This window comes from Corynebacterium sp. CCUG 65737 (genome assembly GCF_024454115.1).
In the GTDB taxonomy this organism is placed as follows: Bacteria; Actinomycetota; Actinomycetes; order Mycobacteriales; family Mycobacteriaceae; genus Corynebacterium; species Corynebacterium genitalium.
In genome coordinates, this window is the sequence record NZ_JAGPZB010000009.1 from 57,171 (window position 1) to 101,867 (window position 44,697).

Sequence of the window (44,697 nt, forward strand, 5' to 3'; positions counted from 1 at the left end):
AACAGTGGCGGAAGGCTCTCTCCGTCCCCGTGCGCGTAAAGCTCGCGCGCGAACAACTCGAAGGTGCCTAACTCCGGGCGCTCGCGGTCCCACGGGACCTGAAGCGTATGTTCCCGCGTACGCGCGTTCGGGGGGATGATTGTGGAGATCATCAGATAAGTATGCCAGAACCTGGTTGAATCTTGAGCACACCTAAAACCCAGGAAGGCGATACTTCATGTCCAGCACGAGAAGCTCACGGCCCTCCGGCAGTCCCCTGCCGAAGCCGATCCGCTCGGTGATGCACCCCGACGCCAGCCTGAAGGCCCGCGACAAAGACAAGTACCCCGACGGGATGCACCCCGGTCTGATCCGCGGCATCAGCGTTGAAGAGCAGCGCTACGAATTCGGAGTGGACAAGGTCGTCTTCGGTGTCGCGGCAGCGCTCATCGTGGGGTTCATCGCGTGGGGTGTCTACAGCCCGGAATCGGTTTCGGAGACAGCAGGTGAAGCATTCGCCTGGGGCATGGAGCACGCCGGATGGCTGTTCAACATCGTGATGTTCGTCTGCGTGCTTCTCGTTGCGGTGATTGCGCTCAGCCGCATGGGCCAGATCCGTCTGGGCAAGGACGACGAGGAACCGGAGTTCGGCCGCTTCTCGTGGGTGGCCATGATGTTTGCCGCCGGCATCGGCGTGGGCATCTTCTTCTTCGGCCCGTCTGAACCGCTGCAATTCTTCCTCGATCCCCCGCCGTTGACGAACGAGGCCGGCACGGAGACCGCCATGCACCAAGCGCTCGCCCAGTCCAACTTTCACTGGGGTTTGAACCCGTGGGCGATCTACTCCCTCGTGGGCGCGGCCATCGCCTATTCCACCTACCGCCGCGGCCGCCCGCTGTTGATGTCCTCACTCTTCGCGCCGCTGATGGGCGAGTCGAAGAACGACACCATTCTTGGCCGCACCATCGACATCATGGCTGTGGCCGCCACCCTGTTCGGCACCGCGGCATCGCTCGGTATCGCCGCCCTGCAAATCGGGGAAGGTCTCGGCATTGTCACCGACCTCGAAGTGGGCAACCCGATCCTGCTGACCATCATCGGGGCCCTCACCTTGGGCTTTGTCATCTCCGCGGTCTCTGGTGTGTCCAAGGGCATCCGCATCCTGTCGAACACCAACATCACGCTGACTTTCGCGTCAATACTCTTCATCTTCCTCACCGGCCCCACCCTGTTGCTGATCAACCTGATCCCCTCGGGCACGCTGTACTACTTCCACGAGTTCTTCAACATGGCGTCGCGCTCGCTGTCCTGGGGCGAAGAGACGCTGGCGTTCCAATCCGAGTGGACTGCGTTCTACTGGGCATGGTGGATCTCCTGGGCGCCGTTCGTCGGCACGTTCCTGGCAAAAATTTCCCGCGGCCGCACCCTGCGCGAATTCATCCTCATGACCACGGCCGTGCCCACCGCCATCCTCATCCTGGCATTCAGCATCTTCGGCGGCACCGCGATTTCTTTCTCCCGCGACGGCGTCCCCGGGTTCGACGGCGAGTCCACGCCAGAACAAGTGCTTTTCTCGCTTTTCGACGCTCTTCCGCTATCCAACTTCACCCCCTACCTGCTCATCGCTATCCTGGCCGTCTTCTTCATCACCACCGCAGACTCTGCTTCCGTGGTCATGGGCACCATGTCCTCGAAGGGCGACCCGGAATCCAACAAGATGGTCTCCATCTTCTGGGGCCTGTGCATGATGGGCGTGGCCGTGGTGATGCTGCTGGCCGGCGGCGAGGATGCCCTAAGCGGCCTGCAGTCGCTGACGGTGCTGATTGCCCTGCCCTTCTCGCTGGTGGTGTTGGGCCTGTTGTTCTCCTTCGTCCGCGACCTGACCACTGATCCGCACACCATCCGTGACCGTTACGCGGAGTCCGCGTTGCAGTACGCGGTGTGGCACGGCCTTGAGGATTATGGCGACAACTTCGAGCTGGTAATCAAGGAGTCGCGCTACGGTGACGGTGCAGGCAAGGACTTTGACTCCTCCGATGACAAGTACACCAGCTGGTACGAGCGTTATGACGAAGACGGCAACCGCGTCGGCTACGACTACGAAACCGACACATGGGAAGACGGCTACACCCGCGAGGAAGTCGACGACCGAGTCGACGAGGACGACCCTGATTCCGATGTCGAATCCGAAACGGGCGAACAAACGGCAGACTCCGAACGTTAGACAGGCATGAGCTTGCCTTACCACCGGCTCGCGCGGACACACCGGCTGGGAAAGTACACGCCGTGGCACCCGTTCATCGAGCTGATCCTGCTGACAGCCTTTAGTTTCGCCTTGATGCTCGCGTTCATCCTTGTCGTCGGGTTCGCACTGGTGGCTGTCGATTATCCGCTTCCACTGAGGGGTACCTTCGAAGAACTCGACGAATCCGACCCGGCAATGAAGTTCCTGCTCTACGGCAGCCTGGCTGCGATGATCCCAGCTCCGTTTCTCGCGGCGCGCATCACGGGACGCCGCCCGCGTGCACTGTGGTCGGTGAACAACCGATTCCGGTGGGGTTTGTTCGGGCGGGCCGCGCTCGTTGTCGCGGCCTTTCACATCGTCACATCGCTCCTGGATGCCGTTTTCGCCTCCACCGGCACCTTCTTGCCCGATTTTGACGAGCGTTCCCTCATCATCCTGCTCATCGTGGCCGCCTACACCCCGTTGCAGTGCGCCGCGGAGGAGATCATCTACCGCGGGGCATTACCGCAGATCGTCGGGGCATGGATCCGCAAACCCTGGTTGGCGTACCTGCTGCCCATTCCCTTCTTCGTGTTAGCCCACGATTACGACCCTGCCGGCCTGTTCTTCGTCGCCATCTTCGCCGTCTTCGCGTCCATCCTGGTCCACCGCACCGGCGGCTTGGAGGTGGCCATCGCCTTCCACGCGGGCAACAACATCTCCGTCGAGTGGTACGCCCTGATGGGAATCGACGCCGACATCACGGAGCGCCCCTCGCTGATCTTCATTTCCGAACTGTCCACGTGGGTCCTGTTCGCCATTCTGCTCATCGTGTTCTGGAATTTCTCGCCGCCAGCCCGCGAACCCGCCCCGGCCCGGCCCCAGCCCGGTGTGCACTACCCCGCCGTTGCGCCACCTCCGTACCCGCCGCACCCTGCACTGCAAGGCCACGTTCCGCCGCACCAGATGCCGCAGCCGCAACACCCCCAACAACCGGTTCCGCAGCCCCTGCAGTATCCCCCATCGCGGAATCCTCTACCGGTGCAGTACCAGCAGCCACAGTATCCCCCGCCTGCGCAGTACCCGCCTGTGCCGCCGTACTACAGGTGAAAGCGCTCAAGGACCTCGTAGCGGGGCCCTCCGCCGCGACCTTCCCCGAGGTGGGATTGGACAAGACACAGTTCATCGCAGGTGAATTCCGGGCCGCGGTAGACAGACAATGCGCGGACGATGTCCGGGATGGCGTAAGGGTCGCGGGAGCGTTTCCCGGCCCTGCCGACCGTCATGTGCGGCCGCTGTCTCACATCCATATCCGGCAGGGCGCACTCGGCCATGAGCTCTTTGATCGGGTCGCCCCCGAGCCCCATCCACAATGTCCTCTGCTCAAACGCCCCGGCGCCGGAGACGTGCAACGTCGGCGCGGTATGGAAAGCGCTCACCTGTGCGAGGTGCTCACTAATCTGAGCTCCATCGTTCGGCTGATCGCCGTAGAACGCCAGGGTCACGTGCCAGTTGTCGGGGTCGGTCCAGCGGATCTCCTGCCGGGAGAATTTCCTGATTGGACGCAGCGCCGCAACGAGGTGCTCGCGCGCTTCCTCCGAAGGAAACAGTGCAGCGAAGAGCCGGATCACTATTCCTCGTCGGTCGACAGCGCCGCGACGAACGCTTCTTGCGGCACGGTGACCGAGCCGATGTTCTTCATGCGCTTCTTACCGGCCTTCTGCTTCTCCAGCAGCTTGCGCTTACGGGAGATGTCACCGCCGTAGCACTTGGACAAAACGTCCTTGCGCAGCGCACGGATGTTCTCGCGGGCGATGATCTTCGAGCCGATGGCGGCCTGGACGGGCACCTCGAACTGCTGGCGCGGAATGAGCTCTTTGAGCTTCTTGGTCATCTTGTTGCCGTACCACTGCGCGGAGTCGCGGTGGACAATCGCAGAGAACGCATCCACCGGCTCGCCCTGGAGGAGAATGTCGACCTTCACCAGGTCTGCTTCCTGCTCGCCGGCATCCTCGTAGTTGAGGGAGGCGTAGCCCTTCGTGCGGGACTTGAGCATGTCGAAGAAGTCGAAGATGATCTCACCGAGCGGCATGATGTAGCGCAGCTCCACACGCTCCTCGGAGAGGAACTCCATGTTCTTCATGGTGCCGCGCTTGGACTGGCACAGCTCCATCGTCGTGCCCACGAATTCCTGCGGGACGATGATGGTCATGTTGACAACGGGCTCGTAGACCTCCTGCAACTTGCCGCCGGGCCAGTCGGAGGGGTTGTGCACGAGCTGCTCGGTGCCGTCTTCCGCCACCACGCGGTAGGTCACGCTCGGCGCGGTGGAGATCAGGTCTAGGTCGAATTCGCGCTCGAGGCGGTCGCGGGTGATTTCCATGTGCAGCAGGCCCAGGAATCCGCAGCGGAAACCGAAGCCGAGGGCGACGGAGGTCTCGGGCTCCCAGGTCAAAGAAGCGTCGTTAAGCTGCAGCTTTTCCAGGCTCTCGCGCAACGTGGGGAAGTCTTCCTGGGACACGGGGAACAGCCCCGAGTAGACCATGGGCTTGACGTCTTCGAAGCCCTCGAGCGGCTCGTCGGCACCCTTGTTCGCCCAGGTGACAGTATCGCCCACACGGGTCTCGCGGACGTCTTTCACGCCGGTGATGAGGTAGCCGACCTCGCCCGGGCCGAGCCCCTTTGCCTTTTGCATGGTCGGCGAGACAATGCCGATTTCCAGGATCTCGTGCTGGACCCCGGTGTTCATCATCTTCACCTTTTGGCCGGACTCGAGCTTGCCGTCCATCATGCGGATGTAGGTGACCACACCGCGGTAGGTGTCGTAGACAGAGTCGAAAACCAGCGCGCGGGCGGGCGCGTCGGCGTCGTTAGTTTCACCGTCTTCACTCCGTGAGGACGGTGGCGGAATCAGTTCCACGACCTTATCCAGCAACTCCGGCACACCCATGCCGGTCTTTCCTGAAACGCGCAGCACCTCATCCGGTTCGCAGCCGATGATGTGGGCGATTTCCTCGGCGTACTTTTCCGGGTCAGCGGCCGGCAAGTCGATCTTGTTCAGGACCGGGATGATCTCCAGATCGTTCTCCATGGCCATGTAGAGGTTGGCCAGGGTCTGGGCTTCAATGCCTTGGGCTGCGTCGACAAGCAAAATGGCGCCCTCGCACGCATCGAGCGAACGAGAGACTTCGTAGGAAAAGTCCACGTGGCCCGGGGTATCGATCATCTGCAGGATGACCTGTTCCCCTTCGTGGGGTCCGCTGGTTGGGATCCACGGCAGGCGGACGTTCTGCGCCTTGATGGTGATGCCGCGTTCGCGCTCGATATCCATGTTGTCGAGGTATTGGTCGCGCATATCGCGCGCGTCGACAACATTGGACAGCTGCAGGATGCGGTCCGCCAACGTCGACTTGCCGTGGTCGATGTGCGCGATAATGCAGAAGTTGCGGATCTTGGACGGATCCGTGAACGTCTCCAACGCGAAATTTGTTGCCCTAGCCACGCAGGTCACCTTACCGCAGTGCCGGCAACCACAGACTCAGCGCCTACCCGGCCCGAGAGCTCTGCCACGGACACCATGATTCACCGACGCATAAATGCTTGTTCCGGAATCTGTCGGGCATTAGGCTAGGTGGCTATGAAGTTGTGGCGCCGCGAATCGGCAGATTCCGCGGACGAACGCGGCCTTCTCCGGTGGGTGAAAAACCGGGACAAACGGGATAAAGAGGCCTCGCCGCTGGATCAAGGTCTGGACTTGATCAATGAGCGCCTCGGGTACACCGAGGCGAACCAGCACCGCCGCGCAGCCCGCACCCGTGTCGTGCCCACCGGCGACATTGCCCGCAGCATTTTCTACGCTCCCGACATGGACGGCCAAGCCGAGCCCGGGGAGGTCGTGTGGTTCAACGTGCCCACCACCCCACCGAAGGAGCGCTCCATGCTCGTTGTCGGCCGCGACCGCCACGACGTGCTGGGCCTGCTCATCTCCGCCGACGAGAACCACGCTGACGAAAAAGACTGGATGCCCATCGGTTCCGGCGAGTGGAAACCCTCCGGCGAGCCGTGCTGGGTGCGCATGGATAAGACGCTGTCCATTCCGGAAACAGACCTGCGCCGTCGCGGTGCCCTATTCCCGGCGCGGCGCTTCGAGCGCGTGGCTGAGCACTTGCGCAAGCGCTTCGACTGGGCATAGCTCGTCTTCACCGTTTTGGGTGCGCGGGGGTCGCACTGCTAGGGTGTTCACGTTGTTTGCACCGTTTGCCGTTTCACGTCGGCATGGACCGCGGGCAGGACCTTGGGTTCGCGTGAGGTGCGTACAGAATCGCACAAGATCATCACAAAGCTAAGAGGTATTTTTCATGGCTAACATCAAGCAGCAGAAGAAGCGCGTTCTCACCAACGAGAAGCGCCGCCAGCGCAACAAGGCAGTCCGTTCCGCAGTGCGCACCGAGATCCGCAAGTTCAACGAGACTGTTGAGGCCGGCGACAAGGCAGGCGCTGAAGAGCAGCTGCGTGTTGCTTCCCGCAAGCTGGACAAGGCAGTGTCCAAGGGTGTCTTCCACCGCAACAACGCTGCCAACAAGAAGTCCAACATGGCTCGCGCCCTGAACAAGCTCGGTTAAGCTCCGGCTGCGTTCACCGCTTACCCGCCCTCCGCAACTGCGGTGGGCGGGTTTTTGCTGAAAGTTTGATGAATTCGCGGGGGTTAAAGTGACAGCCCGGGGGCCCCGTCGTATGATCCCCTCATGAATTTTAAACGACGGGGTGCAGCAGCACTCATGGCGGCTGCACTCAGCGTCGCAGCAGGGGTGCCCGCAGCGGGTGCGCAAAGCTCTTCGGACATCCCTAACCTGTCCTCCCAGACGAACCTGAACCAGCTGACGCAGATGTCTTCTGACCTGTTGGATTTCCTGCCCAAGGCGGGTGCCGGGGCCGGCTCGCAGACGATCAAGCGCACCGTCCAGGTGGGGGGAATGCAGCGCCACTACACCGTGGTCGTTCCCCAGGGATACAACCCGGGCCAGGCTTACCCCGTCATCATCGGTTTCGGCGGATGGCAGCACAGCGCCGACCAGGCCCGCGGCTATGAGAAGTTCGAGTCTGCGGCCGGCAGCCGCGCCATCATCGTCTACGCCCAGGGCGTCAACAACGCCTGGGGCGGTGCACCGTACGCCAACACGTCCGTGAATACCGACGTCACTTACACCCGCGCGGTGGTCAACGACCTGGCGCGCACCCACAACGTCGACCGTAGCCGTGTTTACGCGGCGGGCTTGTCTAATGGCGGCGGCATGGCGCTCGCTCTGGCGTGCCATGCCCCTGACCTGGTCGACGGCGTGGCCGGTGTCTCCGGCGCGTACTACAACCCGACGGTGACCAACTGCGCCTCGGGCCGTGTGAAAACACTCATCATGCACGCCGACAATGACGACATAGTCTCCTACAACGGCGGAAACCGCCACGGCGGGCAGTACCGCGACGTGCGCAGTGTCTTCTGGGACTTCGGCGGGAAGAACGGCTGCAACATGAACAGCGTGAACAACCGCCGGGTTGGCAACACCACTGTCTTCGACCCGCAGGGGTGCAAGGCGAAGACCCAGGTGCAGAAGGTCAGCGGCGGCGGCCACACCTGGTTCACCAACCCGAGCGCCACCCGCGAGACGGTGAACTTCTTCTTGGGCTAACCCGTTACCCCACGGATGACTAATCCGGAGCCGGCCGCGATGAAGAACGCACCGGCTCCGATGTCTATGGAGGGCCCGGCGCCGAGCAGCCTGCGTCGCACCCGTTCGGTAGACACCACGACGCTGATGAGCAGGAAAATCAGCAGTGCGGGCAGCCACAGCGCCACGATCACCGGCAGCGCCGTGCCAAGCGACGGGCTCGGCGGCAGAAGCGGGGCAATCAGCGCTGCGAGAAACAGGACGATTTTCGGGTTGGACAAGTTCGTGGCCAGCCCTGTAAAGAATGCCGCGCGAACTGATCCGAGACGATCTACGGCGTCCTGAAGATCTGCAGGCGGTTGGCCGCGGTCACGCATGCCCTGCCGCAGCATCGTTACCCCCATGAGCACAATCCAGGCTCCGCCGATGACCTGCAGCAGCACCAGCACGCGCGGAAACGCCGTCAACACCGCCGCCGCGCCAAGCACAGTGAGAGTGATCCACATCAACGCGCCCAGCGAGGTACCGAGCGATGCCGCCGCGGCGTGCTTGCGCGACCGAGTGGCCAGCCGCGTGATCAGGACGACATCCGGCCCCGGGGTGATCACCCCGGCGAGATTGAGCAGGAAGAGGACCGCGAAGTCGGCGGGATTCACCCGCCCATCAACTCCACCAAGTCGTCGCGGCCAAACATCCGAGCGGTGTCGATGGCGGAGGGGGCGCCAGCGTGCGGGTCAGCTCCAGCGTCGATAAGCACCTGCACGATCGCGTCCTCCTTCTTGAACACAACGCCTGCGAGCGGAGACTGCCCACGCGCATTTTGCTTATCGACGTCCGCCCCGCACGCAATCAACCCGCGCACCACCTCCAGCTGGCCCGCGTAGGCGGCGAGCATGAGCAAACTATTGCCATCCTGGTTGCTCAAATCCGGGTCAACGCCCTGGTTAACGTAGTCCAGCAGTGTCATGTCGCCGGTACGCGCCATGTTGAACAGGCGGGTGGCGAACTCTTGAACATCGTCTGGGATCTGCTGGTTGTCGGTCACGGTCCGCAGAATAGCACGCACCGTTAGCCGGCGAGCTGGGCGATGCGGCGCACTGCGTCCTCGATGGCGAAGTCCGGGTCACCACCCTGGCCTTTGACCTCCGCGTCGAGTTCCGCGACGATGATGACCGCCCGGCTCACCGCGTCCCCCGACCAGCCGCGGGCAATCTGCATTGTCTTCTTGGCCACATACGGGTTCATGCCGATGGTGCGCGCGACCTGGTCCGGGTTGCCGCGAGTCTGGTAGAGCTTGGCGATGTCGCCCACCTTGTGCGCCAACGCTGCCGCGATCGCTACCGGGCTTATGCCCAATTGCAGCGCGCGCCGAGTGCTCGCCAGTGCGCGGTCTGTGCGCCCGGCAACGGCTTGGTCGGCGATATCGAAGCCGGACACCTCGGCCACGCCGGTGTAGTAGGCCCGCACGTCGGCGACTGTGATCTCACTGTTGGTGCCGCTCGCGTCTTTGGTGTCGGCCACCAACTGCGCGATCGCAGAGGCGAGCTCACGTAGATCCGAGCCGACCGATTCGAGCAGCGCCCCGACGACGTCGGGGGTGGGGCGGATGCCATGGCTGCGGAATTCATTCATCACCCAACCTTGGCGGTCGCGCTGATTCAGCGAGTCCGCAGCGTGGACTTCCGCCGCCTTGCGGAACTTCTGCACGTAGGACTTATTACGCCCCTTGCCGCTGTGCACGATGATCAATGTCATGCCCGGCGCGGGATCCACGGCCGCTTGGAGTAACAGCTCGGTGGGCTCTTTGCCGGCGAGGTCGGTGTCTTTGATGACTACGACGCGCTCTTCGGCGAACAACGAGGGGCTGGTCGCCTGCAGCAACTCACCCTCGGTGACGTCCCCGGCGCGCAGAGTGGTCACCTCGGCGGCTGGGCTGACCTGGGCGATGATGTTCTGCGTCGCGCGCTCAGCGAGGAAGTCATCCTCGCCGACGACGAAGTGGACCGGGTGGAGCATGACCGTCATTGTATGCCCTCCCGTCCTGTGTAGATGACCGGAATGCCGCTGCGGGTGAACACCGGCCGTGACTGTTGGCCAGCTTCCCGATCAAGCACGACCACCAATGTCGTGCCGGGTGGAACCGGCTCCACGTCCTCTTCTGTGTTCACGACATGTGCCTGTTCTGCGTCAACATCCCCTGGATCGTGCCACCCCGGGGAGTTCGTGGTTCCTCCGGCTACTGCGATGGTGAGAACTACCGCCCCGCACGCCACGGTCAGTCTCGGCCGCCTGGCCCAAAAGCCCGCGATGATCCATCCGTAACACACAACCACCACCAGTGGCGCGGCGCGGGCAGTCGCGCCCGGTAGCCCCGCACCGATCTCAGCCACGGTGCGGATCCACCCCGCCATCGGCGCTACGAACCACAGCACCGGTGCCGCGAGGGCAGAATGAATCTGCGCAAGGATCGCTGCCGCCATGCCCAGCACCGTCACCGCCCCCGTGACGGGGCTGACCACAACGTTGGCTATCACAGACACCACAGAGACCCGCCCCACCATCCCCGCGATGATTGGGGCGGTAGCCAGATCGGCTGCCAACGCTACCGATAGTGCCCGGTTGAGAATGTCCGGCCATCCAAGGGGTGCGAGCATCCGGTAGAACAGCGGTGACACCGCGACGATGCCGGCTGTCGCCGCCACCGATAACGCGAAGGCGAAGTCCACGGCGAGATCCGAGTCGACCAATACCAGGCCGATGACGGACAGGCACAGTGCGTGGATGGGCTCGGCCCGGGTTGAACTAATGACCGCCACAAACCCGACCAGGCCCGACACGGACGCCCGCAGCACGCTCGGCTCCGGTCCGACCAGTCCCGCGTAGACGAGCAGCGCACACCCAGCGGCGACGAGCTGCACGCGCAAACCCGCCCGCATCATCCGTGCCGCCAATAAAGCCGATGTAGCGACGTACATGCAGTTCGCTCCGCTCACCGCGCTCAAGTGGCTCAAGCCCGTGTCGACATACGCTTGCTGCTCTGTGGCGGATTGCAGTGAGACATCTCCGAGAACCATGCCGGGGATGAGGCCTTGGGCATGCTCGCCTACAGCGTTCTCGACAGCGACCGCGAACTTTTCCCGCACGTCCCCCGCCCAGGCGGCGAACCCCGTTGGTGGCCCGAGCGCGGCCACGTCCCCGTTGATGACAACCGTCCCCACCCCGGGTCGGCTGCTCTCCCCCACCTGGCCCGACACCTCCACAAGGGATCCAGCAGCAGCGCCATCCGGTACCGTCTCCGTGAACACCGGAATCGCCGCGGGATACCCGTTCACGGACAGCTTCACCAGCCAGCCTCCGCCGGTCACTTCCCGTGGTGTGCCGCTGATGGTCCCGACGACAGTGTGCCCGATCTCATACGCCTGCGCTGCGACAATCCGCGCCCATGTCACCGCCAGCGCGCAGGCGCCTAACCCAGCAGTGAGCATGGCATGCCCCGGTTGTCGAAGCGCGAGAGCTGCCAGTGCGATGGCAACCACGAGAAGCGCTCCAGGCTGGATCCCGAACATAATGGCCACGAGAGTCACGGCCCACACGGTCGCGGCGGCGGGCACAAGACGCAGCTCGGACATTCTCCCCTCCCCCTCTTGCCCGGTTCTCGTTAGAGGGTCACTAGGTCCTTGACCGCGTCGAACTTCGCCGGGCCGATGCCCTTGACATCCATCAACTGCTCCACAGCCGTGAAAGGCCCGTTGGCTTCCCTATGAGCGACGATCGCCGCGGCAGTAGCTTCACCAACCCCGGGCAACTCAGTCAGTTCACCGGCAGAAGCGGAATTCAATGAGATCCCACCGCCTGAATCACTCCCGCTTCCGGCTCCCCCGGGGCCTCCCGCTGGGTCGCCTGCAGGCGGGAGCGGTGGGGATTCCCCGTGGGCAAGGACGTGGATTTGTTGACCGTCGACAAGCAACTGGGCCAGGTTGAGCGTCATCGTGTCCGCCTCGGGGAGCGGGGATGCCTGCTCCAGTGCATCTGCCACGCGTGCGCCGTTGTCGAGCGTGACCAACCCTGGATTCGCCACAGCCCCCACCACCGACACGACGATGGTTTCGGGACTAGCCCCCTCTTCGGTTTCGGACGCTGACCACTGCGGTTCCAAGGATTCTGCTGACGATGGCCCGTCGCGCAGCAAGAACCAGCCGATGACAAGGGCGGCCACGACAGCCACCGCTACCCCGGCCTGCCGGGGCGTGACGGTCAGGCGCGCTTCGGGGTACTCGACGCGCATGACGTCTTCTTCCCCCGTCGGCCGTGTTAGTTCTTTGAGGCGTTCAGCTGCCTTCGTCGTGGTCATGCCGCTCAAGGTATGCGCGTGTCAGTGCTACGTGAAGCCCCCATCGCTTTTCCTGTGGATAACCGTGATGACACGTCACCGAACCGCTGACGTTATCCACAAAGCCCAAGAACTCCACAGCTCTGAGGGCCCCTGAGCGCTAATCGACGGCAGGTGTGGCAAACAGGACCGTCAACCCGATCGCACCCTCACCTGTGTGCGCGGTGATCACATCGGTCATCGGGTACACCCCTACCGTGGAGCCTTCCGGAAGAGCCTCCTCGAGCGCATCGCGCAGCGCGTCGACCGCCTCCTTGTCACCGCTGTACTGGACTGCAGCCCAGACAGCCATGTCGTCAGCGCGCTGCGCCACATGACCGACGAGTTTGCTGAACGCCTTCGACTGCGTGCGCGTCTTCATAGCCAGCTCCAGCTTGCCGTCGTTCAGCCGCAGAATCGGCTTCGTGGCCAGCAGTGCCGCAGACAGGACAGCTGTGGTGGCGGAAATGCGGCCGGAGCGACGGATCTCGTCGAGCTGCGGCAGGTAAAGCCACGTCTCGGTCAAGGCGAGAGTCCCTTCGGCGGCGGCCACGCATCCGTCAAGGTCCGCGCCCGCACGGGCAAAGGCCGCGGCGATGACAGCGGCCGTCCCCACGCCCATGCCGGCCGAATTAGTGTCCACCACGCGTACGAGGTCGCCGAAGACAGCTGAGGCACTCACCGCCGCCGACCATGTCGAGGACAGACGCTTCGACAAATGCAACGCGACAATCCCGTCGTCCCCGCCACGTTCCAGCTGGCGGGCATACGCGGCAGCGAGCTCCAGGGAACTCAGCCCGGACGTGGTGTCTTCCTTGTCCTCATCGTCATTCATGACGTGCAGGTCAAGAACCGTAATATCCAGCTCGTCTGCCATGTCCTGCGGGATACCAGACGCGCTGTCAGTGACCACCCGGATAGCCATTAGCGCGCCAACCCTTGATTCCAGGCCTCCAGGTACCACTGCACGTCATCAGGGTTGACGGGAGAAACGAATCCGTCGGCAGTCTCGGCGCCCTCGAAGCGGGGCCGGGCCATCAACTGGGAGGTGTTGGTGTTGTTCAACCCTTTGAGCAGGGGGTACTGGGGGACGTCGAGGCCGAGCAGGTTGGACGTCAGCGCCGAGATCGTGCCGCCGTGGGCAACAAAAAGAACTGTGTTGCCGTCCCAGTCCTGGAAGGTGTTCATCAGATCGTCGATAAGCGGGCGCGCACGCGCCGCAACGTCGAGACGCGACTCGCCGCCCGGCGGAGCCCAGCCTGGATTGTGGCGCCATGACGCGCGGGCACCTGCGAACTCCGCGTCGACGTCGTGATGCGTCATCCCCTGCCACGACCCCAAGTGCGTCTCACGCAGGCGCGGATCCAGCTCCACGTCAATGCCGAGCTGCTCCGCGATGATCTCCGCGGTGTCGCGGGCGCGAATCAGATCAGACGAGACGATTTTGACCACCGGGTGCTCATGGTCTTTGACCCACGCCGCGGCCGCACGCGCCTGCTCAACGCCGTTCTCCGACAGCGGCGTGTCCAGCTGCCCCTGCATGCGCCCGCCGGCGTTATACGTGGTCTGGCCGTGGCGCAGCATGATCAGGCGTCGGGTGGGGGTCATGGCAGGGTTCCTACAGATCGTCGCTGGCAGGGCCCTCGCCGGCGAGCGGAAGGTCCTCAATGGATTCGAGGTTACGCACCCCCGCGTCGTCGGTGAACTGGCCGGGGCGCTGCGGCGGCTCGATGCCTTCAACCTCAATGAGCGGGCAGTCCGTGTACAGACGATCCAAACCGTAGAACTCGCGCTCTGCATCGCGCTGCACGTGCACCACGAACAAACCGTAATCCAGCAGCACCCAGCGGAACTCGCGGTTACCTTCGCGACGCTTTGGCTCGGCACCAGCTTTAGTCAGCGCATCTTCAATCTCATCGACAATCGCGGCGACCTGGCGCTCATTATCACCCGAGACGATCACGAAAACATCGGTGATGGCCAAGACATTGGAGACATCGATGACGGCGATGTCTCGGCCGAGCTTCTCATCAGCCGCCTTTGCGGCGACAACGGCAAGTTCGCGGGCAGTATCGGAAGCAGTCAAACGTTCAGGTCCTTACGTGCGGTGATGGGCAGTGTGTATTCTCCCATGTGGCGGGTAGTCATTTCCACCCGACGTACATGTTGTTCTTTGCGATGTACTGGACAACCCCGTCCGGCACCAAGTACCACACCGGGCGTCCGTCAGCGGCGCGTTCACGGCAGTCGGTCGAGGAAATAGCCATCGCGGGGATCTCGATGAGATGCGTGCGCTCCTGGTGCACCTCCGGCAGCATGTCCTCCGCCAACTCGTATCCGGGGCGGGTGACGCCGACGAACTCGGCGAGGTCGAACATTTGCTCCCAGTCACGCCACGACATGATGGAGGCCAACGCGTCAGCTCCCGTGATGAAGAACAAGTCATCCCCCGGGTAGAGCTGGGCCATATCGCGCAGCGTATCGACGGTGTATGTCGGCCCCGGCCGATCCACATCCACACGGGAGACGTGGAAGCGGGGGTTCGACGCAGTCGCAATGACCGTCATCAAGTATCGGTCCTCCGCGTCGGAGACATTCCTGTCAGCCTTCTGCCACGGCTCACCCGTGGGCACGAACACCACTTCTTCTAAGTCGAAGATGTCGGCGACTTCGCTAGCCGCCACGAGGTGGCCGTTATGGATCGGATCGAAGGTCCCGCCCATGATGCCAATCCGGCGTGGGCCAGAAACACCACTCCCACCACCCGAGCCAGAGTTGCTTGCCTCTGGGCTGTCGTGGTGGTGGGAGTTCTCGGTGGGAAAGGCTTCTGAATTCATTGAGGCCAATCTAACCAGAATCTGCGCAGGTTAAAGCTTCCGGTAGGGTTCTAAGGTGCCGTCCGGCATATCGTACATCTTGAACGAGGCAGTGGGGAACATCGCTTTGAATACTGCCATCATGCCGCCGAAGACAAGCAACATTGAGGCCACAGCCGAAACCACAATCGGTGCCGGATCCGGCGCTGGAGTCACTGTTGTGGTCGGCGCGGGACTCGGCAGAGGTGCATTGCCGTCGGGCTTAACGGGCGTTGTCTGTTCTGGGGGGAGCTCAGCTGGGACGTACTTGTCGTCAACGAGTGCAACTACTTTCGCACCCCCATCAATAAGCAGAATCGGCGGAGGACCCTTTTCCGGATCCAGCTGAGAAGCCTTAGTCGGAGATGACGGGGACGAGCTCGTGGCCGTCTGAGCGGCGTTAGACGGGGCTGAGGAGGTGTCCTTCGGCTTCTCCGCAGCCTCCTCGGCGTGCGCAACCGTGATCAAAGACACGCTCGTTGCTAACGCAACTGTCGCCACAGCGAGCTTACGTGCAGGTCGCATGCTATTTTCCTTCTACTCAGGGGGGGTGATTAGGGATAACCAAGTGCGGTAAACCTACCGATATCTTACTCGATCAACCCAAGATCCGAAACGGCCTGAAATTAAATTGCCCCATTGGGACGGGCTGATGCAGTAACGGCCGTGGTTACCGCCCCCTGCGGCCTTGCGAAGCACGTCGCGCCGTTACCCCCGCGGGGGCAAAGCTCCAGTCAGGGTCGCGTGTGCCCGGCCCCCTCGAGGATCCACTTTGTGCTGGTCAGCTCTGGTAACGCCATCGGTCCGCGGGCGTGCAGCTTCTGGGTGGAGATTCCAATTTCTGCCCCCATTCCGTATTGCTCCCCGTCAGTGAACGCGGTGGACGCGTTGAGCATGACGACCGCTGCATCCACCTCCGCAGCGAACTTCTGCAACGTGATCGCATTCAGAGACGCGATGGCTTCGGTGTGCATCGTCGAAAAGCGCGCGATGTGCTCGATCGCACCGTCGACACCGTCGACAATCTGCACGGCAATATCCATGGAGAGGTACTCCTCGGCCCAGTCCACGTCCGTCGCCGGAGCAATGTCGCGCGCACCAAGCGCCGAGAGCTTATCGACGTCTCCGTGCACCCTCACCCCAGCCTCCTGCAGCGCAGTAATGATGCGGAGTTGGTCGGTAGCGGGCAAGGCAGCGTCGATAAGCGCCGTCTCTGTGGCATTGCACACCGAAACACGCCGCGTCTTGCCGTTGAGCAGCATCTCGATGGCGGAATCCAGATCCGCGTCGCGGTCGATGTAGAAGTGGCAGTTGCCGGTGCCGGTCTCAATGGCAGGGACAGTCGCATTCGTCACCACAGCTTCGATGAGCCGAGCGCCACCGCGGGGAATGACCACGTCGACCAGTCCGCGAGCGGTGATGAGGTCCTGAACCGAATCGTGCGTATCGCACGGCAAAAGCTGAACGATCTCACGCGGCAAGCCGCGGGATGCCGCGACGTCCTGGAGGATGCCGACCAGTGCGGCGTTAGACTGGCGCGCCGACTTCGACCCGCGCAGCAGCGCCACATTCCCGGATTTCAGCGCCAAGCCGAAGGCATCGACAGTGACGTTGGGACGCGCCTCATACACCACGCCCATCACACCGAGCGGCACGCGGACCTGTTTCATCCTGATGTCGTTGGGCATGGTGCCGCCGCGCAGTACCTCCCCCACCGGATCTTCTAATCCCGCCACCTGGCGCAGGCCGCCGGCGATGCCTTCAATGCGTTCCGCGCTCAGGGCCAGCCGGTCGATGAGTGCCTCATCCAAGCCCGCCTCGCGGCCTGCTTCGATGTCGCGCTGGTTCGCCGCGAGAATGTCGTCGGTGCGCGCAATCAACTCGTCGGCCGCGGCGTGGAGCAGCGCGTCCTTCTCCGGCGTGGGCAACGTGGCCAGCCTGGGTGCGACGGCCTTCGCGGCGCGGGCTTTCGCGAGGACATCATCGCGCTCGGCGGCGCGCTCAGGCGTAATAGTCATGCTGACCAAGACTAGCGCTAGTACCCAGCCTCCACGTCGACTTCGGTCGGCATCTCGTCACCGCGTTCGAGCGCTTCCCAGTTGGACAATGTCAACCCACCGATGCGCTCCTTGCCCACGCGCGGAATATTCGCCACATGTGGCGTGATCAGGCAGTGGTCCAGCTCCCACAGCGGGTGATCGGCCGGCAGCGGTTCCGGGTCAGTGACATCCAGCGCCGCGCCGCCAATCCTGCCGTTTTGTAGTGCTTGCACAAGGTCATCGGTGACCACGAGCGGCCCACGGCCCACGTTCACCAGCACAGCGGTGTCCTTCATGTGCGCCAACACGTCAGCGTCCACCATGCCGCGGGTGTCTTTCGTCAGCGGGGCGAGCAGAACCACTACGTCAGCGCGGCCCCACTCTTCGCCAGCATCGGCCATGGCGATAGTCTCGTCGGCGCCGTCAACAGGACGGCCGGAGCGGTTCACTGCAACCACATGCGGGCGGAATGGACAGAGGAATTCAATGAGCTTCTTACCGATTCCACCGGCACCAATGACCGCCACTGTCATGTCCTCGATAAGGTAACGCGTCTCGTAGGCGATGTCGCGAGTGGTCGACCCGTCTGGTTTCACGCGCGGGAACTGGTGCAAGATGCCCAGGATAAGCGCGAGGGTGGTTTCGGCGACCGTATCGTCATACAGCCCCGCGGCATTGGCCCAGCGCACACCAGAATTGCGCATCACCCCGGCCTCATCGAGGGCATCAACACCCGCCCACGCGAACTGCACGAACTGAACACTCTCCGGCAGCTGCTCCGGGAAACCGTCCGCTCCCCCGTGATAGACGAGCACGTCCGGATCGGCATCGATATCGACGTGCTCGTGGCCGGCACCCTCGAGCTCGGCAACGGCACGGGGCCACGGTTTCGGCAGCATAGCGAACTTCATGGTTTCGAGCCTATAAGAGTTTTGAAGTGCGGGAGGCACGGTGGCTCGTGAGCTACTGATAGATGCGGGCGGTCAGGTTACGGGCGCACCTACATTTTGATTATCGCCTTTTGACCCCACCGCTCGAATCTGACCTGCGGAAACGCTGCGCCAGCGCAGCGAAAGGCGATATTAAAAACTAATGCCCCCTTCACCGCCCATTCGTGTATCGGCAGTGGTGATTTACCGTCAGAACGAACCTGCCTACAGACGCGACGCGTAGTTGGACAGATAGTCCGCGTGAACAACAGCCCGGCGCTGGTGCGCAGGCAGCTCGTCAGTGTGCTTGCCCAGCATCGTTTGCAGCTCGGCAGCACCGTAGGCGACTTCACCACGGCCAATTGCCTGTCCGTCGGGCCCGAGAATCTCCACGATGTTCCCGGCGTGGAACTCGCCTTCGACACCGGTGATGCCGACAGCGAGCAACGACGTTCCGCCACGTGTGACAGCTTTGACCGCGCCTTCGTCCAGGCGCAGGATGCCCTCGGCGTCAGCGGCGTAGAGTGCCCAGAACTTCCACGCGGACAGGCGCGAATCGGGCCGGGTGTGGAACACGGTCCCTACCTGGGCATCGCTCAGCGCCTCTTCGATCTTCTCCGCGGAGGTGAGCAGAACCGGAACTCCCCCACGAGTAGCTAAGCGGGCTGCCGAGACCTTCGAGGCCATGCCGCCGGTGCCAAAGCGCCCGCCGTCTCCTGCGACGACCCCGTCTAGGTCTTTGCCGCTGCGAACCTCATCGATGAAGTTCGGGGCTGGGTCGGCGGGGTTGCGGTCGTAGAGGCCGTCGACGTCGGAAAGCAAAATCAGTGCGTCGGCGGAAATCAGCGTGGCCACGATCGCGGAGAGCCGGTCATTGTCGCCGAAGCGCATTTCCGACGTCGCCACCGTGTCGTTCTCATTCACAATCGGCACCGACCCCAGCTGCCGCAGCCGGTCGATGGTGCGCTGGGCGTTGCGGGCGCGTTCACGCACACCGGCGTCGGACTGGGTGAGCAGCACCTGGCCAACCGTCCGGCCATAGCGGGCGAACGATTGGCCCCACGACTGCGCCAAGTGGATCTGGCCGGCGGCGGCAGCGGCCTGCTTCGTCGCCAAGTCCCGCGGACGGGTTTTCAGCCCGAGCGGCGTCATTCCCGCCGCAATCGCACCCGAAGAGACAACAATAACGTCGCTGCCGCGGGCGATGCGGGATTCGATCGCATCAACAATGCGGTCAATCTTGGCTTGGGAGACGGCCGATGATTCGTCGACAAGCGAGCTCGTGCCCAGCTTGACCACGATGCGCTTGGCCGTGGCGATGTCGCGGCGAAGATTCATTTAACCCTGCCAGCGCTCGCGGTCGGCTTCACGGCGGTCGAGCAGGTCATCGCCGAAGTCGTACTCGTCGATCAGTCCACGGCGGGCCTGGGATGCGCGCTTGCGTTCGGCTGCCGACGCACGCTGCGTACCACCCAATCGCGCGTCCTGGCCACGGCCTGCGAGCGTCGGATCGCCACCGATGGACGGCTCCCAGTCGAAGGAAATGTCGCCGATGGTCACGGTGTCACCCTCGTTCGCGCCGAGCGCACGCAGCTGGTCTTCGACACCGGCCTTGTTGAGGCGGTCCGACAGGTAGCCCACAGCCTCATCGTTCTCGAAGTCGGTCTGGCGGATCCACCGGTCGACCTTCTCACCGACCACCATCCAGGCACCCGGGAACTCGGGGTCTGGGATGACGGTGATTTCGTCACGGTGGTCCACAGCGCGCGGGCGGATGACCTCACGGTGCGTCGCCGTTTCGACCTTGGGGCGGGTAGCGCGCGATTGCTTGACGACGTCCCACAGCGCCCACTTCAGCTCCTCCAGCCCCTCATGAGTAGCCGTGGAGATGGTGTAGATCGGCCAGTTGAAGCGCTCTGCGAGGTCGTCATGGAGGAACTCGGCCAGTTCGCGGGCGTCCGGAATGTCGATCTTGTTGAGGACGATGATGCGGGGGCGTTCCCGCAGGTCGCCCAGACCCGATTCGTGGCTCTCGGTCTCGATGAGTTCGGCGTAGGAATCCAACTCTGCCTCCAGCGCCTCAATGTCGGACTGCGGATCGCGGCCCGGCTCGAGCGTGGCGCAGTCAACGACGTGGACGAGCACGGCGGTGCGCTCGATGTGGCGCAGGAAGTCCAGGCCCAGGCCCTTGCCTTGGCTCGCGCCGGGGATCAGACCCGGCACATCAGCAATGGTGAAGGTGTCGTGTCCGACATCCACCACACCCAGGTTCGGTTGCAGGGTGGTGAACGGGTAATCCGCGATCTTCGGTTTCGCCGCCGACAGAGTGGAGATGAGCGAAGACTTGCCCGCCGACGGGAAGCCGACCAGGCCGACATCGGCCATGGACTTCAGTTCCAGAATGAGATCGTGGGCTTGGCCCGGCTCACCTTTGAGCGCGAACCCGGGCGCTTTGCGCTTGGCGGTCGCTAGCGCGGCGTTGCCCAGTCCGCCATAGCCGCCCTCAGCGGCGATGAAGCGCATGCCCGGCGCATTCAAGTCAGCCAGGATCTCTCCGTCCGCATCGCGCACGACGGTGCCCACCGGTACCTCGAGCACCAAGTCCTCACCGCGGGCGCCGTTGCGGTTGTCGCCCTCGCCGTTGCCGCCGCGCTTTGCCTTCAAGTGCGGGCGGTACTGGAAGTCCAAGAGGGTGTGCACCTGCGGGGACACCACCAGAATAATGTCGCCGCCGTGCCCGCCATTGCCGCCGTCGGGCCCGCCGAGCGGCTTGAACTTCTCGCGGTGCACGGAAACACAGCCGTGACCGCCGTCGCCGGCCTGCAGGTGCAGGACAGCTTGATCAACGAACTGTGCCATGGTGATGCTCCTTTCACACGGTGCTGCGTGTGTTCTCTTGTTGACATTAAGCGAAAAGCGCCGGGAAAACCCAGCTGGGTTCACCGGCGCATGACGCTCAAGCCGCGTTTAAGCGGTTGCGGAAGCGGACTTATCCTCGACGACCTCATCCTCAACAAGGTTGGCCTCGTTTGCGGCCTCGAGGACCTCGGAGGACACGCCCTCACCGTCAGCGGGGACGATGTTGACAATGCGGCGCTTGCGCTTGATGCCGAACTGGACGGAACCCTCGGTCAGAGCGAACAGTGTGTCGTCGCCGCCGCGGCCGACGTTGTCGCCCGGGTGGAACTTGGTGCCGCGCTGACGGACGAGAATCTCGCCGGCCTTGACCTGCTGGCCTCCGAAGCGCTTGACGCCGAGGCGCTTGGACTCGGAGTCACGACCGTTCGCGGAGCTGGATGCACCCTTCTTGGTTGCCATGTGTGTATCTCCCTACTTGATGCCAGTGATCTTCAGCGTGGTGTTGGGCTGGCGGTGGCCCATGCGACGCTTGTAACCGGTCTTGTTCTTGTACTTGAGAATGTCGATCTTCGGGCCCTTGCCGTGCTCCACGATCTCAGCGGAGACGCTGACCTTTGCAAGGTCATCGGCGGTGGAGGTCACGTTGGCGCCGTCGACGAGGAGAACCGGGGTGAGTGCCACAGAATCGCCAGCTTCACCCTCGATCTTCTCGACCCGAATGAGGTCGCCTTCGGCAACCTTGTGCTGCTTACCACCGGTTTTGACGATAGCGTACATAGCGGGTTACCCCTTTCTTCTACTCGTCCGGCGCCGGCATGCCACAGCACCGAATATCATGTGAGATTCTTTGAGCGTTTTGGGTTTCTACCAGGCAGCCCTGCCCGCATGCTCCAATACAGCAAGGCGCGCCCCAAAACAGCGACTGTCAAAGACTACACCGCACCCAGGACAAAAACCAAACAGCTCCGGGAACCTTTCTTGTCTTCGGAGCATTACACTGGCGGAAGACACACGCGGTTTTTCGCGCTCACCTGTTCAAGAAAGGAGGTCCCGACGATGACTGAGTCTACTGAAACCATGAATCTTCCGCCCTTCAGCTCCCTTTTCGCTGAGAGCGCCCCGTCCGAAGATGCGCTTGCGCGCATGCTCGACATCGCGGTCGACCCCGCAACACCCGAACCCGACGGCGATCTCGTTCCCGACTCCGACAGCCTCGTGCCGTACGAGGAGGAGGGCGACATCGACCTGGCGGATTTCGACGAGCCTTCGCTTGACGACGGCGCGCAAGCCCCTCCTCCGTCCGACGATGCCGGCGCAGCTGACGATGCCGACGAGATCGACTGGCCGGAGCCCGACCAGCCGGACGAGTTCGCTGACAGCTCGGCTGATTCCGGCGATCTCGGCTCCGATGATCTCGACCAGTTCGGTTCCGATGACTTCGGTTCTGACGACTTGGACGATTTCGGCGCTGACGACCCGTTGGCAGGGCTTTAAGGAGGGCGCGTGGATAGGGACACAGAAAAGCAGCTGGTCGCTCGCGCGCAAAACGGCGACGAGAAAGCATTCTCTGAACTTGTGCGCGACGCGAACCGACGCATGTGGGCGGTGGCGATGTCGGTGACGGGCAATCAGCACGACGCCGAGGACGCCATGCAGAACGCCATGATTTCCGCGTGGAAGAACATCGAACGGTTCAAGCCGGAGGCGAGGTTCTCCACGTGGCTCTACCGCATCACGTCTAACGCCGCGTTGGACATCATGCGCAAAAAGCGCGAGCTTCCCGACGATGAGGCCGGTGCGGAGGAAGCTGATAGCGCTGCCCCCATCCAGCAGCGCGTGACCACCACGATGGTGGTGCGTGAAGCTCTCGAGTCGTTGGACCCTGACTTCAAAGAAGTCCTGGTGCTGCGCGAATACGCGAGCCTGTCCTACGATGAGATCGCCGCGCACCAGGGCATTCCCGTCGCCACGGTGAAAAGCCGCCTCAACCGAGCGCGCGGCAGGCTGAAGGAGGCTCTAGTGGCCCGCGGGGTGACTACATAAACCCGTTGTTGGAGGCCCAGGTGCGTGCGCCTTCGTCGCCCTCCCGCATAAGCGTGGAGATCAAGATCTTTTCGTCCGGGTAGTAGATGATCACGTCACGGACCGGACTTCCGGAGCTATTCGTGGCGGTGCGCACTGTCGGGTTGCCGCCGGAGATTTCCGATCCTTGATCCGAGGGCAGCTTCTCCACTGCTTCGAAAGCCGTCGTGGCGTTGTCATCCCTGAAGATTGTGAGACCGAAGTTGTTGCCCTCTTGCGAACAACGGTGGTAGGTAACCGACGGATCCCAAATCCACTTGTTGTAGACAAGGCCGTCGGCTTCTTCCGCTTCCGTGTTGCACGTCTTCATGGAGTTACGGAATTGCTCAGGCAAAAAGTCGTCGGACCCGATCAGCTCGGCGACGGGGACATACTGGGATCCCGATCCAGCCGCTGCCGGCGAGGAACTCGTCTCTGCCGACGCTGATGTAGGCGCGGTTTCACTGCCCTCTGGCGCGGGCACGGAGTCGCTCACGGTCGGGGTCACTTCGCCAGCCGCCGTGGTCTCAGCGGAGTCTCCTCCGCCGCGGGTAAGCGCCCAGCCGCCGATACCGAGCAACGCAACCGCTCCGAGAGCGCCGGCCGTAAGCAGCGGGCCCTTGCTGCTCTTGTTCTTATCTGCGCTACTCGACGGGGACGTCCCCGGGGTGGGCGTTTGACCGTACGGAGTGCTGCCCTGGGTGCTACCGGATGCAACTCCAGTCGCAACGCCAGCTGCTACGCCGCCGAACTGGCCGGGCTGACCGGCCTGACCAGCTTGCGCAGTGTACTCCGGGCGCGCAGTCTGCGGCAGCTGCGCGGTTTGCGTCTGCGGAATAGGCCGAGAAGGCTGCGCTGGTTGGGCAGGCTGTGCGGGCTGGCCAATCTGGGACAGCTGACTGGACTGCACAGGACGGCTCGCGCCGGCGAACGGGTTAGAGCCCGACGCCGCTGTACGCTGTGCGCCGCCGCTCTGGGCGGGCTGGGTGAACCCGCGCATCGTGGCCACGAGTGCGCCACGGCAGACGACGGTCTTCGGGTCGTCGAGGCGCATGACGCGTCCGACCTTGCCCAGCTCGTCCTGCACATACGGGATGCGGGAGGATCCACCGGTGAGGTAGATCGGGGTGTCGGAGGAGTTGACGTCGGCCTCGCTCAGCACGGCGCTGGTCATCTCGGCTGCGCGCTGGATGGGCTGGGAGATGACCTTGTTGAACTCATCACGGGTAATCAACACATCCCTCTCCCCCGACGGCGAAGAAATGGTGACGGTTGCAGACGAGGTGTCGGAGAGCATCTCCTTCGCTTCGCGGATGTTCTCCTGCAGAGCGTTCATCACGGACGTGGGCGCGGTGCGCAAGGAATCGGCCAGGTCGGGGTCGTCGTGGTCGATCTGCTCAATGACCCAGCGGTAGACAAGGTTGTCGATCGTCCTGCCGCCGAGACTGTTGTCGCCCTTCGCGGCAACGACGCGGTAGTCGCCGTTGTGCTCCGCGCGCAGCACCGCGATGTCCAAGGTACCGCCGCCGAAGTCGAACACAGCCACGTGCTGGCCTGCGGGGACTTGCTGCTGAGCGGCATAGTGGATGGCTGCGGCGCGGGGCTCGGAGATCATGCGCAGCTTCGATGACGGAATTCCGGCGCGCTCTGCCGCATCCACCAAATTCCCCACCGCATTGTGCGACCACCGCTCCGGATGCGTCAACGTCACCGTATCCGGATCCACGCCAGCGTGCTGAGACTTCGTGCGGTCCACAATGTCGCCGATCAGCGCAGCAAAAACCAACTGCGCCTGGACATCATCACCCTCCAATTCAATCGTCTCGTGATCAATAAACCGCTTCGGGGACAGCACCAGGCGCGAAGGGTCGCGCCGCCCGGCGAGCAGCGCCGAGTCGCCGCTGACCACGTTTTTACTGTCAGAATCGACATAGATGGCCGATGGCATCAGGTTGGAGCGGTGGCTCAACGCCACAGCTTCGATCGCCCCGCCCGCCGGACTCGTGTGGGCGGCCGCCGAGTTAGAAGTACCGAAGTCAATTGCTAAATTCCACGAACCGGCCACGCCGTTTCCTCCTTAAACACAAAGACGGGCATTAGTCTAACCCGTGCTGGCTATCTGGTCATCCGTTTCCAGGCAGCTTGGTAGGCCACAATCAGGCGTTCGCGCGCGTCATCTTCCGCGGCGGAGAGCGGGGTCATAGCAAGCTCACGTAGCTCGCCGAGTTCGCTGCGGAGAACGTCAATGACGCGCTCAGGTGGGGCGTCGGCACGCAAGCCGACTTTCTGTGCCGGGTTGGAACCTTGGATCGCCGCCCGCAGCCGCGGGATGAGCGTCGAGTTCGGCGAATCCGCCACCGTGTTCTTGAAGCTGCGGTAGAGCATGACATCCTTCATCGCCGGCTGCGATTCCAGCACGGACTGCACCCACAGCGCATGGTCGCGCGATTCCGGCGCATTGGACAGCGTGTCCAGGGCATCGACAACGCGTACTGCGCGCTGCAGAGTGGCAAAATACGGCATTTCTTCGGTGATGATCGTGGTCAAGCGCTCAATTCCCGATGTTCGCTTCATCCACTCCAGCAGCCCTGCCGGCCCCTGCTCCGCAGCCACCGTGCGGCCATACATGAGCCCGTATTCGCCCATGACGTCCAAGAGATGGTCGCGCTCGTCCGCGGTGAAGCCTTCCACGCTTGTCGACGGATCCTCCGCCTCAACAAACTCCAGCATCGCATCGCGGTCCAGGCCGGCCAGCGCTGCGACATCGCGGACCACCGCGCCGGTGACCCGGCCCGTCAAGGCAGATTCAGCCAGCAAACCCGACAACGGGACCATCGCGCCGACCGTACCGCCCATTTGCTCTGCAATGCGTCCCGCATACGCCTGCGCGACTTCCAGCGGGTCCTTCTGACCGAACGCTCCAGCGCCGAAAGAATCAGCCCTGGAAACCACACCCACCACCGTCAACGGGGTCATTCCCAGATCAGCCACGAACGCGCGTTCGTCGTCGCGGGGGGCGGAGTCAGACAAGAAGACCACGCAGTCAGCCCAGGAGGAGGCTCGTTTGGTGTCCTGGGAGCCGTCGATAAGCATGCGCCGCGTGCGCGCCTCGTTTTCGACGGTGAGCGTCGCTGTACCCGGGGTGTCGATGATGCCGAGCGTGGCCAAACGCGCAATCGGGATGAACTGGCGGACGAAATCAATTTCGTCGAGTGGGCGGCCCAGGTCCGCCAACGGCTCCCCGGCGAGCGGAACGCTCTGCACCTTGCCATCGAGACCGATGACCTCCGCGCGAGCCGGCGCGCCTTCGTCGTAGACGCTGACCGCCATCGTGCACTCCAACGACCCGGTCGCCGCGATGCGGCTCTCTGTCAACGCGTTGACCAGTGTGGACTTGCCCGACTTCAAGCGCCCGATGACCGCGACTCGTGGCGGACGCGAGACCAACTCGCGCAGCTCGGCTGCAGGCTGCTCGAGGTGCGGTCCTCCCTGTCCAAGCGCCTCGATGCTCTGGCGGAGAAGAACGTTGAGCGCCTCAGCGCCGTTCTGGTGGGGCTGGCTCATAGTGGTCTCCTTAGAGAGTCTGGAGGTGGGTCTTCAGCTCGTTGATCGTGCCCGCGATGATCTTCTGGTTCTTGGACAGACGCGTGATCTTCTCTTTGCGCTCCGTCTCCGTCTCGCGGGCGGCGTTACGGGCTTGCGTAATGTGCTCTTGCACCTCTTTCTGCCGGTGACGCAGGTGAGAGCGGTACCGCAGAACCATTTCGGTGCGGGCGGACGCGATCATCGTGTCCAACAGGCGGGTAATGGACATGCGCGTCGTCTGCGTGATCTCGCGCAACCACTGGATCAAGTGGGTCTTGCCGTTGCGCAGAGCACGGAAGCTCATGTTCACACCGACCCAGACCACACCTGCCAGCGGCGCGAACGGAATGATGAACGACAACGCGCCGGCACCGATCGCACCCATGGTGAGCATCGAGGGATCCATCAGGTCCTTCGTCTTCTTGTCCACCTGACGGCCTTTCACGGCCTCCGGGGCAATAGAGCTGACCGCAGCGCTGAGCACCGAGTGGACAATTTCCGGCCGGTCCGGAAACAACTGCTCTGCCCGTTCCTTGATGCCGTCGAGCTGCTTGTCCAGGGTGCTGCTGATCAGTTCCGTCAGCTCCGCCTCAATCTGGCTGGTGAACACCTGCGGCTTCGAGCGCAGGACGCGCATGCCCTCTTTGTTGATGCGCTGCGTCCATCCGTTGCGCAGCGCTTCGATGTCCTGATCCAGCTCGTCGGTGATGCGGTTACGCATGAGCTGAATATCGCGGGCGAGCAACTGCTCCCACTCGGAGGCGTGCTCTTTGAGCTCCTCAAGCTCTTTTTGCTCCTCCTCCAGCTTGGCCACTCCCTGCGTGGGCTTCGCGTTCAGTTCGATCTCACGGGCGATCTGCTTCTGAATACCGTTCAGCGTGGTCATGATGGATTCGATGGAGCTGCGCAGACCCAGCGCCTTCGGGTCTTTCAACATGCGGTGGATCTCGTTGCGGAGGTCCACGATGCCGCTACGCTGGGCAATCGCCTCCGCACGCTCCGGGTCCGTGGCTGTCATATCCACCGAATCCATAGCGCGCAGGCTAGAAACCCCGATCACCGGGACATCGGCACCGAGGTGCTCGCGGATGAGCCTGCGGTTGTCCTCCACAATCGCCCGCCACCTGCGGATGTTCTTATCAGTCTTGGTCACAGCGACGATCACGGCGCCGACCTCCTGGCGCGCTTCGGCGAGAATGTCCATCTCCGGCTTCGTGATCGGCGTCGACGCATCGCACACCATGAGCAACACGCCCGCACGGTGAGCTTCGCTGAAGGACGCCTTCACCGCGTGCTCGTCAAGACCACCCACGCCAGGCGTATCGACGATGGTCGTGCCTGCAAGTGCGGGCCATTCCAACTCGATCGACGCTGCCGTAGCCAGCTCATCGTCGTCGCTGCCGCTACGTGAGCCCTCCATGCCGTCGATGGTGACGTAGCGCGGCAAATCGGCGATGTCAATGGGCTGGCGCCCGTCGCCGCGGTTGAGTTCGACGCGCGGGGAGATCGGCCCCTCCCCTGCCGGGGCGACACTGACGCGGATCGGGGCGCTTGTCGACGTCAACACGTCCACCGGCAACAGCTCCCGCTGCCCCACAAGCGCGTTGACAAGGGAGGACTTGCCTCGTTTGATCTCGCCGACGACAACGACTGTGCCCGTGCGGAAAGGTGCGTCCAAGAGGTTCTCAGCCACATCGACGGCAGAATTCTGGCCGTAGCGACGTGCAATGTCCATCGCTCGGTCGAGTGATTCCCGCGGACTTCGTCGCTGCGGCGATGCCTGCTGAGCAGTGTGCTGAGCAGGCTGAGAAGTGGTCGGTTCCATGACGGCCATTTAAGCCCAAATTATCTCTTGCTGCGCATTCTTCAGCGCAGAGAAGAAGTACCTTCTCAGGTATAAGCAGATCTTAACCTGGTGTTTTGACATTTTTGGTGGAAAGTTTGAGAAAAACTTCAAACCTTCCGGGAACCTTGGGCATAGGCTGCGCATTACACAGGTGACTGGACAGAACGTCAGGTCACAACAGCCCGGGAAGCCCGGACCGCAAGACCACCGAAACTACACACAACACACGAGAGGAACGAACAATGTCCGACCAGGGAAACGCTCAGAACAACACCCCGAACACCCAGAACCAGAACGCACCCCAGAACGCTGGCGCTGAAGAGCAGACCGGTGTCCCCACCCAGTTCGAGTACACCGACGCCGAGGGCAACGTCCACACCGGTGACATCCAGGGCGGCCAGGACACCACCGGCGACGGCAACCTGGACACCTTCCACGCCGACATGGACGGCGACGGCGTCGCAGAGACCCGCATCTTCGACCGCGACGGTGACGGCAACGTCGAGCGCGTCGAGGTTGACTTCGACGGCGACGGCGCTCCGGACTACGCCGCGCAGGACACCAACCGAGACGGCCAGACCGACGTCGAGCACTTCGACACCGACGGCGACGGCATCATGGACACCACCGTCCGCGACGTGAACTACGACCACCAGGCTGACAGCGTCGAGTTCGACACCGACGGCGACGGCGAGATGGACACCCGCTTCTCCGACACCGACAAGGACGGCAAGCTCGACTCCTTCGCCTTCGACACCGACGGCGACGGCCAGATGGACTACCGCGAGTACGACTTCGACGGTGACGGCCAGATCGACTCCACTGACGGCACCCCGTCCGGCCCGAACCAGGAGCAGCGCGAGTTCTTCGAGAACATGGCGGAGGGCGCACCGGCTGAGCAGGGCGCACCGGCTCCGGCTCCGGAAGCTCCGGCTGAGGAAGCACCAGCTCCGGCTCCGGAGGCTCCCGCTGAGGAGGCACCGGCTGGGGAGGCACCGGCTGAGGAGGCACCTGGCGCTGCCGCACCAGCACCGGCACCGTCTGACTCCGACGACATCGCTCTCGACGACCTCGAGGACGAGGAGGCTGCTCCGGAGCGCGCCACCGAAACCGACCCGGCAATGTCCAGCGAGGCTCACCCGGAGGGCGGCGTGGTCGTCGACCTGGACGGCGACGGCTACGCAGACGCTATCGTCTACGACACCAACAACGATGGCGAGATCGACGCCATGGAGGTTGACTCCGACGGCGACGGCATCACCGACACCCTGTTCGTCGACTCCGACTTCGACGGCAAGGTCGACGAGCAGCACTCCGACACCGACGGCGACGGCATCACCGACGAGGCCATCATCGATGTCGACGGCGACGGCTACGGCGACTCCCTGCTGACCGACACCACCGGCGACGGCTACTACGACACCGAGGAAGCCATCGACACCTACAACGAAGCACCGGAGTTCCCGGACTCCGAGGGCATCGACTTCGACGCACCGACCGACATGGCCTAAGCACGACCGCTAGCTAACGGCTAAGCCCCCTCCCGCTGGGAAGGGGGCTTCAGTCATTGGCGGGCGTTTAGTGGGAGCCGCGATTTAACGGCCCCCACCGGTTCTCCTCGGTTCAACTAGCTGGTGCGACGGGTAGCGCGCCGACGCCCGCGGGAGCGGGTTTGGGCCGGCTGGTCGCTTTGCTGCGGCGCAGCCTTGCCACTCGACTTCTTGGCCGGCTCCTGGCGCTGCATCGGCTTCTCGTTCACCGGCTGCCGTGCCGTATCGCGCCCAGCCGTGGTGCGACGGGTCGCCCGGCGACGACCGCGGGAGCCGCGCTCCGGCGCACGGCCCGGATCAGACGTGCGGGGCTGCGCGCTTTCAGCGGAATCGTCCGGTTGGTCATCTTCCGCTTCAGCCTGCTCGTAGTCCTCCCGGCGCGGGCGGTGATCCGACGTGGAGTTGCCGCGAGTGTTGCGCTTGCGGCGCGGCGAGCGCTCGAATTCCTCGACAGCTTCCTCGTACGTCTTCGCCGGTTCGGACGCGTCCTCGTCGTCCCGACCGGAAGAATCCTCGGGCGTGTCCTGGGTGTCGGTGGTCTCCTGCTGCGGGCGACCCTTGCCGCGGCCGCTGCCGCGTCGACCGCGGCGGCGGGAGGAGCGTCGCTTCGGCCGGTCCTCATCGGAGGAATCGTCGGTATCGCTTGTGTCGCTCGTGTCGCTCGTGTCGATGGGTTCGACTGGGTCGTTGGTGATCACGACAGCGTCGGCAAGCTCTTCGAGCTGCTCCACGTCCTTCTCTACGTCATTCTCGGTGTCCCGCCCGGACTCCTGAGAAGGATCATCGTCACGGCCCTGCATGGCCAGAGCTGCCGGGTGGCCCGCCGGATCCTGCGCCGGCTTGCGGCGGCGGGATTGGTTCCCGCGGCGGCCGCCACGACCCGGAGTGTCGTCGCGTGAATCGGTTGCTCTGACGGGATCGTCGGAAAGCACAATGCCCCGGCCGTCGCAGCACTCGCACTTCGTCGAGAACGTCTCCACGAGCCCTGTGCCGAGGCGCTTGCGCGTGAGCTGAACCAGGCCCAACGAGGTGACCTCGGAGACCTGGTGGCGCGTGCGGTCGCGGCCGAGCGCCTCCTTGAAGCGGCGCAGCACCAGTTCCTGGTTCTCGGGCAAGATCATGTCGATGAAGTCGATGATGATCATGCCGCCGATGTCGCGCAGACGCAGCTGGCGGACAATTTCCTCGGCCGCCTCCATATTGTTCGACGTGACCGTCTCCTCCAGCGAACCGCCGGAACCGGTGAACTTGCCGGTGTTGACGTCGATAACAGTCATGGCCTCGGTCCGGTCGATCACCAAGGTGCCGCCGGACGGCAGCCACACAGTGCGCGACAGAGCCTTCTGAATCTGCTCGTCGACACGGTAGACCTCGAATACGTCCTGGCCGTCGTGGTCGCCCCGGTCGAACAGCTCGAGCCTGTCAGCGAGATCCGGGGCGACGGACTCGACATAGTTGCTCACCACGTTCCACGGCTTCTTGCCGTCGACAACAAGCTTTTGGAAGTCCTCGTTGAACAGGTCGCGGACGACCTTGACCAGCAGACGCGGCTCCTCGTACAACGTGACCGGTTTGGAACCCTTCGACTTCTTCTCCTGCTCCGACTGCTGCCTAATGGTCTGCCATTGGGTGTGCAGACGCTTCACGTCCGCGGCAATGGCCTCTTCTGGCACGCCTTCAGCGGCCGTGCGGATGATCGCCCCGCCCTTACCCGGAACGACCTTGACCAGAATGTCCTTCAACCGCTTGCGCTCCGGGGCCGGAAGCTTGCGCGAAATTCCGGCACTGTGCCCGCCCGGCACGTAGACCAAGTAGCGGCCCGCCAAGGAGATCTGCGTAGTCAGGCGCGCGCCCTTGTGGCCGACTGGGTCCTTGGTCACCTGCACCAACACCTGGTCACCGGACTTGAGCGCCTGCTCGATGCGGCGCGCGCGACCGCCGAGGCCGGCAGCCTTCCAGTCGACCTCGCCAGCGTAGAGCACGCCGTTGCGGCCCTGGCCGATATCAATGAACGCAGCTTCCATGCTGGGCAGCACGTTCTGCACACGTCCCAGGTAAATGTTGCCGATCATCGAAGCACTGTCGTCGGAGTCAACGAAGTGCTCCACCAACAGGCCATCTTCCAGGACGCCGACTTCGGTGATTTTGCCGGGCCCGTCGTGACGCGAACGCTCCCGCACGACCATGGTGCGCTCGACCGACTCGCGGCGCGCAAGGAATTCCGCCTGGGACACCACGCGCGAACGGTTGCGATCTTCTTCGCGGCGCTCAGTGCGACGGCGGCGCTGCGCTTCTAGACGCGAAGACCCCTTGATGGCCTTCGGCTCGTCGATCTGCTCGGGCTCGGCATTGTCCTGCTTCTCGGTGCGCTTGCGGCTGGTCTTGCGCGAACTACGACGCTTCGATTTGGACCCGGAGTCCTTGCTGTCCTCGCTCGCCTCGCTGGATCCTGCGTCGGCAGCGTCGCCCGGGGCGTCCTGCGTCTGCTCGGTGCCCTTCGCATCGCTTTCCGACGAGCGACTCGCCCTCCTCCGCGACGACCGCGGCGCCGCCTTGAACACCGGCGCGTAGAGGCCCGTGGCGGAATCTTCGTCATCATCCTCCGGGGCCGGGGTCACGTCAGGTTCGACGTCGTACAAGACTTCAGCGTCATCCGTCTCGTCGGTGTCGTCGCTGTCTTCGTCAGCGGGTTCCGCAACCCCGGCAGACTCGAGATCAGCCTCGACCTTCTCCTCGATCTGGTTGATCTCGTTGGCCACATCCTTGCGGACGCGCTCGCGGATCTTGTCGTCGGAGGAGCTGGGCTGGGACTCCAAAGCGTCAAGAAGCTGCTCGGTTTCCGCGCGTGTCAACGAGGACTGCGCCACCTTCACCATGCCCAGCTCGTTGAGCGCGACGACCAGGTCCTTCGAGGACATGCCCAGCTCTTTCGCCAAGGCGAAGACTCGGGTCTTCTCACCGAGACGGGAACGGTCGTACAGCGGAGTAGCGGACTGTTCAGCTGCCTGCGTTTCGTTATGCTGCTCTGAACTCGATGTCGACTTCTTAGCAGCACGCCGTGATGATTTCTTGGCCGTCTTTCTCGCCGTCTTAGTCGACTTCTTTGCTGTTTTCTTGGTGGATTTTACCGCAGATTTTTTCGTTGTCTTTTTCTGCGCCGGCGCCGCGGAGGACACCTCAGTGGTGGTGTTTTCGTCGCTGTCAGCCACGGAAAGAACATCTCCTATTGAATTGCCGCGCGTGAGCGACTATCCCCGCCGGGCGCTGGTGGGAACAACCAATAGCAGGTTCTCTCCCACCGCCGCCGCACAGCGCTGCTAGCTTCTAGCCGACAGTCAGCTCCGCGCAGTGAACGATTCTCGTACAAAGCTTGATGAACATTCATATGCCACGAAAGGCATATAGTTCAGCAACCATTGTGGCATACGGAGCTGGGTGTGGTGGGAAGCCGGGCGGGGTAGAGACGTCGATAAGCTTATTGCTGGAAGCCCTGACCCGGCACCCATGTCCGCGAAACCGCGAGACGCGCCGACGCGCCCGGGTCTTCGACGTTGGACACGCGGTAGAAATCCATGCTCACACGGTCCTTCTGCACGCGCGCAATGCCGTAACCGTGCGAATCGAAGTCGACGTGGTTTACCCACGGGTTCGCCGAGTACATGACCTGCTCCACCAGGTGGGTGACCGGGTTGTCCTCAGGCGTGTACGTGCGGGTGTACTGCGTGACAATCTCGTCCACATTGGGCGCGGTGATCGAAGAGCACACCATCTCCGCGCCGATTTCCAGTCCGTTGTGCTGCACGGAGTGCGCCCACTCAGAGTGAATGTCGCCGGTGAGGAACAGCGTGTGCGCCTTGGTGTTGGTGAGAATGTTGAACAGCTTGGCGCGCTCAGCGCGGTAGCCGTCCCACTGGTCAGTGTTCACAGCCAGGCCGGCGGACTGGGTGAACTCGTCGATGGCGTAGTTCGCGGTACGGTTCTGCTCAGTCGTGTTCGGCAGGTGGCCGATCTCCATGCGGGAAATCATCACCGAGTTACCCAGCACATTCCATGTGGTGTCGGCGGATTCGACCTGACCCTTGAGCCAGTTGAACTGCTCCGAGCCGAGCATGGTGCGCTCCGGTGCGTCAATCTTCTTGCTGAACGTTTTCACCTGCTCATCGCGGTAGGAGCGCAGGTCCATCATCGTCAGCTGCAGCAGGTTACCGAAGCGGTACGAACGATAGATGTGACCGTCTTGCGACGGGCGGGTGGCGCGCACCGGAAGCCACTCGAAGTAGGCCTGGTGCGCGGCCGACTCGCGGACCTTCCACTCACCTTCCTCGCCAGGGGTGTGGTTCTCGGCGCCACCAACCCAGGAGTCATTGGCAGTCTCATGGTCGTCCCACACAACCACCCACGGCGCTGCAGCGTGCGCGCGCTGCAGGTGCTCGTCAGTGCGGTAGCGGCCGTAACGGATGCGGTAGTCCGCCAGCGTCACAATCTCGTGCGCCGGGTGGTGCGGGCGGGAGACACCGGACTTACCGGCGTACTCCCCCGTCGGGTACTCGTAGATGTAGTCACCGAGGAAGACCACGACGTCGACCCCGCCAGCTTCGGCGCGCTCAGCCATGTCACGGTAGGCGGTGAAGTAGCCGCACTCGTAGTTGGCGCAGGACGCAACAACGAGCTTGTACTCATTGATGTCAGCGTTGGACGCGGGCGCGGTGCGCGTCTTGCCCACCGGAGAGATGGTGTCTTTGTAGCGGAAGCGGTAGAAGTACTCCGTCCCCGGCTGCAGGCCGCGCGGGTCCACCTTGACGGTGTGGTCGGTAACTGCGGTAGTGCGGGCCGAGCCACTGCGGACAATGTTCGCGAACGCGTCGTCGGTGGCAATCTCCCAGGTCACATCCGCATCTTCACCTTTTTCAGATCCCGGCGCAGCCTCTGGGGACACACTCACGCGGGTCCAGATGATCACCGAATCCGGCAGTGGGTCACCCGAAGCAACGCCGTGCATGAACACCGACCACGGCTTGGGGGCCGGGGCCTTCGGCAAACGCGCCGAGGACAGTGCAGAAGAAGAGGAAGAGGATTGCGCGTGAGCGACTGCTTGCGTTCCGACGGCAGCGGCTGCAGCAGCCGTCGCCGAACCGGCCAGAAAACGACGGCGGGGAAGATTCTGGGAAGTCATGCACTAAGAATCAAGTCCCCGATGAAGAGCTGCAACCGGAGCAGCAGTTCATCGGGGACTGTTCGGCACGAGTTCACGTGCCATTAACCGAGTGAGGATCTAGAGGTTCGGGAACCAGATCGCGATCTCGCGCTCAGCGGATTCCGGCGAGTCGGAGCCGTGCACCACGTTCTCACCGACGGTCAGGGCGAAGTCACCACGGATGGTGCCCGGGGTGGCCTTCTCCACCGGGTGGGTGCCACCGGCGAGCTGACGCCACGCGGCGATTGCAGACTCGCCCTCGACGATGCCAGCGACCAGCGGAGCGGAGGTGATGAAGTCCACGAGCTCACCGAAGAACGGCTTGTCCTTGTGCTCCTCGTAATGCTTCTCAGCGGTCTCGCGGTCAGCGGTACGCAGGTCCATCTCGACGAGCTTGAGGCCCTTGCGCTCGATGCGGGTGATGATCTCGCCGACGTGGCCGTTTGCCACACCGTCGGGCTTAATCAGAATCAGAGTGCGTTCAGTCATGCGTTCCAGCCTACGGGATGACGCTACAGCTCGCGCACCACGGCTGCTGCATCTTCGTAGCTGGTGTTCCGGAACCACAACTGCACCTGGCGGGCCGCCATATCGTGGTTGCCCTCCTTCTTCATGCGCTCAATGGTGGCGCGCTGCTCGCTGTCGAGCTCGATCGACGTGCGCTCCATCTGCCGGTACTTATCTGCCAGGCCGAGCACCAGGAACAGGGCCGCGGCCGCAAGCGCGGCGACGGAAATCCAGGTGGGCAGATCCAGGAACACGCCGACGATAGCGACCAATGAGAACACGGCCGCAAAGATCAAGGAGGCAGCTTGCATGAACCACACCCTACTTCACAGTGTTTTCGCTGGCCCGGCGAGCGTTGAAGCAGCAGAGAAACGTTAACCGTTTCTCACTAGAAAGAAAAAGCGACTTACCTCACATTCAGGGGGCTAATTGTTTTATTATGCGAAGTACTGCCGCGGACCCATCTTTCCCCGCGGCATCCATGCGCGAGACCATTGACTGAAAGGCCAGACTCCATGATCTATTCCAGCCCGTACCCGGACCTTGAGCTGTTCGGCGGCTCCGTCTACGACCTCATCTTCAACGACCTTTCCGGCGATGACGCCCAGCGCACCGCGATCACCGAGCTGACCACCGGCGACACCGTCACGTACGCACAGCTGCAGGAGATGGCAGACGCTATCGCCGGGTATTTGGCTGACCGCGGTATCGGCCCCGGCAACGTGGTCACGCTGCAGATCCCGAACTCCATCAACTTCGCCGCAGCCTTGTTCGGCATTTTCCGCGCCGGGGCCACGGTCAACCCGATCGGCGTGCTGCTGAACGACGCTGACGTGGAGAAGGTGGCCACAATGGCCGGCGCTGACCTGTTCATCGGCGTGGCCGACGTAGGGCATGACAAGCATGTGTGGGATTACGAGTTGGCGGGAATCGTCGAAAAGCGAATGCCTGCACCCGAACTGAGCGTCGATGGCAGCGCGCTCGCGTCAGTGCCGTTCTCCTCCGGCACTACCGGGTTGCCGAAGGGTGTCATGCTCTCCCACAGCAACCTCACGTCGAATGTCTTGCAAGCAGTGTCCATGCTGCAGCGCAACGGGATGGACAAGCACGTCAACACCCTGTCTCCCCTGCCGTTTTCCCACATTTACGGCATGACCGCGCTACTGCTGTCACCGCTGCTGCTGCGCTGGAACGTGCACACCCTGCCCAAGTTCGACCTGGATGTCTTCCTACGTGCACACGGTGAGCACGACATCGAATTCACCTTCGTAGCTCCCCCGATGGCCGTCGCGCTGGCGAAGCACCCAGCTGTCACTCCCGAAGGCTTCGCGGCGAACAAGGTCATGTTCTCCGGCGCGGCGCCGCTCGATGAGGAAGTCGCGCGCGCCGTCGAACGTCGCCTGAAAACCACGTTTGTGCAGGGTTACGGCATGACGGAGACCTCACCCGCGGTGTGCATTGGCGTCCACGGCGAGACTAACCCCGGCTCCATCGGCTTCCCGGTCCCCAACACCGAGTGCCGCATCGTAGACATCGAGACCCTCGAAGACCTCCCCCAGGGCGAGTCCGGCGAGCTGCTCGTGCGCGGACCCCAGGTCATGCAGGGCTACCTCAACAATGAAGAAGCCACGCGCGAAACATTGCTTGACGACGGCTGGCTGCGCACCGGCGATGTCGCTCGCGTTGCAGACAACGGCCACGTCTACATCGTCGACCGCGCCAAAGAAGTGATCAAGTACAAGGGCTACCAAGTCGCACCGGCTGAGCTCGAAGCACTACTGCTCACCCACGAAGCGGTTGCAGACGCCGGGGTGGTCGGCGTCGACCGCGACGGCCTGGAAATCCCGCGCGCGTTCGTCGTCCTGCAACAGGGCGCGTCCTTGAGCGAGGAGGAGTTGATGGACTGGGTCGCCGAGCGGGTTACCCCGTACAAGAAGATCCGCGCGGTGACGTTCATCGACCAGATCCCGAAGAATCCGACCGGCAAGATTCTGCGCAAAGAACTTCGCGATATTCCGCTGGAGGATTAAAACGCCCGGCCTGCGGGGCTGTTCGCCCGGATGCGGAGCCGGTTTGCGGCTCTCAAAGTGGGAGAAATCCCACAGCGAATTGGCGAGCGAATCGTTTGATAAATCCTGCGACAAAGGTCACAATTGAGTGCGGAATTGTTTCGCTCCACATTTTTGAGAAAAGAGGGCAAAGATGGCTGACAGCCAGAACCCGGTGCACGAGCTGCTGGATCCGAAAACCGACTACTACCAGGTATTCGCCGACGTCGAGGGCGAGGATCTGGAGTGGTGGAAGAAGGCCCGCGACTTCTGTGACTACGCCCGCCCGTACGTGAACGAGGGTTGGGAGAAGGCCGAATACCAGCTCCCCGTCGTCGAAGAAGCCGGTAAGCGCGGCCTGGTCCGCGACGGCATCGACATCGAGGGCGAGCCCCACATGTCTGTACGCGCTGCACGCCTGATGGCATTCGAGCTCGCGCGTACCGACGCATCCCTCGGCACTGCTTTCGGTGTTCAGGGTGGTCTGGCTATGCAGTCCATCGCCATGTGCGGCTCCGAGGAGCAGAAGGCGAAGTACCTCAAGGCCATGTCCAAGCTGGAGATCCGCGGCGCCTTCGCGCTGACTGAGCCGGACCATGGTTCTGACTCCATCGGCCTGGAGACCACCGCTGAGCGTGACGGCGACGAGTGGGTCATCAACGGCGAGAAGAAGTGGATCGGCCACGGTTCCGTCGGCCACATCGCCGTTGTGTGGGCGCGTGACACCTCCGATGGCCAGGTCAAGGGCTTCATCGTCGACCAGGACCAGGACGGCTACGAGGCTGAGACCATCACGGGCAAGGCATCCCTGCGCGGCATCCCGCAGGCGCACATCAAGCTCAACAACGTCCGCGTCTCCGAGGACCGTCGCCTGCCAAACGCGAACTCCTTCCGCGACACCGCGAAGGTCCTGGCCGGTACCCGCATCTCCGTGGCATGGGCCTCCCTGGGTCTAGCCACCGACTGCTACGAGAAGGCCCTGGACTACGCGCAGCGCCGCACCCAGTTCGGCCGCCCGCTGGTGAAGAACCAGATCATCCAGCAGCGTCTGGCTGACATGCTGCAGGACCTGACCTCGATGTTCCTCTACTGCCGCCGCCTGCTCGAGCTGGAAGAGTCCGGCGAGATCACCGAGCAGCAGGCAGCCCTGGCCAAGGTCCACTGCACCCGCGCGGCCCGCAAGATCTCCGCTGACGCACGCGACATGTTCGGCGGCGTGGGCATCCTGCTCGAGAACGATGTTGCCCGCCACCACGCCGACATCGAGGCGCTGCACACCTACGAGGGCACCGACACCATGCAGTCCCTCATCGTGGGCAAGTCCATCACCGGCGTCGGCGCATTCGCTGGCTAGGTCGTTTCCCAATCACATCACCGATAACTGCACCGCACGCCCACCCGCTGCGGTGCAGTTTCACTTAGGAGCCCCCACGCCATGATCTACCCGAGCCCCTACCCCTCTCTCGATCTTCCCCAGACCGATATCTACTCGCTGATCTTCGATGGACTCACTGACGAGGAAGCAACTCTGCCGGCGATCACTGAACTGGCCACCGAGCAAACCATCACCTACGGTGAACTACGCGACGCCGCTGACGCCATTGCCGGGGATCTCGCCCGCCGCGGCATCGGGCCAGGCAGCACGGTGACGCTGCAGATTCCTAACTCGATTCACTTCGTCGCCGCCTTCTTGGGCATCCTGCGCGCCGGCGCCACCGTGAGTCCCATGGGCGTGCTGATGAACCAGTCTGACGTGGTCAAATTGGTCCGGATGGCCGAATCCGACCTCTACATCGGCATTTCTGACGTAGAGGAGATCCCGCAGATCTTCGACACCCACCTTGGGTCCATCATCCGTGCTGGCGCGCCTGCTCCGGACATCGAGATCCCGGCCGACTCCGTGGCGTGCCTGCCGTTCTCCTCCGGCACCACAGGTCTACCGAAGGGCGTGGAACTCACGCACTTCAACCTGGCCTCGAACACGGCACAATGCTCCGCAATGGTCGACCGGCTCGACCTGGGTGAGAACGTCCGCACATTCTCCCCGCTGCCGTTTTCTCACATCTACGGCATCACCGTGCTCATGCTCATGCCGCTGTTGCGTCGCTCCCACGTGTTCACCCTGGCCAAATTCGACCTGCAGCTGTTCATCGGGGCGTTCCCACAGCACCAAATTAAGCTTGCGTTCATCGCTCCGCCTATGGCGATCGCTATGGCCAAGCACCCGGCGATCGAACCGGCGTGGTTCGCCTCCACCGAGGTGCTCATCTCCTCGGCGGCACCGCTCGACCGCGAAGTCGCGCTCGCCGTTTCCGAGCGCCTGGACACCACAGTCGTCCAAGGCTGGGGTATGACAGAGGCGTCCCCGCTCGTGGCTGTTTCCGATGGGTCGGTCGATCCGGGTTCCGTGGGCAAACCTGCGCCCAACACCGAGATCCGCCTTGTAGACCTCGAGAGCTTCGCGGACGTCGCCCAAGGCGAGACAGGCGAAGTCATTGTCCGTGGGCCGCAGGTCATGCGCGGCTACATCAACAACGAGGAAGCCACACGCGAATCGCTTGTCGATGGCTGGTTGCGCACGGGCGATTTCGCCCGCCTCGGTGACGATGGCGAAATCTACATTGTCGACCGCGCCAAGGAAGTGATCAAGTACAAGGGCTACCAAGTCGCACCGGCCGAACTCGAAGCCGTCCTACTCACCCACCCGGACATTGCTGACGCCGGCGTGGTCGGTGTTGACCGGGATGGTTTGGAGATTCCGCGCGCGTTCGTCGTAAAGCGCGAAGGCGCGGAACTCTCCGAGCGCGATGTTATGGACTATGTCGCAGAACGCGTCACCCCGTACAAGAAAGTGCGCGCCGTGACCTTCATCGCGGAAATTCCGAAGAACCCCACGGGCAAGATCCTGCGGAAAGATCTCCGGCAAATACCTTTTGAAGGCTAAGAATTCCCAATCCGAATACGAAAGAATGTTGCTATGACTCAACCAGACGAGAACCTCACCGGCGTTGCCGCCCTGTTGAACCCGAAGACTGACTACTACCAGGTGTTCGCCGATGTCGACGGCGAAGACCTCGAGTGGTGGAAGAAGGCTCGCGAGTTCATGGAGTGGGCCCGCCCTTCCCTCAACGATTCGTGGGAGAAGGCCGAGTACAACATTCCAGCAGTGGAGGAAGCGGCCCGCCGCGGCCTAGTTACCGACGGCATCGAGATCGACGGCCAGCCCGGGATTTCTATCCGCGCTAACCGCCTGATCCAGATGGAGCTGGCGCGTACCGACGCGTCTACCGCCACCGCCCACATCGTGCAGTCCGGCCTGGCCATGCGCTCCATCTCCGAGTGCGGTTCCGAGGATCAGAAGGCTAAGTACCTGGGCCCGATGTCGCGGATGGAGATTCGCGGCGGCTTCGCCCTGACCGAACCCGACCACGGCTCTGACTCGATCGGCCTGGAGACCTCCGCGCGCCGTGAGGGCGACGAGTGGGTCATCAACGGCGAGAAGAAGTGGATCGGCCACGGCTCCGTCGGCCACATCACGGTCGTGTGGGCCCGCGACGAGGAAGACGGCGAGGTCAAGGGCTTCATCGTCGACCAGGACCAGGAGGGCTACTCCGCGGAGACCATCACGGGCAAAGCATCCCTGCGCGGCATCCCCCAGGCGCACATCAAGCTTAACGACGTCCGCGTCTCCGACGACCGCCGCCTTCCCAACTCCCACACCTTCCGGGACACTGCCCGCGTGCTCACCGGCACCCGTATCGCGGTGGCCTGGGTCGCGCTCGGCATGGCGATCGACTGCTACGAAAAGGCCCTCGACTACGCCCAGCGCCGCGTGCAGTTCGGCCGCCCGCTGGTGAAGAACCAGATCATCCAGCAGCGCCTGGCCGACATGCTGCAGGAAATCACCTCCATGGCGCTCTACTGCCGCCGCCTGCTCGAGCTCGAGGAAGCCGGCGAGCTCAACGAGAAGCAAGCCGCCCTGGCCAAGGTGCACAACACCCGCGGCGCCCGCAAGGTCTCCGCTGATGCACGCGACATGTTCGGCGGCGTAGGCATCCTGCTCGAGAACGATGTCGCCCGCCACCACGCGGACATCGAATCCCTGCACACCTACGAGGGCACCGACACGATGCAGTCCCTCATCGTGGGCAAGTCCATCACCGGTGTGAGCGCGTACCGCTCCTAACCTGAAGGGACGTGGCACCTGGCCAGCCCTCCCCTGCTGGCCCGTCCCGGCCCCTAATCCTCGAACAGTAGCGCTCGGAACGGGCCCTTAGTCGAGCTCGACTTCCAAGAGTGTCCCGTCCCGGTCCGCCACAACGGTGACCGGGTGACCACCGAAGAGATCACCGTCGTCGAATTCGATAAGTATCTCGCCTTTCTCCGGGACGATCACGCTCGTCGGGCGGAAACGCCTAGCGACGTCCCGCACTCTCCATTCCCGCGCGGGAGTGCGGCGGCCCTCAGCTTCGGCGACATCGTGGCGCCATTCGTTTGCCCTGGGCAGGGCCTCAGTGGCGGCGAACTTGCGGGCATCCTTGAGAAACTTTCGCGTGATAACGCGGTTCAGAACGTGCACGGCTGATGCGAACCGTTCTTCGTGCTGAGTCAGCCCCTGAGAGAGTGGATCCGGATCCTCATAGGGGATGCTGACATTGACACCGAGTGATTTTGCGTGCCCTTCGAAGGAGCCAACGAAGCCTCGTTGAATGGTCAATTGGCCAAGCTTTGTATTGATCACCCCATTCTTGGCCGCACCTGTGGCGATGTCCTCCAGCTCCGGATCCGATTGAGGAGAGATCACGTCCCACACCGAGAAGAGAAGCGCGGTCCCTTGCGCCCGATACTTGGAGAAAGGAGACAATGCCCCTTTCGCCCGGTACACCGTGAATGGTTTCAAATCTGCCATTTCACCGGGATCGAATGACATCTTCCCGTTCTTCGTGCGATTAACCTGCGGGTATGCGATGTTGATCTCACCTGTGTGCACCGCACCATCCGGAAGCGTTCGCACAACGAGACCATCCACATGCTCAAGTTTGACGCTAACGCTGTCCTCACCGAGAAGGTTGTTTCGGGCTCCCCGCGCAGGCACCTCAGTGAGAACGAAGAGGAACTCCAGTTCATCCCCCTTCAACAGTGATTTCACGGCAGGTTCATTCGGGAATTCGCTGTAGAAGGAGAGCATGGCGCCGATTTTAACCGCGGCGGTTCAGTACCGAGTCGGTGTGACCGTCGGCAAGCTTCTTTGGCTAGTGGAACTGGCTTGCTGCATTTATCCCAGCGCTCTTCAAGGGAACGCGGCTAGGCTCGGCGAGAGTTCTCGCTTCCGTGTTTCTGAGAGGAATTCGTCATGAACTCAATCGGCAACCCCGCTCCTCTTCCCGCAGACCGCATCGGCCTGGGTTGCATGGGCTTCAGTTGGGGTTACAGCAGACCTGGCCAGCTGGACGACAATGCAAGCGTAAGCACCATACGTGAAGCCTTCGATGCTGGAATCAGGCACTTCGATACCAGCGACATGTACGGAGCCGGCCACAATGAAGAACTCGTAGGCAAGGCCTTTGCAAACAACTCGGATGTCTACATCGCTACGAAGGGCGGCATCGTCGTCGACAGTGTCGAACCCTTGCAGATGCATGTTGATGGTTCCACCCAGTACCTCCGCGATGCCCTCGACGCGTCCCTGCGCCGGTTGAATCGTGAACATGTGGACCTGTACTACCTGCACCGCCTCGATGGAACCATTCCGGTGCAGGAACAAGTTCAGGTGCTTGCCGACGCTCAAGCCGCCGGGAAAATCCGCAATATCGGAGTGAGCGAACCGACCTACGACCAGTTAGTCGCTGCTTCCGAGGTAGTCACCATCGACGCGGTCCAATCTGAACTCTCAGTCTGGACCCGCGACCCGCTGAAAGACCAGCCCTCTGAGCACGCAGACAGCAAGACCAACGTCCTGCAGTGGTGTGAAGACAACGGGGCGTCTTTGGTGGCCTTCTCCCCGCTCGGCCGCGGTTACCTCACCGGCACGTTGAACACGTCCGAACTCATGGAGGGCGATTTCCGTAGTTGGATGCCACGTTTTACCCCGGACGCGCAGGAACGCAATGCTGTCATCCTTGAAACTCTTCAGCGCATCGCGGAAAAACACGGAGTGGCAACATCCCAGGTCGCTCTTGCCTGGGTGCTCAGCGTCAGCCCAGCGGTGAAAGCGATTCCAGGTAGCCGAAGCATTGCCCACATCGTCTCCAACTATGAAGCAGCGAACGTGCAGCTCGACGCCGATGACATCGCGGCGATCAATGACTTGCCCGAGCCAACCGAATCCCGGTACTGATGCCCCCTCAAGATTCGGTTGACTGTCTCATTGTCATCGATGCCCAAGAGTGGATTCTTGATCTCTGCGAGAATCAGTCCGTTCGCTCCAACCTCATCAGAAAGATTGCGGACACAGTTGATACCGCGCGCAACCACGGGACGGATGTGCTGTGGATCCAGTTCCGCACAATGGATGACTCTGACGGCGGCCCGCTCGGTAAAGCGCGTCTCTTGCCGGAATGCGGTTACCGGGAATCTGACCCCATCATCACCAAGTTCGGGATCGACGCCTTCTCAGACACCTCCCTGGACCAGGAATTGGGAGCCCGACAAACCGGACGCATTGCACTCGCTGGGTTCTCGACAGCTCACGCCGTGCTCGCTACCGCCTCCACGGCAGTGCGCTTGGGATATGAAGTGATCGTTTACGGTTCTGCCTGCAGTGCCCCGACAAAAGGCGAACACGAGCACGCGCTACAGCAATTGTCCAAAATAGACTCAGTGACCGTTCTTTGACCTTGTAGAAGTGGCGCACCTACGAAGGATGCAGGTAAACAGCCACATCGTTGAACATCCCGGGGTTAAGTAGCAGAAGGGGATGCGGACGGAATCTTGGAGGATTCCATCATGAACCGCTCATACACCAAGGAGCAGCGACGCAGAGCTCTGCA

At 62.8% G+C, this 44,697-nt stretch carries 41 protein-coding genes (1 of these 41 cut by a window edge); 14 read left to right on the top strand and 27 right to left on the bottom strand.

All coding sequences use genetic code 11. From position 1 onward, the window contains the following. Positions 1–152 carry the 5' end (the start) of an alpha/beta fold hydrolase gene (locus KBX17_RS08215; protein ID WP_256019331.1) on the bottom strand. The gene continues 1,138 nt to the left of window position 1, outside the view, so 152 of the gene's 1,290 nt are visible here — the first part of the coding sequence; its start codon is at positions 150–152; its stop codon lies beyond the left edge, outside the window. Positions 153–280: 128 nt separating this feature from the next. On the opposite strand from KBX17_RS08215, the gene KBX17_RS08220 reads away from it, so the two are divergent. Both KBX17_RS08220 and KBX17_RS08225 read left to right on the top strand, forming a co-directional pair. Further along, complete coding sequence (locus KBX17_RS08220) at positions 281–2,203, top strand: BCCT family transporter (RefSeq protein ID WP_256003205.1); 1,923 nt, start codon at positions 281–283, stop codon at positions 2,201–2,203. A 6-nt stretch (positions 2,204–2,209) separates the two neighbouring features. Continuing rightward, complete coding sequence (locus KBX17_RS08225) at positions 2,210–3,313, top strand: CPBP family intramembrane glutamic endopeptidase (protein WP_256003077.1); 1,104 nt, start codon at positions 2,210–2,212, stop codon at positions 3,311–3,313. Here the strand turns inward: KBX17_RS08225 and thpR are convergent. Both thpR and lepA read right to left on the bottom strand, forming a co-directional pair. After that, complete coding sequence (gene thpR, locus KBX17_RS08230; protein ID WP_005289244.1) at positions 3,304–3,834, bottom strand: RNA 2',3'-cyclic phosphodiesterase; 531 nt, start codon at positions 3,832–3,834, stop codon at positions 3,304–3,306. The genes KBX17_RS08225 and thpR overlap by 10 nt on opposite strands. Continuing rightward, positions 3,834–5,705: a translation elongation factor 4 gene (lepA, locus tag KBX17_RS08235; protein WP_005289240.1), complete on the bottom strand. Its 1,872-nt coding sequence runs from the start codon at positions 5,703–5,705 to the stop codon at positions 3,834–3,836. The genes thpR and lepA overlap by 1 nt, the downstream gene beginning before the upstream one ends. A 135-nt stretch (positions 5,706–5,840) precedes the next feature. Between lepA and KBX17_RS08240 the strand changes: the two genes are divergently transcribed. The 3 genes from KBX17_RS08240 to KBX17_RS08250 all read left to right on the top strand — a co-directional run bounded on the left by KBX17_RS08240 (position 5,841) and on the right by KBX17_RS08250 (position 7,887). Beyond that, positions 5,841–6,395 carry a type II toxin-antitoxin system PemK/MazF family toxin gene (locus KBX17_RS08240; RefSeq protein WP_005289238.1) on the top strand — a complete coding sequence of 185 codons (555 nt, stop codon included), beginning with the start codon at positions 5,841–5,843 and terminating at the stop codon, positions 6,393–6,395. Between the two features lie 166 nt (positions 6,396–6,561). Continuing rightward, the gene (gene rpsT, locus KBX17_RS08245) at positions 6,562–6,825 is read left to right on the top strand and encodes a 30S ribosomal protein S20 (RefSeq protein WP_005289234.1); all 264 of its coding nucleotides are present in this window, start codon (positions 6,562–6,564) and stop codon (positions 6,823–6,825) included. Between the two features lie 123 nt (positions 6,826–6,948). Next, on the top strand, positions 6,949–7,887 hold the full coding sequence (locus KBX17_RS08250; RefSeq protein WP_255995541.1) for a PHB depolymerase family esterase: 939 nt from the start codon (positions 6,949–6,951) through the stop codon (positions 7,885–7,887). Here the strand turns inward: KBX17_RS08250 and KBX17_RS08255 are convergent. The 16 genes from KBX17_RS08255 to rplU all read right to left on the bottom strand — a co-directional run bounded on the left by KBX17_RS08255 (position 7,884) and on the right by rplU (position 21,694). Beyond that, a complete protein-coding gene (locus tag KBX17_RS08255; protein ID WP_256019333.1) occupies positions 7,884–8,522 on the bottom strand; it encodes a LysE family translocator in 639 nt (212 codons plus the stop codon). The two genes, KBX17_RS08250 and KBX17_RS08255, sit on opposite strands and share 4 nt — an antisense overlap. Continuing rightward, positions 8,519–8,851, bottom strand: a complete 333-nt coding sequence (locus KBX17_RS08260) for an ankyrin repeat domain-containing protein (RefSeq protein WP_050748870.1) — start codon at positions 8,849–8,851, stop codon at positions 8,519–8,521. The genes KBX17_RS08255 and KBX17_RS08260 overlap by 4 nt, the downstream gene beginning before the upstream one ends. Positions 8,852–8,934: 83 nt before the next feature. Then, on the bottom strand, positions 8,935–9,891 hold the full coding sequence (holA, locus tag KBX17_RS08265) for a DNA polymerase III subunit delta (protein WP_256003089.1): 957 nt from the start codon (positions 9,889–9,891) through the stop codon (positions 8,935–8,937). Then, a complete protein-coding gene (locus KBX17_RS08270) occupies positions 9,888–11,495 on the bottom strand; it encodes a ComEC/Rec2 family competence protein (RefSeq protein ID WP_256019335.1) in 1,608 nt (535 codons plus the stop codon). Before KBX17_RS08270 ends, holA begins: the two co-directional genes overlap by 4 nt. 29 nt (positions 11,496–11,524) lie before the next feature. Continuing rightward, positions 11,525–12,217, bottom strand: coding sequence for a ComEA family DNA-binding protein (locus tag KBX17_RS08275; RefSeq protein WP_005289218.1), 693 nt, complete (start codon positions 12,215–12,217; stop codon positions 11,525–11,527). Between the two features lie 139 nt (positions 12,218–12,356). Next, the gene (locus tag KBX17_RS08280) at positions 12,357–13,160 is read right to left on the bottom strand and encodes a DegV family protein (protein ID WP_005289214.1); all 804 of its coding nucleotides are present in this window, start codon (positions 13,158–13,160) and stop codon (positions 12,357–12,359) included. Beyond that, positions 13,160–13,843, bottom strand: a complete 684-nt coding sequence (locus tag KBX17_RS08285; RefSeq protein ID WP_005289212.1) for a histidine phosphatase family protein — start codon at positions 13,841–13,843, stop codon at positions 13,160–13,162. Before KBX17_RS08285 ends, KBX17_RS08280 begins: the two co-directional genes overlap by 1 nt. A gap of 10 nt (positions 13,844–13,853) precedes the next feature. Beyond that, positions 13,854–14,321 (bottom strand): ribosome silencing factor, encoded by a 468-nt coding sequence (rsfS, locus tag KBX17_RS08290; protein WP_005289207.1) that lies wholly within the window; start codon positions 14,319–14,321, stop codon positions 13,854–13,856. Between the two features lie 58 nt (positions 14,322–14,379). Continuing rightward, on the bottom strand, positions 14,380–15,072 hold the full coding sequence (gene nadD, locus KBX17_RS08295) for a nicotinate-nucleotide adenylyltransferase (protein WP_005289202.1): 693 nt from the start codon (positions 15,070–15,072) through the stop codon (positions 14,380–14,382). 30 nt (positions 15,073–15,102) lie between these two features. After that, positions 15,103–15,615 (bottom strand): hypothetical protein, encoded by a 513-nt coding sequence (locus KBX17_RS08300; RefSeq protein ID WP_255995535.1) that lies wholly within the window; start codon positions 15,613–15,615, stop codon positions 15,103–15,105. Between the two features lie 209 nt (positions 15,616–15,824). Next, entirely contained in the window at positions 15,825–17,108 is a 1,284-nt protein-coding gene (locus tag KBX17_RS08305; protein ID WP_256019337.1) for a glutamate-5-semialdehyde dehydrogenase, read from the bottom strand. Positions 17,109–17,125: 17 nt separating this feature from the next. Continuing rightward, entirely contained in the window at positions 17,126–18,040 is a 915-nt protein-coding gene (locus KBX17_RS08310) for a D-isomer specific 2-hydroxyacid dehydrogenase family protein (RefSeq protein ID WP_256019338.1), read from the bottom strand. Between the two features lie 243 nt (positions 18,041–18,283). Next, positions 18,284–19,396, bottom strand: a complete 1,113-nt coding sequence (gene proB, locus KBX17_RS08315) for a glutamate 5-kinase (protein WP_256019340.1) — start codon at positions 19,394–19,396, stop codon at positions 18,284–18,286. Next, entirely contained in the window at positions 19,397–20,917 is a 1,521-nt protein-coding gene (gene obgE / locus KBX17_RS08320) for a GTPase ObgE (protein ID WP_256019342.1), read from the bottom strand. 108 nt (positions 20,918–21,025) lie between these two features. Beyond that, on the bottom strand, positions 21,026–21,376 hold the full coding sequence (gene rpmA, locus KBX17_RS08325; RefSeq protein WP_005289188.1) for a 50S ribosomal protein L27: 351 nt from the start codon (positions 21,374–21,376) through the stop codon (positions 21,026–21,028). A gap of 12 nt (positions 21,377–21,388) precedes the next feature. Further along, entirely contained in the window at positions 21,389–21,694 is a 306-nt protein-coding gene (rplU, locus tag KBX17_RS08330) for a 50S ribosomal protein L21 (RefSeq protein WP_005289184.1), read from the bottom strand. A 279-nt stretch (positions 21,695–21,973) separates the two neighbouring features. Between rplU and KBX17_RS08335 the strand changes: the two genes are divergently transcribed. Then, positions 21,974–22,411 carry a hypothetical protein gene (locus KBX17_RS08335; RefSeq protein WP_040423546.1) on the top strand — a complete coding sequence of 146 codons (438 nt, stop codon included), beginning with the start codon at positions 21,974–21,976 and terminating at the stop codon, positions 22,409–22,411. A 9-nt stretch (positions 22,412–22,420) separates the two neighbouring features. Further along, positions 22,421–22,960: a sigma-70 family RNA polymerase sigma factor gene (locus tag KBX17_RS08340; RefSeq protein WP_256019343.1), complete on the top strand. Its 540-nt coding sequence runs from the start codon at positions 22,421–22,423 to the stop codon at positions 22,958–22,960. On the opposite strand, the gene KBX17_RS08345 is transcribed toward KBX17_RS08340, so the two are convergent. Genes KBX17_RS08345 through KBX17_RS08355 form a run of 3 tightly spaced genes read right to left on the bottom strand, consistent with a single transcriptional unit; the run spans position 22,953 to position 28,388 of the window. Continuing rightward, positions 22,953–25,043, bottom strand: coding sequence for an Hsp70 family protein (locus KBX17_RS08345; protein ID WP_256019345.1), 2,091 nt, complete (start codon positions 25,041–25,043; stop codon positions 22,953–22,955). The genes KBX17_RS08340 and KBX17_RS08345 overlap by 8 nt on opposite strands. A gap of 50 nt (positions 25,044–25,093) precedes the next feature. Beyond that, complete coding sequence (locus KBX17_RS08350; RefSeq protein ID WP_256019347.1) at positions 25,094–26,542, bottom strand: dynamin family protein; 1,449 nt, start codon at positions 26,540–26,542, stop codon at positions 25,094–25,096. 10 nt (positions 26,543–26,552) lie between these two features. Beyond that, positions 26,553–28,388 (bottom strand): dynamin family protein, encoded by a 1,836-nt coding sequence (locus tag KBX17_RS08355; protein WP_050748869.1) that lies wholly within the window; start codon positions 28,386–28,388, stop codon positions 26,553–26,555. 263 nt (positions 28,389–28,651) lie between these two features. Here KBX17_RS08355 and KBX17_RS08360 point away from each other — a divergent pair, with 263 nt between their 5' ends. Continuing rightward, a complete protein-coding gene (locus tag KBX17_RS08360; protein WP_256019348.1) occupies positions 28,652–29,920 on the top strand; it encodes a hypothetical protein in 1,269 nt (422 codons plus the stop codon). A 116-nt stretch (positions 29,921–30,036) separates the two neighbouring features. Here KBX17_RS08360 and KBX17_RS08365 read toward each other — a convergent pair whose 3' ends face one another. The 4 genes from KBX17_RS08365 to KBX17_RS08380 all read right to left on the bottom strand — a co-directional run bounded on the left by KBX17_RS08365 (position 30,037) and on the right by KBX17_RS08380 (position 35,971). After that, the gene (locus KBX17_RS08365) at positions 30,037–33,168 is read right to left on the bottom strand and encodes a translation initiation factor IF-2 N-terminal domain-containing protein (RefSeq protein ID WP_256019350.1); all 3,132 of its coding nucleotides are present in this window, start codon (positions 33,166–33,168) and stop codon (positions 30,037–30,039) included. A 266-nt stretch (positions 33,169–33,434) separates the two neighbouring features. Beyond that, on the bottom strand, positions 33,435–35,132 hold the full coding sequence (locus KBX17_RS08370; protein WP_256019352.1) for an alkaline phosphatase: 1,698 nt from the start codon (positions 35,130–35,132) through the stop codon (positions 33,435–33,437). Positions 35,133–35,231: 99 nt separating this feature from the next. Further along, entirely contained in the window at positions 35,232–35,642 is a 411-nt protein-coding gene (gene ndk / locus KBX17_RS08375; RefSeq protein ID WP_005289155.1) for a nucleoside-diphosphate kinase, read from the bottom strand. Positions 35,643–35,665: 23 nt separating this feature from the next. Next, positions 35,666–35,971 carry a hypothetical protein gene (locus KBX17_RS08380; protein ID WP_005289151.1) on the bottom strand — a complete coding sequence of 102 codons (306 nt, stop codon included), beginning with the start codon at positions 35,969–35,971 and terminating at the stop codon, positions 35,666–35,668. 204 nt (positions 35,972–36,175) lie between these two features. On the opposite strand from KBX17_RS08380, the gene KBX17_RS08385 reads away from it, so the two are divergent. From KBX17_RS08385 to KBX17_RS08400, 4 genes are all read left to right on the top strand, one after another. After that, the gene (locus KBX17_RS08385) at positions 36,176–37,690 is read left to right on the top strand and encodes an AMP-binding protein (protein ID WP_256019353.1); all 1,515 of its coding nucleotides are present in this window, start codon (positions 36,176–36,178) and stop codon (positions 37,688–37,690) included. A 172-nt stretch (positions 37,691–37,862) separates the two neighbouring features. Next, complete coding sequence (locus KBX17_RS08390; RefSeq protein ID WP_256019355.1) at positions 37,863–39,062, top strand: acyl-CoA dehydrogenase family protein; 1,200 nt, start codon at positions 37,863–37,865, stop codon at positions 39,060–39,062. 81 nt (positions 39,063–39,143) lie between these two features. Next, entirely contained in the window at positions 39,144–40,652 is a 1,509-nt protein-coding gene (locus KBX17_RS08395; protein WP_256019357.1) for an AMP-binding protein, read from the top strand. A 33-nt stretch (positions 40,653–40,685) separates the two neighbouring features. Then, complete coding sequence (locus KBX17_RS08400; protein WP_256019358.1) at positions 40,686–41,894, top strand: acyl-CoA dehydrogenase family protein; 1,209 nt, start codon at positions 40,686–40,688, stop codon at positions 41,892–41,894. 87 nt (positions 41,895–41,981) lie between these two features. On the opposite strand, the gene KBX17_RS08405 is transcribed toward KBX17_RS08400, so the two are convergent. Then, a complete protein-coding gene (locus tag KBX17_RS08405) occupies positions 41,982–42,896 on the bottom strand; it encodes a DUF2262 domain-containing protein (RefSeq protein ID WP_256019360.1) in 915 nt (304 codons plus the stop codon). Between the two features lie 165 nt (positions 42,897–43,061). On the opposite strand from KBX17_RS08405, the gene KBX17_RS08410 reads away from it, so the two are divergent. Both KBX17_RS08410 and KBX17_RS08415 read left to right on the top strand, forming a co-directional pair. Then, positions 43,062–44,045: an aldo/keto reductase gene (locus KBX17_RS08410; RefSeq protein WP_256019362.1), complete on the top strand. Its 984-nt coding sequence runs from the start codon at positions 43,062–43,064 to the stop codon at positions 44,043–44,045. Continuing rightward, positions 44,045–44,542, top strand: a complete 498-nt coding sequence (locus tag KBX17_RS08415) for a cysteine hydrolase (protein ID WP_255998167.1) — start codon at positions 44,045–44,047, stop codon at positions 44,540–44,542. Before KBX17_RS08410 ends, KBX17_RS08415 begins: the two co-directional genes overlap by 1 nt. Positions 44,543–44,697: the final 155 nt, after the last annotated feature.

Excerpts from the sequence above, each read along its gene's own strand:
- KBX17_RS08390 (WP_256019355.1), top strand. The coding sequence starts at position 37,863 with ATGGCTGACAGCCAGAACCCGGTGCACGAGCTGCTGGATCCGAAAACC.
- KBX17_RS08250 (WP_255995541.1), top strand. The coding sequence starts at position 6,949 with ATGAATTTTAAACGACGGGGTGCAGCAGCACTCATGGCGGCTGCACTC.
- KBX17_RS08220 (WP_256003205.1), top strand. The coding sequence starts at position 281 with ATGCACCCCGACGCCAGCCTGAAGGCCCGCGACAAAGACAAGTACCCC.
- KBX17_RS08305 (WP_256019337.1), bottom strand. The coding sequence starts at position 17,108 with ATGACTATTACGCCTGAGCGCGCCGCCGAGCGCGATGATGTCCTCGCG.
- rpmA (WP_005289188.1), bottom strand. The coding sequence starts at position 21,376 with ATGGCAACCAAGAAGGGTGCATCCAGCTCCGCGAACGGTCGTGACTCC.
- holA (WP_256003089.1), bottom strand. The coding sequence starts at position 9,891 with ATGACGGTCATGCTCCACCCGGTCCACTTCGTCGTCGGCGAGGATGAC.
- KBX17_RS08260 (WP_050748870.1), bottom strand. The coding sequence starts at position 8,851 with ATGGCGCGTACCGGCGACATGACACTGCTGGACTACGTTAACCAGGGC.
- rplU (WP_005289184.1), bottom strand. The coding sequence starts at position 21,694 with ATGTACGCTATCGTCAAAACCGGTGGTAAGCAGCACAAGGTTGCCGAA.
- KBX17_RS08405 (WP_256019360.1), bottom strand. The coding sequence starts at position 42,896 with ATGCTCTCCTTCTACAGCGAATTCCCGAATGAACCTGCCGTGAAATCA.
- KBX17_RS08335 (WP_040423546.1), top strand. The coding sequence starts at position 21,974 with ATGACTGAGTCTACTGAAACCATGAATCTTCCGCCCTTCAGCTCCCTT.
- KBX17_RS08285 (WP_005289212.1), bottom strand. The coding sequence starts at position 13,843 with ATGACCCCCACCCGACGCCTGATCATGCTGCGCCACGGCCAGACCACG.
- KBX17_RS08360 (WP_256019348.1), top strand. The coding sequence starts at position 28,652 with ATGTCCGACCAGGGAAACGCTCAGAACAACACCCCGAACACCCAGAAC.
- KBX17_RS08225 (WP_256003077.1), top strand. The coding sequence starts at position 2,210 with ATGAGCTTGCCTTACCACCGGCTCGCGCGGACACACCGGCTGGGAAAG.
- KBX17_RS08415 (WP_255998167.1), top strand. The coding sequence starts at position 44,045 with ATGCCCCCTCAAGATTCGGTTGACTGTCTCATTGTCATCGATGCCCAA.
- ndk (WP_005289155.1), bottom strand. The coding sequence starts at position 35,642 with ATGACTGAACGCACTCTGATTCTGATTAAGCCCGACGGTGTGGCAAAC.
- KBX17_RS08270 (WP_256019335.1), bottom strand. The coding sequence starts at position 11,495 with ATGTCCGAGCTGCGTCTTGTGCCCGCCGCCGCGACCGTGTGGGCCGTG.
- rpsT (WP_005289234.1), top strand. The coding sequence starts at position 6,562 with ATGGCTAACATCAAGCAGCAGAAGAAGCGCGTTCTCACCAACGAGAAG.
- KBX17_RS08395 (WP_256019357.1), top strand. The coding sequence starts at position 39,144 with ATGATCTACCCGAGCCCCTACCCCTCTCTCGATCTTCCCCAGACCGAT.
- proB (WP_256019340.1), bottom strand. The coding sequence starts at position 19,396 with ATGAATCTTCGCCGCGACATCGCCACGGCCAAGCGCATCGTGGTCAAG.
- obgE (WP_256019342.1), bottom strand. The coding sequence starts at position 20,917 with ATGGCACAGTTCGTTGATCAAGCTGTCCTGCACCTGCAGGCCGGCGAC.
- KBX17_RS08275 (WP_005289218.1), bottom strand. The coding sequence starts at position 12,217 with ATGACCACGACGAAGGCAGCTGAACGCCTCAAAGAACTAACACGGCCG.
- KBX17_RS08240 (WP_005289238.1), top strand. The coding sequence starts at position 5,841 with ATGAAGTTGTGGCGCCGCGAATCGGCAGATTCCGCGGACGAACGCGGC.
- KBX17_RS08400 (WP_256019358.1), top strand. The coding sequence starts at position 40,686 with ATGACTCAACCAGACGAGAACCTCACCGGCGTTGCCGCCCTGTTGAAC.
- KBX17_RS08280 (WP_005289214.1), bottom strand. The coding sequence starts at position 13,160 with ATGGCTATCCGGGTGGTCACTGACAGCGCGTCTGGTATCCCGCAGGAC.
- KBX17_RS08350 (WP_256019347.1), bottom strand. The coding sequence starts at position 26,542 with ATGAGCCAGCCCCACCAGAACGGCGCTGAGGCGCTCAACGTTCTTCTC.
- KBX17_RS08385 (WP_256019353.1), top strand. The coding sequence starts at position 36,176 with ATGATCTATTCCAGCCCGTACCCGGACCTTGAGCTGTTCGGCGGCTCC.
- KBX17_RS08310 (WP_256019338.1), bottom strand. The coding sequence starts at position 18,040 with ATGAAGTTCGCTATGCTGCCGAAACCGTGGCCCCGTGCCGTTGCCGAG.
- KBX17_RS08380 (WP_005289151.1), bottom strand. The coding sequence starts at position 35,971 with ATGCAAGCTGCCTCCTTGATCTTTGCGGCCGTGTTCTCATTGGTCGCT.
- KBX17_RS08410 (WP_256019362.1), top strand. The coding sequence starts at position 43,062 with ATGAACTCAATCGGCAACCCCGCTCCTCTTCCCGCAGACCGCATCGGC.
- nadD (WP_005289202.1), bottom strand. The coding sequence starts at position 15,072 with ATGAATTCAGAAGCCTTTCCCACCGAGAACTCCCACCACCACGACAGC.
- KBX17_RS08370 (WP_256019352.1), bottom strand. The coding sequence starts at position 35,132 with ATGACTTCCCAGAATCTTCCCCGCCGTCGTTTTCTGGCCGGTTCGGCG.
- KBX17_RS08300 (WP_255995535.1), bottom strand. The coding sequence starts at position 15,615 with ATGCGACCTGCACGTAAGCTCGCTGTGGCGACAGTTGCGTTAGCAACG.
- KBX17_RS08355 (WP_050748869.1), bottom strand. The coding sequence starts at position 28,388 with ATGGAACCGACCACTTCTCAGCCTGCTCAGCACACTGCTCAGCAGGCA.